This is a genomic window from Silvimonas terrae, from assembly GCF_014202765.1.
Lineage (GTDB): Bacteria > Pseudomonadota > Gammaproteobacteria > Burkholderiales > Chitinibacteraceae > Silvimonas > Silvimonas terrae.
The window spans coordinates 230,686-286,193 of sequence record NZ_JACHHN010000003.1 but is presented as its reverse complement, the minus strand read 5'-3'; the positions used below and the strand labels follow the sequence as shown (position 1 = coordinate 286,193).

The 55,508-nt window shown below is 60.6% G+C and carries 55 protein-coding genes and 1 riboswitch (2 of these 56 only partly in view); of the genes, 24 read left to right on the top strand and 31 right to left on the bottom strand.

The features are described 5' to 3' along the window. Positions 1-505 carry the 3' portion of a carbohydrate ABC transporter permease gene (locus HNQ50_RS08520; protein WP_184099561.1) on the top strand. It extends 335 nt beyond the left edge of the window, so the window shows 505 of its 840 coding nt (coding positions 336-840); its start codon lies off the left edge, out of view; it ends in the stop codon at positions 503-505. 87 nt (positions 506-592) lie between these two features. Then, positions 593-1,693 (top strand): ABC transporter ATP-binding protein, encoded by a 1,101-nt coding sequence (locus tag HNQ50_RS08515; RefSeq protein WP_184099559.1) that lies wholly within the window; start codon positions 593-595, stop codon positions 1,691-1,693. A 469-nt stretch (positions 1,694-2,162) separates the two neighbouring features. On the opposite strand, the gene thrC is transcribed toward HNQ50_RS08515, so the two are convergent. The 7 genes from thrC to HNQ50_RS08480 all read right to left on the bottom strand — a co-directional run bounded on the left by thrC (position 2,163) and on the right by HNQ50_RS08480 (position 9,744). Beyond that, positions 2,163-3,572: a threonine synthase gene (thrC, locus tag HNQ50_RS08510; RefSeq protein WP_184099557.1), complete on the bottom strand. Its 1,410-nt coding sequence runs from the start codon at positions 3,570-3,572 to the stop codon at positions 2,163-2,165. A gap of 505 nt (positions 3,573-4,077) precedes the next feature. Beyond that, positions 4,078-4,467, bottom strand: coding sequence for a hypothetical protein (locus HNQ50_RS08505; RefSeq protein ID WP_184099555.1), 390 nt, complete (start codon positions 4,465-4,467; stop codon positions 4,078-4,080). Beyond that, positions 4,460-5,776: a homoserine dehydrogenase gene (locus tag HNQ50_RS08500; RefSeq protein ID WP_184099553.1), complete on the bottom strand. Its 1,317-nt coding sequence runs from the start codon at positions 5,774-5,776 to the stop codon at positions 4,460-4,462. The genes HNQ50_RS08505 and HNQ50_RS08500 overlap by 8 nt, the downstream gene beginning before the upstream one ends. Next, positions 5,773-6,213 (bottom strand): GNAT family N-acetyltransferase, encoded by a 441-nt coding sequence (locus tag HNQ50_RS08495; RefSeq protein WP_184099551.1) that lies wholly within the window; start codon positions 6,211-6,213, stop codon positions 5,773-5,775. Before HNQ50_RS08495 ends, HNQ50_RS08500 begins: the two co-directional genes overlap by 4 nt. Beyond that, positions 6,213-7,442 (bottom strand): pyridoxal phosphate-dependent aminotransferase, encoded by a 1,230-nt coding sequence (locus HNQ50_RS08490; protein WP_184099549.1) that lies wholly within the window; start codon positions 7,440-7,442, stop codon positions 6,213-6,215. The genes HNQ50_RS08495 and HNQ50_RS08490 overlap by 1 nt, the downstream gene beginning before the upstream one ends. Before the next feature lie 178 nt (positions 7,443-7,620). Next, complete coding sequence (locus HNQ50_RS08485; protein ID WP_184099547.1) at positions 7,621-8,118, bottom strand: DUF3291 domain-containing protein; 498 nt, start codon at positions 8,116-8,118, stop codon at positions 7,621-7,623. Between the two features lie 93 nt (positions 8,119-8,211). After that, positions 8,212-9,744, bottom strand: coding sequence for a sensor domain-containing diguanylate cyclase (locus HNQ50_RS08480; RefSeq protein WP_221303086.1), 1,533 nt, complete (start codon positions 9,742-9,744; stop codon positions 8,212-8,214). Positions 9,745-9,888: 144 nt separating this feature from the next. On the opposite strand from HNQ50_RS08480, the gene HNQ50_RS08475 reads away from it, so the two are divergent. Then, the gene (locus HNQ50_RS08475; protein ID WP_184099545.1) at positions 9,889-10,257 is read left to right on the top strand and encodes an Mth938-like domain-containing protein; all 369 of its coding nucleotides are present in this window, start codon (positions 9,889-9,891) and stop codon (positions 10,255-10,257) included. Between the two features lie 573 nt (positions 10,258-10,830). Here HNQ50_RS08475 and murJ read toward each other — a convergent pair. After that, positions 10,831-12,369, bottom strand: coding sequence for a murein biosynthesis integral membrane protein MurJ (gene murJ, locus HNQ50_RS08470; RefSeq protein ID WP_184099543.1), 1,539 nt, complete (start codon positions 12,367-12,369; stop codon positions 10,831-10,833). A 235-nt stretch (positions 12,370-12,604) separates the two neighbouring features. Between murJ and rpsT the strand changes: the two genes are divergently transcribed. Together rpsT and HNQ50_RS08460 are read left to right on the top strand one after the other, a co-directional pair. Next, positions 12,605-12,871 (top strand): 30S ribosomal protein S20, encoded by a 267-nt coding sequence (gene rpsT, locus HNQ50_RS08465; protein WP_184099541.1) that lies wholly within the window; start codon positions 12,605-12,607, stop codon positions 12,869-12,871. A gap of 268 nt (positions 12,872-13,139) precedes the next feature. Then, complete coding sequence (locus tag HNQ50_RS08460; RefSeq protein WP_184099539.1) at positions 13,140-14,258, top strand: GGDEF domain-containing response regulator; 1,119 nt, start codon at positions 13,140-13,142, stop codon at positions 14,256-14,258. A gap of 81 nt (positions 14,259-14,339) precedes the next feature. On the opposite strand, the gene HNQ50_RS08455 is transcribed toward HNQ50_RS08460, so the two are convergent. After that, positions 14,340-15,722, bottom strand: a complete 1,383-nt coding sequence (locus HNQ50_RS08455; protein WP_184099537.1) for an N-acetylmuramoyl-L-alanine amidase — start codon at positions 15,720-15,722, stop codon at positions 14,340-14,342. Beyond that, on the bottom strand, positions 15,692-16,171 hold the full coding sequence (gene tsaE / locus HNQ50_RS08450) for a tRNA (adenosine(37)-N6)-threonylcarbamoyltransferase complex ATPase subunit type 1 TsaE (protein ID WP_184100137.1): 480 nt from the start codon (positions 16,169-16,171) through the stop codon (positions 15,692-15,694). Before tsaE ends, HNQ50_RS08455 begins: the two co-directional genes overlap by 31 nt. Positions 16,172-16,186: 15 nt before the next feature. Between tsaE and queG the strand changes: the two genes are divergently transcribed. The 6 genes from queG to HNQ50_RS08420 all read left to right on the top strand — a co-directional run bounded on the left by queG (position 16,187) and on the right by HNQ50_RS08420 (position 21,695). Beyond that, positions 16,187-17,251, top strand: a complete 1,065-nt coding sequence (gene queG, locus HNQ50_RS08445; protein ID WP_184099535.1) for a tRNA epoxyqueuosine(34) reductase QueG — start codon at positions 16,187-16,189, stop codon at positions 17,249-17,251. After that, positions 17,248-17,895, top strand: a complete 648-nt coding sequence (gene pxpB, locus HNQ50_RS08440) for a 5-oxoprolinase subunit PxpB (protein WP_184099533.1) — start codon at positions 17,248-17,250, stop codon at positions 17,893-17,895. Before queG ends, pxpB begins: the two co-directional genes overlap by 4 nt. Further along, complete coding sequence (locus HNQ50_RS08435; protein ID WP_221303085.1) at positions 17,892-18,824, top strand: 5-oxoprolinase subunit C family protein; 933 nt, start codon at positions 17,892-17,894, stop codon at positions 18,822-18,824. The genes pxpB and HNQ50_RS08435 overlap by 4 nt, the downstream gene beginning before the upstream one ends. Next, positions 18,812-19,537, top strand: coding sequence for a 5-oxoprolinase subunit PxpA (locus HNQ50_RS08430; RefSeq protein ID WP_221303084.1), 726 nt, complete (start codon positions 18,812-18,814; stop codon positions 19,535-19,537). The genes HNQ50_RS08435 and HNQ50_RS08430 overlap by 13 nt, the downstream gene beginning before the upstream one ends. A 102-nt stretch (positions 19,538-19,639) precedes the next feature. After that, positions 19,640-21,091, top strand: a complete 1,452-nt coding sequence (locus HNQ50_RS08425; RefSeq protein WP_184099531.1) for a peptide MFS transporter — start codon at positions 19,640-19,642, stop codon at positions 21,089-21,091. A gap of 229 nt (positions 21,092-21,320) precedes the next feature. Then, positions 21,321-21,695 carry a hypothetical protein gene (locus HNQ50_RS08420; RefSeq protein ID WP_184099529.1) on the top strand — a complete coding sequence of 125 codons (375 nt, stop codon included), beginning with the start codon at positions 21,321-21,323 and terminating at the stop codon, positions 21,693-21,695. 9 nt (positions 21,696-21,704) lie between these two features. Here the strand turns inward: HNQ50_RS08420 and HNQ50_RS08415 are convergent, their stop codons facing one another. The 3 genes from HNQ50_RS08415 to HNQ50_RS08405 form a co-directional block, all read right to left on the bottom strand. Continuing rightward, a complete protein-coding gene (locus tag HNQ50_RS08415; RefSeq protein WP_184099527.1) occupies positions 21,705-21,953 on the bottom strand; it encodes a hypothetical protein in 249 nt (82 codons plus the stop codon). Between the two features lie 85 nt (positions 21,954-22,038). Further along, the gene (locus HNQ50_RS08410) at positions 22,039-22,716 is read right to left on the bottom strand and encodes an amino acid ABC transporter permease (protein ID WP_184099525.1); all 678 of its coding nucleotides are present in this window, start codon (positions 22,714-22,716) and stop codon (positions 22,039-22,041) included. Positions 22,717-22,801: 85 nt separating this feature from the next. Continuing rightward, the gene (locus HNQ50_RS08405; protein ID WP_184099523.1) at positions 22,802-23,581 is read right to left on the bottom strand and encodes a transporter substrate-binding domain-containing protein; all 780 of its coding nucleotides are present in this window, start codon (positions 23,579-23,581) and stop codon (positions 22,802-22,804) included. A 217-nt stretch (positions 23,582-23,798) separates the two neighbouring features. On the opposite strand from HNQ50_RS08405, the gene HNQ50_RS08400 reads away from it, so the two are divergent. Then, positions 23,799-24,248 carry a hypothetical protein gene (locus HNQ50_RS08400; RefSeq protein WP_184099521.1) on the top strand — a complete coding sequence of 150 codons (450 nt, stop codon included), beginning with the start codon at positions 23,799-23,801 and terminating at the stop codon, positions 24,246-24,248. A 70-nt stretch (positions 24,249-24,318) separates the two neighbouring features. Here HNQ50_RS08400 and HNQ50_RS08395 read toward each other — a convergent pair whose 3' ends face one another. Further along, positions 24,319-25,152, bottom strand: coding sequence for an AraC family transcriptional regulator (locus HNQ50_RS08395; protein ID WP_221303083.1), 834 nt, complete (start codon positions 25,150-25,152; stop codon positions 24,319-24,321). Positions 25,153-25,262: 110 nt separating this feature from the next. Continuing rightward, positions 25,263-26,165: an NADP-dependent oxidoreductase gene (locus HNQ50_RS08390; RefSeq protein ID WP_184099519.1), complete on the bottom strand. Its 903-nt coding sequence runs from the start codon at positions 26,163-26,165 to the stop codon at positions 25,263-25,265. Positions 26,166-26,278: 113 nt separating this feature from the next. Here HNQ50_RS08390 and HNQ50_RS08385 point away from each other — a divergent pair, with 113 nt between their 5' ends. Next, positions 26,279-27,148, top strand: coding sequence for a LysR family transcriptional regulator (locus tag HNQ50_RS08385; protein ID WP_184099517.1), 870 nt, complete (start codon positions 26,279-26,281; stop codon positions 27,146-27,148). Positions 27,149-27,348: 200 nt separating this feature from the next. Here HNQ50_RS08385 and HNQ50_RS08380 read toward each other — a convergent pair whose 3' ends face one another. Continuing rightward, a complete protein-coding gene (locus tag HNQ50_RS08380; protein WP_184099516.1) occupies positions 27,349-29,562 on the bottom strand; it encodes a TonB-dependent receptor in 2,214 nt (737 codons plus the stop codon). A 272-nt stretch (positions 29,563-29,834) separates the two neighbouring features. Next, positions 29,835-30,794 carry an AraC family transcriptional regulator gene (locus tag HNQ50_RS08375; protein ID WP_184099514.1) on the bottom strand — a complete coding sequence of 320 codons (960 nt, stop codon included), beginning with the start codon at positions 30,792-30,794 and terminating at the stop codon, positions 29,835-29,837. A 100-nt stretch (positions 30,795-30,894) separates the two neighbouring features. On the opposite strand from HNQ50_RS08375, the gene HNQ50_RS22320 reads away from it, so the two are divergent. From HNQ50_RS22320 to HNQ50_RS08360, 3 genes are all read left to right on the top strand, one after another. Beyond that, positions 30,895-31,302: a DUF302 domain-containing protein gene (locus HNQ50_RS22320; RefSeq protein ID WP_184099512.1), complete on the top strand. Its 408-nt coding sequence runs from the start codon at positions 30,895-30,897 to the stop codon at positions 31,300-31,302. Then, complete coding sequence (locus tag HNQ50_RS08365) at positions 31,299-32,306, top strand: SLAC1 anion channel family protein (RefSeq protein WP_184099510.1); 1,008 nt, start codon at positions 31,299-31,301, stop codon at positions 32,304-32,306. Before HNQ50_RS22320 ends, HNQ50_RS08365 begins: the two co-directional genes overlap by 4 nt. A gap of 126 nt (positions 32,307-32,432) precedes the next feature. Then, positions 32,433-33,629 carry an amino acid aminotransferase gene (locus HNQ50_RS08360; protein WP_184099508.1) on the top strand — a complete coding sequence of 399 codons (1,197 nt, stop codon included), beginning with the start codon at positions 32,433-32,435 and terminating at the stop codon, positions 33,627-33,629. Between the two features lie 82 nt (positions 33,630-33,711). Here the strand turns inward: HNQ50_RS08360 and HNQ50_RS08355 are convergent, their stop codons facing one another. Together HNQ50_RS08355 and HNQ50_RS08350 are read right to left on the bottom strand one after the other, a co-directional pair. Beyond that, positions 33,712-34,257 carry a cytochrome b gene (locus HNQ50_RS08355; protein ID WP_184099506.1) on the bottom strand — a complete coding sequence of 182 codons (546 nt, stop codon included), beginning with the start codon at positions 34,255-34,257 and terminating at the stop codon, positions 33,712-33,714. Further along, positions 34,254-35,339, bottom strand: a complete 1,086-nt coding sequence (locus tag HNQ50_RS08350) for a catalase family peroxidase (RefSeq protein ID WP_184099504.1) — start codon at positions 35,337-35,339, stop codon at positions 34,254-34,256. The genes HNQ50_RS08355 and HNQ50_RS08350 overlap by 4 nt, the downstream gene beginning before the upstream one ends. Positions 35,340-35,582: 243 nt before the next feature. On the opposite strand from HNQ50_RS08350, the gene HNQ50_RS08345 reads away from it, so the two are divergent. From HNQ50_RS08345 to HNQ50_RS08335, 3 genes are all read left to right on the top strand, one after another. Then, the gene (locus HNQ50_RS08345) at positions 35,583-35,900 is read left to right on the top strand and encodes a CzcE family metal-binding protein (protein WP_184099502.1); all 318 of its coding nucleotides are present in this window, start codon (positions 35,583-35,585) and stop codon (positions 35,898-35,900) included. Positions 35,901-35,980: 80 nt separating this feature from the next. Continuing rightward, positions 35,981-36,652, top strand: a complete 672-nt coding sequence (locus HNQ50_RS08340; RefSeq protein ID WP_184099500.1) for a heavy metal response regulator transcription factor — start codon at positions 35,981-35,983, stop codon at positions 36,650-36,652. Then, complete coding sequence (locus tag HNQ50_RS08335; protein ID WP_184099498.1) at positions 36,649-38,076, top strand: heavy metal sensor histidine kinase; 1,428 nt, start codon at positions 36,649-36,651, stop codon at positions 38,074-38,076. The genes HNQ50_RS08340 and HNQ50_RS08335 overlap by 4 nt, the downstream gene beginning before the upstream one ends. On the opposite strand, the gene HNQ50_RS08330 is transcribed toward HNQ50_RS08335, so the two are convergent. The 9 genes from HNQ50_RS08330 to cbiB all read right to left on the bottom strand — a co-directional run bounded on the left by HNQ50_RS08330 (position 38,051) and on the right by cbiB (position 45,105). Further along, positions 38,051-38,509: an MEKHLA domain-containing protein gene (locus HNQ50_RS08330; protein WP_184099496.1), complete on the bottom strand. Its 459-nt coding sequence runs from the start codon at positions 38,507-38,509 to the stop codon at positions 38,051-38,053. The two genes, HNQ50_RS08335 and HNQ50_RS08330, sit on opposite strands and share 26 nt — an antisense overlap. Before the next feature lie 71 nt (positions 38,510-38,580). Continuing rightward, a complete protein-coding gene (locus HNQ50_RS08325) occupies positions 38,581-39,270 on the bottom strand; it encodes an amino acid ABC transporter permease (RefSeq protein ID WP_184099494.1) in 690 nt (229 codons plus the stop codon). A gap of 1 nt (position 39,271) precedes the next feature. Further along, positions 39,272-39,997, bottom strand: a complete 726-nt coding sequence (locus tag HNQ50_RS08320) for an amino acid ABC transporter permease (RefSeq protein ID WP_184099492.1) — start codon at positions 39,995-39,997, stop codon at positions 39,272-39,274. Between the two features lie 100 nt (positions 39,998-40,097). Further along, a complete protein-coding gene (locus HNQ50_RS08315) occupies positions 40,098-40,919 on the bottom strand; it encodes an ABC transporter substrate-binding protein (protein ID WP_184099490.1) in 822 nt (273 codons plus the stop codon). A gap of 137 nt (positions 40,920-41,056) precedes the next feature. After that, positions 41,057-41,449: a fluoride efflux transporter CrcB gene (gene crcB, locus HNQ50_RS08310; RefSeq protein ID WP_184099488.1), complete on the bottom strand. Its 393-nt coding sequence runs from the start codon at positions 41,447-41,449 to the stop codon at positions 41,057-41,059. A 63-nt stretch (positions 41,450-41,512) separates the two neighbouring features. Next, positions 41,513-41,576: riboswitch (Fluoride riboswitch) on the bottom strand. Positions 41,577-41,634: 58 nt separating this feature from the next. Then, positions 41,635-42,393, bottom strand: a complete 759-nt coding sequence (cobF, locus tag HNQ50_RS08305) for a precorrin-6A synthase (deacetylating) (RefSeq protein ID WP_184099486.1) — start codon at positions 42,391-42,393, stop codon at positions 41,635-41,637. Positions 42,394-42,402: 9 nt separating this feature from the next. Next, positions 42,403-43,095 carry an arsenical resistance protein ArsH gene (arsH, locus tag HNQ50_RS08300; RefSeq protein WP_184099484.1) on the bottom strand — a complete coding sequence of 231 codons (693 nt, stop codon included), beginning with the start codon at positions 43,093-43,095 and terminating at the stop codon, positions 42,403-42,405. Further along, positions 43,088-44,125, bottom strand: a complete 1,038-nt coding sequence (gene cobD, locus HNQ50_RS08295) for a threonine-phosphate decarboxylase CobD (protein ID WP_184099482.1) — start codon at positions 44,123-44,125, stop codon at positions 43,088-43,090. Before cobD ends, arsH begins: the two co-directional genes overlap by 8 nt. A gap of 23 nt (positions 44,126-44,148) precedes the next feature. Further along, positions 44,149-45,105, bottom strand: a complete 957-nt coding sequence (gene cbiB, locus HNQ50_RS08290) for an adenosylcobinamide-phosphate synthase CbiB (RefSeq protein WP_184099480.1) — start codon at positions 45,103-45,105, stop codon at positions 44,149-44,151. Between the two features lie 65 nt (positions 45,106-45,170). Here cbiB and HNQ50_RS08285 point away from each other — a divergent pair, with 65 nt between their 5' ends. Next, complete coding sequence (locus HNQ50_RS08285) at positions 45,171-46,625, top strand: cobyric acid synthase (protein ID WP_246428639.1); 1,455 nt, start codon at positions 45,171-45,173, stop codon at positions 46,623-46,625. Between the two features lie 3 nt (positions 46,626-46,628). Here HNQ50_RS08285 and HNQ50_RS08280 read toward each other — a convergent pair whose 3' ends face one another. From HNQ50_RS08280 to HNQ50_RS08270, 3 genes are read right to left on the bottom strand one after another with little or no spacing between them, the layout of a single operon-like run. Then, positions 46,629-47,927: a cobyrinic acid a,c-diamide synthase CobB gene (locus HNQ50_RS08280; RefSeq protein WP_184099478.1), complete on the bottom strand. Its 1,299-nt coding sequence runs from the start codon at positions 47,925-47,927 to the stop codon at positions 46,629-46,631. 11 nt (positions 47,928-47,938) lie between these two features. Next, on the bottom strand, positions 47,939-48,541 hold the full coding sequence (gene cobO, locus HNQ50_RS08275) for a cob(I)yrinic acid a,c-diamide adenosyltransferase (RefSeq protein WP_184099477.1): 603 nt from the start codon (positions 48,539-48,541) through the stop codon (positions 47,939-47,941). Continuing rightward, positions 48,531-48,923: a cobalamin biosynthesis protein gene (locus tag HNQ50_RS08270; protein WP_184099476.1), complete on the bottom strand. Its 393-nt coding sequence runs from the start codon at positions 48,921-48,923 to the stop codon at positions 48,531-48,533. Before HNQ50_RS08270 ends, cobO begins: the two co-directional genes overlap by 11 nt. Positions 48,924-49,090: 167 nt before the next feature. Here HNQ50_RS08270 and cobW point away from each other — a divergent pair, with 167 nt between their 5' ends. The 4 genes from cobW to HNQ50_RS08250 form a co-directional block, all read left to right on the top strand. Beyond that, a complete protein-coding gene (gene cobW, locus HNQ50_RS08265) occupies positions 49,091-50,164 on the top strand; it encodes a cobalamin biosynthesis protein CobW (protein ID WP_184099475.1) in 1,074 nt (357 codons plus the stop codon). A 4-nt stretch (positions 50,165-50,168) separates the two neighbouring features. Beyond that, positions 50,169-53,948: a cobaltochelatase subunit CobN gene (gene cobN / locus HNQ50_RS08260; protein WP_184099474.1), complete on the top strand. Its 3,780-nt coding sequence runs from the start codon at positions 50,169-50,171 to the stop codon at positions 53,946-53,948. Next, positions 53,948-54,964, top strand: coding sequence for a magnesium chelatase ATPase subunit I (locus HNQ50_RS08255; RefSeq protein WP_184099473.1), 1,017 nt, complete (start codon positions 53,948-53,950; stop codon positions 54,962-54,964). Before cobN ends, HNQ50_RS08255 begins: the two co-directional genes overlap by 1 nt. Positions 54,965-55,116: 152 nt before the next feature. Further along, a protein-coding gene (locus HNQ50_RS08250) for a vWA domain-containing protein (protein ID WP_221303082.1) crosses the window boundary here: on the top strand, positions 55,117-55,508 show its 5' portion. 121 nt of this gene lie beyond the right edge of the window; 392 of the gene's 513 nt are visible here — the first part of the coding sequence; the start codon lies at positions 55,117-55,119; its stop codon lies off the right edge, out of view.

Genomic DNA, 55,508 nt, shown 5'->3' with positions numbered 1-55,508 from the left:
CTTTGTGGCCATCATTGCCACCATGATGCTGCCGTCTGAAGTGGCGCTGGTCCCTAACTTCATCACCATGAAGCACTTGGGCCTCCTGAACACCATGACGGGTGCGATTCTGCCCAACATTGCCGGTGCATTTGGTATCTTCCTGATGCGCCAGGCTTTTGAAGCAGTCCCGCAAGACCTGATCGATGCCGCCCGTGTGGATGGCGCGACCGAGTTGCAGATCATGTGGCGGATCATGGTGCCGGTATGCGCACCGTCGATTGCCGCGCTGGCCATCTTCACGCTGGTTAATGAATGGAACGACTACCTGTGGCCGTCGATTGTGCTGAACTCGAAAGAGAAACTGCCGCTGGCCGTCGGTGTGTTCAATGACTTGACCGGCCCGTTTGCGACTTCGACCAGTCTGGTGATGGCCGCGATCGTGATGACGATCATTCCGGTACTGATTTTCTTCGCCTTTACCCAGCGCTACTTTGTCAGCGGTCTGGATGGCGCAGTGAAATAATCGGGCTGCCTCTCGCTCACAGGATGACGGGACAGAATCCCGTCATTCAGGCAGACTCAGAACAAAAGATTTAAAGGAATCGAATAAATGGCTTCGGTTACGCTCAAAAATATTCAAAAGACCTACGGCAAAGACGTTCAAGTGATCAAGGGTGTAGACCTTGAGATCAAAAATGGCGAGTTTGTCGTGTTTGTGGGCCCGTCCGGCTGCGGTAAATCTACCCTGCTGCGCATGATTGCCGGCCTGGAAGACATTACCTCTGGCGACCTCATGATTGGCGACACCATTGCCAATGACATCCACGCCTCCAAGCGCGGTATCGCCATGGTGTTCCAGTCTTACGCCCTGTACCCGCACATGAGCGTGTACGACAACATGGCGTTCTCGCTCAAGTTGTCTGGCGAATCCAAAGAAGATATCGACCGCCGCGTCCAGCGCGCCGCCAATATTCTGCAGATCACTCACCTGCTGGAACGCAAACCCAAGGCCCTCTCGGGTGGTCAGCGTCAGCGTGTGGCTATCGGTCGCGCCATCGTGCGTGAGCCGGAAGTCTTCCTGTTCGACGAACCGCTCTCCAACCTGGATGCTGCGCTGCGTCTGAACATGCGCGTTGAGCTCTCCAAGCTGCACAACGATCTGAAGACCACCATGATCTACGTGACGCACGATCAGGTGGAAGCCATGACCCTGGCTGACCGCATCGTCGTGCTGAACGCCGGTGTGATTCAGCAAGTGGGCTCGCCGCTGGAGCTGTACGAACACCCGTCCAACCTGTTTGTAGCCGGCTTCCTGGGCTCGCCCAAGATGAACCTGCTGGAGGCACAACTGGTGAGCCTGGAAGCCGACGCCGCCGTGGTGCGTCTGCCCAAGGGCATTACCGTGCGCGCCGCCGTCAATGCCAACGCCGGCAAGGTGGGCGACAAGGTCACCCTGGGTATTCGTCCGGAACACGTTCAACTGAAGCTGGAAGGCGAAGAGGGCGTACCGGCCCGCATCGACCTGATCGAGCATCTGGGTGACATCGTACTGGCCTACGTAGAAGTGGCTGGCGTGAATGAAATCCTGTGCGTGAAGCTGCCGGGCAACCATCCGGAACTCAAGCGCGGCGCTTCGGTTCGCCTCGTGTTTCCGGAGAAGTCCACCCTGGTCTTCAACGAACAAGGTCTCGCATTCAAACGTACTTGCTGATTGGTGCGCTGTTTGCAGTAAACAAAAAAACCCGCCGGTCTGGCGGGTTTTTTTGTTTTATGGAGAGAAGCCGTGGTGCTGAGCAAACCGCCTGCACGGCGGTGAACGACTGGAAGATGCGCCAGCGGCATCTGTCGCCCTTCTAAACCGCCTGCACGGCGGTGAACTGGAGACATACGGGGTAAAGGATAGCATGGTCAGTGAGTTAGCTTCGACTTATGCCGGTTGACTTCATTTTTCAGGGCTAATCGTAACTAATTGAATTTTATAAAAATTCATATGCCGCAAAAAATCGAAGCTGAACGAAGGTTGTGATGCAGGGGGAGCTGTGGCGACTTGCTTGATCTCGCAAGTGGGTGTCGACTTGGGGGCTTTGTCTGAAACCTGGCGATCGGGTGCTTTGCGTCACGTATAAACAAAACGGCCATGGTTTACATGGCCGTTTTGGAAGCGGATTAGCGGTGGGTGGTTAACCGGCGCGTGCCGCCACGTAGTCTTTCAGTGTCTGCACGTCTGAATCCATCACATCAAAGCGCTGTGGCAGCTTTTCCAGGTCTGCCACGGCGGCGGGCATGGTGGGTTTGCTGCCCAGGGCCTCTTGCATGGTGGCCTCAAACTTGGCGGGCAGGGCGGTTTCCATGATGACCATTTTCACGCCGGCCTGACGGTGTGCTTTGGCGGCGTGGTAGCCGTCGGCGGTATGTGGATCGATCTGTACGCCGTAGGTATTGAATACTTCGCGGATACTGTTGATGCGGTCGGCATGGGTGCTGCGGTCAGAGCGGAAACCGTACTCGTCGTGCATGCGGGCAAAGTCGGCCGGCGAGAGGTCAAAGCCCTTGGCCTTCTCGACGGTGTGCCACAGCGCGGCCAGTTTGGCGCCGTCACGGCCGGTCAGGTCAAACACAAAGCGTTCCAGGTTGGAGGCCTTGGTGATGTCCATGGACGGGCTGGAGGTCTCATACGTTTGGTCCAGCCCACGCGGGTGATAACCGCCGGTCTTGAAGAATTCGTCGAGCACGTCGTTTTCGTTGGTGGCGACCACCAGGTTGCGGATGGGCAGGCCCATCTGGCGGGCGACGTGGGCGGCGCAGATATTGCCAAAGTTGCCAGACGGTACGCAGAAATCCACCGGTTCGCCCACTTCTTTAGCCACGGCAAAGTAGCCCTTGAAGTAGTACACCACCTGGGCGACCACGCGGCCCCAGTTGATGGAGTTCACCGCGCCGATCTTGTACTTTGCCTTGAACGCGGCGTCGTTGTTCACCGCTTTCACCATGTCCTGGCAGGCGTCGAACATGTTGTTGACCGAGATATTGAAGATGTTCTCGTCTTGCAGGGTGAACATCTGCGCGCGCTGGAACGGGCTCATTTTGCCGTAGGGCGAGAGCATGAATACACGTACGCCTTTCTTGCCGCGCATGGCGTATTCCGCCGCGCTGCCGGTGTCGCCACTGGTGGCGCCGACAATGTTGATTTCTTCGCCAGCACGGTTCAGCACGTATTCAAACAGATTGCCCAGCAACTGCATGGCCATGTCCTTGAAGGCAAGGGTAGGGCCGTTGGAGAGTTGCTGGATAAAGAGGTCGTCTTCCAGGCGGGTAAGCGGAGTGATCTCGTCCGTGCCGAAGGCGGCCTTGGTGTAGGTCTTGTCGATCAGGGCTTTGAGGTCTGCCGCCGGGATGTCATCAACAAAGCGGCTGATGATGGCAAAGGCCAGATCGGGGTATGACTTGCCGGCCAGGGTCTTGAGGTCATCAGCGGAGAGTTGCGGGTACTGATCTGGCACGACCAGACCGCCGTCCGGGGCGAGGCCGCCGAGCAGGATTTCAGAGAATTTCTTGGGCGACATGCCGCCGCGTGTGGAGATGTATTGCATGATCGAAGCCTGTATCAGGGCGCGATGCGCGAAATTTTGTTAGCGCCGTGTGGCGCGGTGTTTTGATACCCAAGGGCATCTGGTAGCAAGTTGCTTTCTGTTTGCTACCCTGCTAACTCGTCATTCCCGCGCAGGCGGGAATCCAGCGGCAATACTTGCTGGTGCTACGTTGTAGCCCGGATGGAGCCCAAGGCGGAATCCGGGGGGACTGACCTGATTCATATTGTTGTCAGGTGTTAGCGCCTTTGGCGCGTTGGATTACAACCCGGCGGTGGCCGGAGCACGTTACTTTCTTTGCTTCGCCAAAGAAAGTAACCAAAGAAAGGCGACCCCAGCCTGGCGGCCCTCCGGGCTTCCCTCAGTCAGTCGGGAGCCTAAGGTCTCCCTCCCTTCTTCGGCGCTTGGCTTTAATGGGGGAGGAAAATCAAAAGCAACCCCAACCCCAACCCCAACCCCAACTTCAGCGCCAACGGCAATTTGCATTGGCGGGCTACCAACAATCCATTTACTGCGCCGGTTGATCAACCATTGAGTCGATCTCTTCACCCAGACAACTAAACCCGGCCGCCGCCGCCTTGCCCTTGAGCACGCGTTCCAGCGCGTCATCTGCCAGCATGGGTTCCTTGCCGGCGATCAGGCCATTGATGCGGGCGTCCTTCATCAGACGCTGGCCGACGCAGCCACAGAACGCATTCTTGTCGAACGACACCTGCAGTCTGGTCAGTTGGTCTGCCACGTTTTGCGGCAGGTTTTGCCGTTTGCAGGCGCTGATGGCCTGCGCACGCATCACCGAGATATTGGTGGCGCGCACGCCGGTCACCTCTGCCGCAGGGGCCGACCCTGCGGCACACAGCAGCAGGGTCAGAACCAGCCAGCCGGTGAGACGCTTAGCCATTCAGGTGTTCCAGCCGCAGCTTGACCACCTTGCCGTTGATGCTGCCCAGCGCTTCAATTTTGGTCAGCGCGCCATTCACATTCTTCTCTACCGCCTGGTGGGTCAGAATGATGATGTCGGCACGGCTGTCGTTTTGCTCGGTGGCCGGTCTTTGCAGCATGGATTCGACCGAGATATTGGCGTCGGCCAGGATGCGCGAGACGTCGGCCAGCACGCCCGGACGGTCTTCGGCATCCATGCGCAGGTAGTAGCAGGTTTCCACTTCGTCGATCGGCAGGATCGGCAGATTGGCCAGCGCGCTGGGCTGGAAGGCCAGGTGCGGTACGCGGTTTTCCGGGTCAGCGGTGGCCAGGCGAGTGACGTCGACCAGATCGGCAATCACGGCGGAGGCGGTGGGCTCGGCGCCGGCACCGGGGCCGTAATACATGGTGGCGCCCACGGCGTCGCCCTTGACCAGCACGGCGTTCATGACGCCATCTACGTTGGCAATCAGGCGCTTGTGCGGGATCAGGGTCGGCGCCACGCGCAGTTCAATGCCGTTTTCGCGGCGACGGGTCACGCCCAGCAGTTTGATGCGGTAGCCCAGTTCACCGGCGTATTTGATATCCGCAGCGTCCAGCTTGCTGATGCCTTCCAGGTAAGCCTTGTCGAACTGCACCGGAATACCAAACGCAATGGCGCTCATGATGGTGAGCTTGTGGCCGGCGTCATGGCCTTCAATGTCAAACGTCGGGTCGGCTTCGGCGTAACCCAGGCGCTGGGCTTCGGCCAGTACATCGGCAAACGCCAGACCCTTGTCGCGCATTTCGGTCAGGATAAAGTTGCTGGTGCCGTTGATGATGCCGGCAATCCATTCAATGCGGTTGGCGGTCAGGCCTTCGCGCAGGGCCTTGATGACCGGGATGCCACCGGCTACGGCGGCTTCAAACGCAACCGTCACGCCTTTTTCCTGGGCGCGCTCGAAAATCTCGTTGCCGTATTCGGCAATCAGCTTTTTGTTGGCCGTGACCACGTGCTTGCCGTTGGCAATGGCCTTGAGGACCAGTTCCTTGGCAATCGTGGTGCCGCCAATCAGTTCGACCACGATGTCCACGTCCGGGTGGTTCACCACCTTGAGCGCATCGCTGACGATTTCGACATCCGGGCCGCACATTTCACGGGCGCGATCCAGGTCACGGTTCGCGGCAATGATGATCTTGATCGGACGCCCGGCGCGGCGCGCGATCTCTTCTGCATTGCGTTTCAATACGGCGGCAGTGCCACCGCCAACGGTGCCAACACCGCACAGACCTACATGAATCGCTCTCATTTCAGCGCCTTCTTGAAGTTGAACGCGGGGATATGCATCCCCTCGCGGAAATAGAATTTATGTGCAAGCGTACGCTGCACGCCGGAATCCAGCGCCAGCACGTCGCAACCCAGTGCGCGTGCTTTGGTATCAAGCCAGTCCAGCATCTTCTTTCCAACGCCTGTGGATCGCACATTGGCATCGGTGACCAGATCGTCCACGTAAAGACGGCGGCCTTCGTAGGTGTTCTCGACGATGCGCCATAGCGCCACGCCGAGGACCTGATTGTTTTGGGTAACGGCGATCAGGCGACCGCCGTTGTGCGCAATGACCGCAAGCCGGCCGGTGTAATCCTCCGGCAGGTTGGGGCGCAACTGAACATGAACTGTTTTGGCCTTGGCGAACCAGTCTGCATTGGCAAACTGGCCGTTTTCATCAATCAGTTCAAGAATCTGCATTATGCCGTACCGTGGCGCTTGCGATAACCCGCCAGGAATCGTTCTACCCGGCCCAGCGCGTCGGCCAGGTCTTCCAGATTGGGCAGGAAGGTCATGCGGAAGTGGTCCGGCTGCGGCCAGTTAAAGCCGGTGCCTTGCACCATCAGCACTTTTTCTTCCTGCAAGAGTTCCAGAATCAGTTGCTGGTCGTCTTGCACCGGGTACATTTTCGGGTCCAGCTTGGGGAACATGTACAAGGCCGCTTGCGGCTTGTTGCAAGTTACACCCGGAATACTGTTGAGGATCTCGTATGCCAGGTCGCGCTGACGCGTCAGGCGACCGCTTGGTTTCACCAGATCGTTGATGCTCTGATAACCGCCCAGCGCGGTCTGGATGGCGTATTGCGCCGGCACGTTGGCGCACAAACGCATGGTGGCCAGAATATTCAGGCCTTCAATGTAATCTTTGGCGATCTTCTTGTTGCCCGACACCACCATCCAGCCGGCACGGTAGCCGCAGGCCCGGTAGTTCTTGGACAGGCCATTGAAGGTGACAAACAACACGTCATCCGCCAGCGATGCCAGCGAGGTATGCGTGCGGCCATCGTACAAGACCTTGTCGTAGATCTCGTCGGCGTAAATGATCAGTTTGTTCTGGCGGGCAATCTCGACGATCTCTTTCAAGAGATCATCCGGGTAGAGCGCCCCGGTGGGGTTGTTGGGGTTGATCACCACAATGGCGCGGGTGCGCGGGGTGATCTTGGCACGAATGTCGTCCAGCGACGGCAACCAGCCATTGCTGTCATCACACAGATAGTGACGCGGTGTGCCACCGGCCAGGCTCACGGCGGCGGTCCACAGCGGGTAATCCGGCATGGGCACCAGCACTTCGTCACCGTTGTTCAACAGGCCCTGCATGGACATCACAATCAGCTCGGATGCGCCATTGCCAATGTAGATGTCATCGACGGTGACATCGGCAATACCCTTTTCCTGGGTGTAATGCATGATGGCTTTGCGGGCGGGGAACAGGCCCTTGGAGTCCACATAACCGGCCGAATTGGGCAGGTTGCGGATGACGTCCTGCACCACTTCTTCCGGGGCTTCAAAACCAAACGGCGCCAGGTTGCCGATGTTCAGCTTGATGATGCGATAGCCTTCTTCTTCCATCTGCCGGGCTTTCTCTGGCACCGGGCCGCGGATTTCATAGCAAACGTTCAACAGTTTGTTCGACTTGAGAATGGCGTCCATCAACAGTGCCTGGAAAAAAATCGGGGGAACCTCGTATTCTAGCGAAGATGTGGCTTCTGCGGGCGCTCGTCTGCACTGCTTTGCGCACTTGTGTTTGTCATGCACGTGAAAAAGGCGATTGTGCCATATAATCAATGGCTTGCAATCGCCGGTCTGCTACGGGGTGGCGTGATGTCGATCAGGCGGCGGGGCAGGTGTCCTCGTAGGCCGTGATATTTTCATCGCGCGCATCAGGGGCGGGCCAGGCTTGCTTGAAGGTAAAGGCATAGGCCGTTGGGCCATGCTGGCGCAAGCAGTCCAGCCGCACTTTGGCCTCCTGGGTTGTCGGGATGTGGCCGGCTTTAACCCACCACAGCACCATATACGCTTCTTTCATGCGCTCAAACCACTCACGGCGGCGGCTCATGATCTGGGTGTGCGCGGTGTAGTACACGTAGTGGCGCAGGGCGTCGATATCTTGCCAGACCGACATATTGACCAGCGTATCGGCATCGTACGGGCGCAGATCAAGCGCATGGTTGCCGTTATCATCTTTCAGGCGCCAGACAAAGCCGGGCGCTTGCTCAGCGATGGCGTTGATCCGGTCCAGATCGGCGACAAAATCCGCCATGATCGGTGAGTCGAGCGGGGCTTTGGCGATGCCGATATTCAGTTGTGCCAGTTGGTATTGCGACATGAATAGTCTCCTTGCAACAAGCTTGCCGGGGCAGTGTAGCAAGGCGGAGTGACATATCAGGCCTTTTGGCATGACCGGCAGCGCGCCGGTTTTTTACAGGCTGTGCGGACTGACCATGACCCGGTTGCGGCCGCTTTCTTTGGCCTGGTAGAGCGCCTGATCGGCCGGTTCCACCAGGGTGGCGAATGCGTCCTGGTCAGGCCGGGGCGTGACGGCGTGAACACCGGCGCTGATGGTCACAAAACTGGTGGGGTTACCCGCGTGGGTGATTTCCAGCGCCCGTACCGCGGCACAGAAACGTTCTGCCAGCACCCGCGCGCCCGCCGTATCGGTATTGGGCAACAACACGACCATTTCTTCGCCGCCATAACGCGCGGCCAGGTCTCCGGGGCGGTGTACCAGATCATCAATGGCGTGGCTGATGGCGCGCAGACAGTCATCCCCGGCCGGGTGGCCGTAGAGGTCGTTGTATTTCTTGAAAAAGTCCACGTCGATCATGATCAGGGCCAATGAGGTCTGCTCCCGCGCGGCGCGGCCGAATTCTTCGGCGAGGCGGGTATCAAACTGGCGCCGGTTAGCCAGCCCGGTCAGGCCATCTTGCGCGGCCATTTTTTGCAGGGTGGCGTTGATGCTTTCCAGCGCACGGTGCGCTTGCACCAGGTCTTGCTGTGCCCGCGCCCGCAGGTTGATCTGGCGGACCAGGTGTGTGCCGGCCAGCCCCAGGATAGACACCAGCACCAGAATGCCCAGCGAGTGCAACAGGGTACGCCGCCACCATTCTTCCAGGATTTCGTCGCGGGAGAACGCCGCAGTGACAAACACCGGCCAGCCATCTACCTGTTGAAAACTGTTGAGTCGGGTGACGCCGTCATAGATCGATTTGACAATCAGCGAGCCACGGCCAGGACTGTGGCGATAATTGGCGTACACGGGGGAGCTAGCCATGCTGGCCCCGATATTGGCCGCGTTGTAGGGGCGGCGGACCAGCAGCGTGCCGTTTTCTAGCGCCATGCTCATGGCGCCCGCCTGACCAATATTGAAACTGCCATAAAACCGGCTGAAATAATCCAGCCGGACCGACGCCAGCACCACGCCGGCAAAGCTGCCATCGTCATGGTTGAAACGGCGCGTCACCGGAATGATCCACAACCCGGTGGAGCGGCTGATGACCGGCTTGCCAATGTGCGGGCCGCGATCGGTGTGGGTGCGATGCCAGATAAAGTATTCGCGGTCGCCATTGTTGAGGTTGTAGCTGACCTGCGCTTGCGAACTGGTAATCCAGTTGCCGTGCTCGTCATAGACAAACAGGCCGGCCAGATGCGGCTGTTCCTTGAGTTGCTGCTGCAAAAAGCCATGTAGCCGTGCCATCTGCAACATGCCAGTGCCATCAAACTCCAGGCGCTCCACCATGCCGAACAACACGGTGTCGGTGATCTTGAAGGTGGATTGCGCCTGGTGGGCAGCAGCTTGCGCCAGATTGGTGGTTTCGGCCTGCATTTCCGCCAGTTGCTGTTCCCGGGCGTTCCAGCTCAGCACCACATCCATGATGACCAGCAGGACACAAACAATGCACACAAAGACAAAGGCCTGTGTGGAAATCCGTGCGGGTTGCTGCCTGATCTTCAAGCCGGGCTCCAGGTAGGAAGGCGCTGCCAATCCTTCCAATATATACGCTGCATGCCATCGGGTTAAGCGGACCAGCGGCGGGTGTGGCGGCGCAAGCAAGTTGTATCCGGTAAAATGGCCGCTTACTTCATCGGGATTGTTGTCATGAAACTGCATCACACCAACGTCGATAACCTGAACCAGTTCACGTCTTACGGCGAAGGCTTCGTCAAGGTGAACCAGCAACAGTACGAAGGCAGCCTGATCGTCACTTCATCGGAAGTGCGTGAATGGCAGCCGGCTGGCTTTGAAGACTTGCAGGCCGAACATTTTGAGCAATTGCTGGCGCTCAAGCCAGAAGTGGTGCTGCTGGGCACCGGCAAGAGCATCCGCTTTCCGCACCCGCGTTTGTACGCTGCGCTGGGGCAGGCGCACGTGGGGCTGGATGTGATGGATACCGGGGCGCTGTGCCGGACGTTCAATATTCTGACGGCGGAAGAGCGGCGGGTGGTGGCGTTGGTGTTGGGGGCTTGAGGTCGCCGGCGGCTACGGATGGCCTTTGTTGGCCGTTGCCCATTGGGTAGCCCGGATGGAGCCGCTAGGCGGGAATCCGGGGTGGCGGACCGGGTTCATATTGTTGTGGGTGTTAGCGCCTTCGGCGCGATGGTTTTGATACCGGCGGTGGCCGGAGCATGTTACTTTCTTTTGCTTCGCCAGCCTCGGCGGCCCCAAAGAAAGTAACCAAAGAAAAGGCGACCCCTGCGACAGCGCCCCTTCGGGGTTCCCTGTGCTTCTCGCAAGGCGCGGCTGGCTGCGGGAACTCGGGCTAAAGCCCTCAAACACCCCTCCGCCGAAACCCCGCGCCTTGCTGCGATGCTCGGCGCTGCCGGAGGGGAGGTAAGTCAAAAGCAACGGCAACATCAAAAGCCCCCCCAACCCCGCAAACCGTCAGTTTGCAAGAATGGTTTGCCTGCCTACCACCTCGTCATTCCCCCTTGACGGGAATCCAGCTGCAATCCCCGCAAGCATGGTGAAGTCCACCCGTCCCCGCATCACCCAACAAAAAGCCCGACATCCGCCGGGCTTTTTTTTTGGCGCAATCAGCGCTCAATGCACCGCACTGCGCGAGAAGTGCTTCGGCCGGAATCCCAGCACCCCCAACATGCCAAAGTAAGCCACCAGGCCCACGCCAACCAGACCGGCCAGGCGCACGATGCGTGAAGGCATATTGCCAATATCCCAGGCTGGCATCAGCACCAGCGCACCGTAAAGCACGGCGGCCATGACGATGACGGCGATGACCAGCTTGGCAAAGAACGGCTTCCAGCCCGGTTGCGGCTGAAAAATGCCGTGGCGGCGCAACTGGTAATACAACAACGAGGCATTGCAGCACGCGCCCAGGCCAATCGCCAACGACAACCCGGCGTGCTTCAGATGCCAGATAAACGCCAGGTTCATCAATTGCGTCAGCAGCAATGTGATTACCGCAATCTTCACCGGGGTCTTGATGTTCTGGCGGGCGTAGAAACCAGGCGCCAGGATTTTCACCATGATCAGCCCAACCAGACCGGCCGAATAGGCGATCAGCGCGTATTGCGTCATCAGCGCGTCGTGGGCGCCAAAGCGACCGTACTGGAACAGGGCAGAGACCAGTGGTCCGGAGATCACGGCCAGCGCCACAGCGGACGGCAAGGCCAGCATCAGGCACAGGCGCAGGCCCCAGTCCAGCAGCTTTGAGTATTCTTCCGGGTCTTTACTGGCATGCGCCTTGGCCAGCGAAGGCAGCAAGATGGTGCCCAGCGCCACGCCCAGCACGCCGGTGGGGAATTCCATCAGGCGGTCAGCGTAGTACATCCAGGAAATCGAACCAGAGACCAACCAGGAGGCAAAAATGGTATTGATCAGCAGGGAAATCTGGCCGACCGACACACTGAAAATGGCCGGACCCATTTGCTTGAGCACACGCCACACGCCGGCGTCTTTCAGATTCAGGCGGGGCAGCACCAGCATGCCAATCTTTTTCAGGTGCGGCAGTTGGTAACCCAGTTGCAAAATACCGCCCACAATCACGCCCCAGGCCAGCGCAATAATGGGTTGCGCCATATGCGGCGCCACCACCAGCGCAAAGAAAATCTGCGAGACATTCAGCAGCGTTGGTGCAAAGGCAGGGACTGAAAAACGGTTCCAGGTATTAAGGATGCCGCCCGCCAGGCTGGCCAGCGAGATCAGGAAAATATATGGAAACGTGATGTGCAACAGTTGCACGGTCAGGTTGAATTTGTCTGGCGTATTGGCAAAGCCGGGCGCAGTCAGCCACAGCACCAGCGGCGCGCCAATGACGCCCAGTACGGTGATCACCGCCAGTACCAGCGTCAACAGACCCGCTATATAAGAGATGAAAATGCGGGTGGCTTCTTCACCCTGGGTATTTTTGTACTCGGCCAGGATAGGCACGAACGCCTGGCTGAATGCGCCTTCGGCAAAAATGCGACGCAGCAGGTTGGGTAACTTGAAAGCCACATTGAAGGCATCGGTGGCTAGCGTGGCACCAAACATACGGGCGACAATGGCGTCGCGCGCAAAGCCCAGAACCCGCGACGCCAGCGTCATGGAGCTGGTGGTGGCGAGTGATTTCAGCAAGTTCATTGAAATGGCGGCAGCTTCAGAACAGATAGATGGCGCATGATATCGAAGGCTGAGTGCCTGTTCACCATCTTTTCTGTGTTGTGCCAGCCCGCAAAAAATGAACCAGGCGCGTCCGGATGTTCGCAAAGGTTGCATTGCCTGCAATTACCCGATATCATCGGCGGTTTCCGAATTGAACAATCCCGTTGTCGCATAGGCTTCGGGACGTAACCGAACCTGTCAGGAGTCAGAACACATGGCAAATAGCGCCCAAGCTCGCAAGCGTGCGCGTCAGGCTGAAGAAGCCCGCCAACACAATGCTAGTCAACGTTCGGCATTCCGCACTGCGATCAAAAAGGTGCTGAAGGCTGTTGAGGCTGGCGACAAGTCCGCTGCGCAAGCGGTATTCCAGCAGTCTGTCAGCACCATCGACAGCCTTGCTGACAAGAAGATCTTCCACAAGAACAAGGCAGCTCGTCATAAGAGCCGTCTGTCCGCTGCAATCAAGGCCATGGCTGCCTGATTCGCTTCGGCGTTCTTCGTAAAAAACCCCGCTTGATGCGGGGTTTTTTATTGCCTGCCATTTGGCCAACATGGCGGCTGGCAACGCATTGTCAACAAACGCGCGCTCGTAAACTGTCAGCCAGACCCGCAGGTTGACTGCGGCCGGCGCAACACCTTTCAGCGGTAGAGGGGCCGTTGCGCATAGGTCTGGCGGAGACGAACGGCGCGCGTCATGCATTTGTGCTAGATTGGGTTCTCGCACCGAATACATGGTTTGTTTACAAGATATGCAAGCAAATGATGAACTGGCGCCTCTGCCGCGCGTTCTGGTTGTGGATGATTCGCGTATTGTGCGAGCCACCATCAAAAAGCACCTCTCTGGCGTATACGACATCATCGAAGAAGCCGATGGTGAAGCCGGTTGGAGGCGTTTGCAGGCCGATGAATCGGTCTGTCTGCTGATTTCCGATCTGACCATGCCTGAGCTGGATGGCATGGGTTTGCTGGCGCGTATCCGCCAACAGACTGAGGCGCGCTATCGGCTGCTGCCCATCATTATTGTGTCGGGCGAGGAAGACGAAGAAACCCGCCAGCGTTGCGTGAACGCGGGCGCGAGCGACTTTGTCACCAAATCGACCGACCGTGCCGAGATGCTGGCGCGGGTGGCGGCCAATATTGAACTGGCCCGCACCCACAAAGAACTCGACGCCGCGCGCGAAGAACAGGCACGCACCACCACCCACGTGGCCGACGGTGTAGGCACTAACCATCTGCTCAAGTTGCAGATGGAACAGTCGCTGTCCTACGCCCGCCGTCACCGCAGCGAAGTCACCGTACTGCTGATCGAGATCGACGCCTTCGACCAGGTTCAGCACAAGCTGGGCGAGCGCGTTGCCGGGCAAATGCTGCAATTGCTGGGCAAGCAACTGGCGGGCAAGCTGCGTAACGAAGACACCCTGGCGCAAGTCGCCGGGCCGCAATTTGCGGTGGTCTCTGCGTCGACCACCTTGTCGGAATCCCGCATTCTGGGCGAACGTCTGCGCCAGGCGATTGCCACGGCCCGCATCAATTTCCGGGGCGAGCAGATTCAGGTCACGGCCAGTATTGCTGTGGCCAATTCGCTGCATGACGATGCAGACGACACCGATACCCTGATGACCGCCGCCAGCGCGCGTCTGGCCGAGCGCACAGAGCACAATACGGTGATCGTGCCGCAGCCCTCTAGTGCGCATGTGGCGACACCGTCGATTGCCGAGGCGCTGGCCCTGTTGCACAAGGGTGATGAGGCCGAGATTGCCGCGCTCAAACCGCATCTACCGGCTTTGCTGGCCAACCTGGCACCGTTGCTGGAACTGGCCAACAAAGAACTGGGTCTGGGCTGGTCGCTGGATGGCTCCGCGCACTGAGTAAGGTCAGGTGTCCGCTATGAAAAAAGGCTGCGTCTGCAGCCTTTTTTGTTGCCTGGGCCCCTGCGGGCCCATACGTGCCTAGCTTTGCGCTAGTTTGGTCCGCGACAACGGCGGGTTTTTGGAGAAATACTTCTTGATGCCGGTATGCAGCGTGTCGGCCATCTTGTCCTGATAGTCTTCGCTGATCAGCCGCTGTTCTTCCTGCGGGTTAGAGATAAATGCGGTCTCGACCAGAATCGACGGGATATCCGGCGCTTTCAGTACAGCAAACCCTGCTTGTTCCACGGCACCCTTGTGCAGACGGTTCAAGCCCCCCAGCTCGGTCAGCATGGCGCGACCAAAACGCATGCTGTCGTTCAAGGTGGCGGTCTGGGTCAGGTCCATCAGCGTGTGCGCCAGGTACTTGTCCTGAGTGTTGGTGATTTTCACGCCACCAATCAAATCCGCATCGTTCTGGGTCTGCGCCAGCCACTTGGCCGCAGTGCTGGTGGCCCCTTTGTCAGACAACACAAAGACGGATGAGCCATTGGCATCGGGCCGGATAAACGCATCGGCGTGGATCGACATGAACAAGTCACCCTGGACCGCGCGCGCTTTTTTCACACGCACGCCCAGCGGTACAAAGAAGTCTGCATCACGCGTCATGACCACGCGGATGTTGGGATCGCTTTCCAGCCTGGCCTTGAGCTTTCTGGCAATCGATAACACCACATCTTTTTCGTGATTGCCTGCCGGGCCGGTCGCGCCCGGATCTTCGCCGCCGTGACCGGGGTCAAGCACCACGGTGATCAAACGGTCAACCTTGAGCTTGCTGCGATCAATCGGTTTGGTGTCGGCTTGTGCCATCACGTCGTCATTGGGGGAGCGATCCGGCGGGGCGGTTTGCTGAGCCGGTTGGCTGGCGGCGCTGGTGTTGGTGTCCAGCTTGAGCTGGCTATCCAGCGCGCCATCTGGCGCAGTCTGGCCATCCAGAAACGCCAGCAAGGGGTCTTTTTGTACGGCAGGGTACAAGTCGATCACGAGGCGGTTCTTGTATTCGGCTACCGGCACCAGCGTGAAAACTTGCGGACGTACTTCGGTTTTCAGGTCCAGCACCAGCCGCACCGTGCCGGGTTTGTTCAGGCCCGCGCGCAGTTGCTGGATGTAGGGGTCGTCACTGCCCACCTTGCCGGCCAGTTTTTGTAGCTCGTCGTTCAGATCCACGCCTTCCAGATCAACCACCAGCCGATCCGGATTTTTGAGTACAAATTGTTTGAAGGTGAGCGGTGTGGTCGATTCGATGGTGACGCGGGTGTACGCCTGGGCAGGCCAGACACGCACCGCGACCACACTGGCCGCTGCCGCAGCGCGGGCAAACCCGGCTGGCACGACCGACAAAAAGAGGGTTGAAACCGCAGCACGCAAGGCGTGGCGGCGACCGGTATCAGGGGTCAGGGCGTAGGGGCGAGTTGCGCGAGACATGCCTTGCCGTGCTCCGTATGTGCTTGAATTTCAATGTTTCTTCCGTCTGCAAAAGGCTCAAGACGGATAGTCCAGTCTGCGGTTGGCAGCAAGCCTGCTGCCTTGTCTGCCCATTCGATCAGGCAAATGCTGTGCGGATTGAAGTAATCCCTGAACCCGGCATCTACCCATTCCATAGGGTCTTGAAATCTATATAAATCAAAATGATACAAGTTTAAATTAGAAACAGCATAAGGTTCAACCAGTGTATACGTGGGGCTTTTCACGCGGCCGGCGAAACCCATGCCCCGCAAGATGCCGCGGGTGAGGGTGGTTTTACCTGCACCAAGGTCGCCCTCCAGAAACACGGTCATACCCGGCTGCATGGCTGCGGCCAGTTGCGCGCCCAGCGCCAGCGTTGCGTTCTCGTCAGTGAGATAGCGGCTTCTAGTATCATCGGCAGCATGCATAAACAATTGTCATCCATGAAATCATCAGAGCCGGATTTGCCCGCGCTGGCCAGCCAGATCAAGGCCTGGGCGCAAGAGCTGGGCTTTGCCCGTGCCGCCATTACCGGCACGGATCTGTCGCATGCCGAGCCTGGATTGCTGGCCTGGCTTGAGGCGGGGTTTCACGGCGAGATGGATTATATGGCACGGCACGGCCTCAAACGTGCCCGACCTGCCGAATTGGTGCCGGGCACGGTCTCGGTCATCAGTGTATTCATGCCGTATCTGCCGGCGGGTACGTCCAACGTGGATGCCGTGCTGGCCGCTGACCACAAGGCGTATATCTCGCGCTATGCGCTGGGGCGGGATTATCACAAGGTGTTGCGCAACCGTCTGCAAAAACTGGCCGATCGCATTCAGACGGAAATTGGCGCATTTGGCCACCGGGTGTTTGTGGATTCCGCGCCGGTGCTGGAAGTGGAGATTGCCAAACAGGCCGGTCTGGGCTGGCGCGGCAAACATACCTTGCTGTTGAACCGGGAGTACGGTTCATTCTTTTTTATTGGCGAGTTGTTTACCGACCTGCCGCTGCCGCCCGATGCGCCAGAACAGAACGAGCACTGCGGCCGTTGCACGCGCTGTATCACCGTTTGCCCTACCCAGGCGATCGTCGAGCCTTACAAGGTTGATGCGCGGCGTTGCATTTCCTACCTTACGATTGAGTTGAAGGGCAGCATTCCGGAAGCACTGCGGCCCATGCTGGGCAACCGGGTTTACGGTTGTGATGACTGCCAGTTGGTGTGTCCGTGGAACCGCTTTGCGGTAGATAGCAAAGAGGCAGACTTCCATGTACGGCACGGGCTGGACGACGTCGAACTGGTGACCCTGTTTAATTGGGATGAAGCCACCTTCAACCACAATATGGCGGGTAGTGCCATTTTACGGATCGGCCATGAGCGCTGGTTGCGCAACCTGGCGGTTGGCCTTGGCAATGCCTGTACCTCGCCGCAGATTGTTGCGGCACTTAAAACCCGCGAAAACGACCCGAGCGAGCTTGTGCGCGAGCACGTCGCCTGGGCACTGAAAAGGCACGGTGCATGAATCCTGTGATCCAGCCGCTGGGCGATACGGCACTGGTCCTGAGTGTGTCCGCAACCCTGGAAGATCAGCGACGCCTCTGGGTCATGCAAAGACTGTTGCAGCAAGAATTCCCCGCCTGGTGGGTGGTGCTGGGTGTGGGCAATCTGACGGTGAGGTTTGATCCGATGATTGAAGCGGCGGCAGTCATTGAACATGGTATTGAACTGGCCTGGCAGCGCAGCCAGAGGGGGCTGAAGGTCGCCAGCCATCATCATGACGTGCCGGTGGTGTACGGTGGCAAGGCGGGGCCGGATCTGATCCGGGTGGCCGAACATGCCGGGCTGACCCCCAAACAGGTGGTGGAGCGGCATGCAGCGGGCCAGTACATTGTCTATTGCATCGGCTTTCTGCCGGGGTTCCCGTATCTGGGCGGGCTGGACCCGCAACTGGCGACACCAAGGCTGGATAAACCGCGCCTCAAGGTGCCGGCCGGTGCGGTCGGCATCGGCGGCGCGCAGACCGGTATCTATCCCAGTGCGTCACCTGGTGGCTGGAACCTGATCGGCCACACAGACCTGCGGTTGTTTGATCCCGCCATGATTCCACCCGCTTTGCTGGCCCCCGGCGACACCTTGCGATTTGTGCCGACCGAGGTGCGCGCATGAGTCTGTCCATACTGAAAACCGGCGCACTGGCGACCGTGCAAGATGCCGGCCGTTACGATGGGGCACAGTGGGGCGTACCGCGCAGCGGGGTGATGGATATTCCGGCCTGGCTGATTGGCAACCTGCTGGTCGGCAATCAACCCGACGTGGCGGCCATTGAGATCACGCTGGGTGGGTTCAGCGCGCGTTTCGACGTTGACTGCGTGATTGCGGTGACTGGGGCCATTGCGCCCGTTACGCTGGATAAACAAACAATGGGCCAGTGGCGCAGTATCAGGGTGCGCGCCGGGCAGACTTTGCGTATTGGCTTTGCCGAATCAGGTGCCCGACTGTTTTTGTGCGTCAGCGGCGGTGTAGATGTGCCGATGGTGATCGGGGCGCGCTCGACGGATCTGGCCGGCGGTTTTGGCGGGTTTGCCGGGCGCGGGCTCAAGGCCGGCGACGAAGTGGCCTTGGGCCAGGCCGCCGGCCCCGCGCCAGACGGCTGGGTGCGCGCGCCAGAACGCGGCGATGTGCTGCGAATCTTGCCCAGTACCGAGTGGTCGGCCTTTACCATGGCCGCACATCAGACCTTTCTCAGCGAGGCGTGGGTGGTGACCCCGGATGCCAATCGCATGGGTGCGCGTTTGGCAGGGCTGGAACTACCCTTGGCCCAACCCCTGGAAATGACCTCGCACGCCGTTCACCCCGGGGTGGTGCAGGTACCACCTTCCGGCCAGCCCATCTTGTTGCTGGCCGATGCCCAGACGACCGGTGGCTACCCCAAGATTGCCCAGGTGATCCGGGCCGATTTGTGGCGCATGGGGCAATTCAGACCCGGTGAAACCATCCGCTTTGTCGAGGTCACCCTGGCTGAAGCGCTGGATGCCCTGTCTGAGCAACGACACTGGCTGGCCCGACTGGAGATGCAACTGAAATGGCGCGTTTGAAGCTGGATCTGAATGCGGATCTGGGTGAAGGCTACCCGTTTGATGCCGTACTGATGGGGCTGATCAGCTCAGCCAATATTGCCTGTGGCGGTCACGTGGGCGATGAGGCCTCCATGCGCGCCACGGTACGGCTGGCACGGGAACACGCCGTGCGCATAGGCGCGCACCCCAGTTACCCGGATCGGGAACACTTTGGCCGACGTACACTGCAGATGCCAGCGGCAGAACTCCAGGCCAGTCTGGTGGCGCAGATCTGCGCACTGGATGCCATTTGCCAGCAAGAGGGCGTGTCGCTGGCCTACGTCAAACCGCATGGCATGTTGTACAACGATGCCGCACGCAACCTGGAACTGGCAGATCTGGTCATCGACGCGGCACAGAGGGTACGCCCGGATCTGGCCATCATGGCGCTGGCGGGCAGCGGCATGGTAGCGCGGTGTCGCGAGCGGGGCGTGACGGTGATGGAAGAGGCCTTTGTCGATCGCGCTTATCGTGATGATGGCTCGCTGGTACCACGGAGCGAACCGGGTGCGGTGCTGGCTGATGATGCGGCTGCCGTGGCGCAGGCTTTGCGTTTTGCCAGCAAAGACGAGGTGGTCACCCGGTCTGGCAAAGTGCTGCAACTGCCGGTGGATTCACTGTGTCTGCATGGCGATACGCCACATGCAGTGGCTTTTGCCCGCGGACTATATAGCCAGTTGGAAGTTCTTTAGACCAAAAAGTAAATAGTACCAAATGTAATCAACATTAGTTGATCGCGCAACGCGCCCCCAATCTGGACAATCCTTATTGATTCGTCATACAAGGAGAGCCCGATGGGCAGCGCAGAACACGCATTACAGATTCCGGCCAGTACTGCCCCCCCGTTGCCGGATGAAATCACGAATGACCTGCAGACCCGCGTCAAAGGCCATCCGCGTGGTTTATACCTCTTGTTCGCCACTGAAATGTGGGAGCGCTTTTCCTATTACGGCAATCGCGCGCTGCTGGCGCTGTTCATGGTGCAGGCGCTGGCTTTCGACAAGCAGTTTGCGGCCTCCCTGTACGGCCGCTATACCGGCCTGGTTTACCTGGCACCGCTGATTGGTGGTTATGTAGCCGATCGCTGGTGGGGTAACCGCCGCTCTATTTTTGTTGGTGGCGCACTGATGGCCGCCGGCCAGTTCACCTTGTTTGCCGCCGGCAGCATGCTGCAAACGCCCGCGACCGCCATCATGCTGTTCTATTGCGGCCTGGGGCTGATTGTGGCGGGCAATGGCTTCTTCAAGCCCAATATTTCCTCCATGGTGGGGCAGCTTTATAGCCAGAGCGATGCCCGCAAGGATTCGGCCTACACCATCTTCTATATGGGCATTAACCTGGGCTCGTTTATCGCCCCATTGATCTGTGGCTTCCTGGGGGATACCGGCAATGCGGCTGATTTCCGTTGGGGTTTTTTCACCGCAGGCGTAGGCATGTTGCTCTCTCTGGTGGTGTTCGGCTTCTTCCACAAGCGTTATCTGGTATCGCCCACTGGCGCGCCGGTGGGCCTTGCTCCCAAAGCTGCCGCTGCGCAGCAAGCCAGCAAGGACAATCAGCCGCTGACCCGCCAGGATATTGATCGCATGATCGTGATCGGTGTGATCTCGTTCTTTGTGATTTTCTTCTGGTCGGCCTTTGAACAGGCGGGTGTCTCGCTCACTTTCTTTGCTGAAGAAGCCACCAACCGCCAGTTGTTCGGCTACACCATTCCGGCTTCGTGGTTCCAGTCGCTCAACCCGGTGTTCGTGCTGATTTTTGCCCCGGTGCTGGCCCAACTGTGGACCGTGCTGGGTCGCCGTAACAAAGAACCCAGTTCACCCACCAAAATGGCCTGGGGGCTGATCTTGCTGGCTGTGGGTTACCTGATCATTGGCTTTGGCGTGAAAGACATGTCGGCCACCGCCAAGGCCAGCATGATCTGGCTGACCGCCATGTATCTGATGCACACGCTGGGCGAGTTGTGTCTGTCGCCCATTGGCTTGTCGCTGGTGAATAAACTGGCTCCCGCGCGGTTTGGCTCGTTGATGATGGCGGTGTGGTTTACCGCCAATGCGGCGGCCAACTGGTTTGCCGGCGTGCTGGCCACCTTCTATCCGGAAGCCGGCCGTACTCCGGTGTTCCTGGGTTACCAGATCACCGGCCTGCATGAGTTCTTCATGCTGTTTGTGGCGATGGCCTTTGTGGCGGGTGCAATCTTGCTGGCATTGACCCGTCCGCTGCAAAAGATGATGCACGGCGTGCGCTAAATCTCGCCGGCCTGGCTGCACAACACAAAGCCCGCCCTGCTTAACGCATTGGCGGGCTTTGTGTTGTGTGAAGGCTACAACTATTGCTGACTGACCGGGAAAGTATGCCGTTTGCTCTGTGAAAAGCGCTGGCGAGCCCAATCCAGGCTACATTAGGGGTGTTGGTGCGCCGCAATATTGGCTCCAACCATGATTCTTATCCGCACACTTTGTTTGTTGTCTGACCATCATGCGTATCTTTGCAATTGAAGTCTTCAGGGATGGCGGTTCCATTGAGTTCACGCTGGAAAAAAACGGAACCGCGCGTCACGTCTGGCTGGAAACCCCGATTTACGGTGAGCCACGCACGCTGCTGATCAACTCAAGCTTGATGAGCCAGGGCTGTGCAGAGGTGACCGAACTTCTGGCCGATCTGGACCACTGGTGGGCAGCGCTCCCCGATCAAATGCGCGCGCTGGTGGATGACATCATGGCCGAGCGTAGCCCGGTGGCTGAACCGCAAGCTGAACTGGCAGACGCCATCGATTTCACCCGGGTGGTGCACGTCCACAACTATGTTCTGGCCAATTACAGCGAGCTGGCGACATCCCGGGCGGCTGAATAGGTAGTGCGTTCAGCGCCAGCAAAAGGTGGAATGCTGGCAGCGCTTTTTGGTCGATTTGCTGGTCTTGCTCTTGCCGTTCTTTTGGGCTGGTTGGGTTCTGGACGCGGCCGCCTGTTTCTTCGGTTCGGCTTTTTTCACCGGTGCTTCGGCCGGACGCTGGGCGCGGGCGTGATCGGTTTCATAAGAAGAAGCCAGCGCAGCGTTGCCAAACGCCGCATTCAGGGCCAGTACCAGGCCCGCCATCCACACCTTGTTCATTGCAATTTCCTTTGCCTGGGCAAAACGCCGGGGTGTGAATGTACGTACCTCCGGCGGTGGCGGAAATTGCGTTTAGTCTGAAAATCTAGCGCGCCAGCGTGCGGTTCAGGCGTGCCTCCAGCCAGCGCTGGACTTGTTCAAAGGCCAGGCTCAGGCACCAGTAAATTGCGCCTGCAGTGACATAGAGCGGAAACGGCTGGAATGTCGTGGAAATGACTTCCTTGGTCGCCAGCATCAACTCGGTGACGGCAATCACGGACACCAGCGAGGTATCCTTGATCAGGCTGATCAGGCTGTTGGACAAGCTGGGCACCGCCAGCCGCAGTGCTTGCGGCCAGACCACAAAGCGCAGCGTTTGCATATGCGTCATCCCCTGGCTGTACGCCGCCTCCCATTGTCCTCGATCCACCCCGTTGATACTGCCGCGAATGGTCTCGGACAAATAGGCGCCGACGTTCAGGCTCAGTGCCAGAATCCCGGCACTGATGGGATCAAACTGGATGCCGATCGCCGGCAGGCCGTAGTAGATGATGAAAATCTGCACCAGCAAGGGCGTGCCACGCATGCAGCTGACGTAAATGGCCGCCGGCCAGTTCAGTACGCGCCAGGCAGAGAGGCGTAACAAGGCCACCACGCCGCCAACGGCCAGACCACCAATCATGGCGCTCACGGCAAACAGCAAGGTGTAACCGGTGCCTTTGAGCAAATAAGGCCAGGCGGTCTGCAGCAGATTGATCACGTCGCCCAAAGTGTTTTCTCCCATGCAAAACCCCCTGCGCAGGGCAGGGGGTTTGAAGATGTTCTCCGGCCATTATAAACATGCGGGCCGGATGAACCTGGTTGCGCGCTCAGGCGCCTGGCGCGCGGCTCACGTCGCGCCCAAAATACTTTTGCGAGATACGGGCATAGGTACCGTCTGCCTTGATATCTGCCAGTGCCTTGTTCAGCGCAGCCTTGAACTTGGGATTGTTTTTGGTAAACGGAATCCCGTTGCTGGACGCTTCACCCACAGCGGCGCCTGGCTTGAGCGGCAGGCTGGTTTTCTTGATCAGATACGGAATCATCAGCGTGTCATTCAGTGCGGCGTCGATGCGGCTTAGCGCCAGATCTTGCAGGTATTCCTGCTCGCCCGGATAGGTTTTGACTTCAACCCCGGCTACGGCGCGTGCCATATCGGCATAGTTGGTGCCCTGGCCGACGCCCAGCTTCAGACCCTTGAGATCATTCAGGCTTTTGAAGTTACGCGTGTCATTCTTGCGCACCACCAGTTGCGCCTGCGACAGCACGTAGGGGTCGCTGAAATCAAACGCTTCCTGGCGCTTGGGCGTAATGCCTACCTGATTGACGATCACGTCGTATTTGCCGGCTTGCAGGCCCGCCAGAATGCCACTCCACTCTGTCGTGGTGAATTGAGCTTTCACACCCAGTTTTTGCGCCAGGGCGTTGGAAATCTCGATATCAAAGCCGGTCAGCTGACCGTTTTCCCGGTAATTGAACGGCGGGTAGGTGCCTTCCACTGCCACCTTGAGCGTGCCGCGTTGTTTTACCGTATCCAGCAAATCTGTTGCACTTGCGGTAAAGGCGACAAATCCAAGCACACTGGCAATCAGCAACTTGCGCATATCCATATTACTTTTCCTTATAATGAAACAACTGGAACTTCCGGCACAGATATTTAAAGTAAGGGTTGGCGTGGCGTATGCCTATCAGGAATATCGGCAATCAGCTTACAAAAAGCGGCCGCTGTTCCATCGGGGCGCGCTACTGTGAAACCTGTCAGGTTTGGGGCTGACACCAGTATGCCAAGCTGATATTTCTGCCGAGCTGACTGGGGGGAAGGCCGCAATGAGATACCAGATCATTCCTGTATACGCTGAAGAGGGTCAACAAACCGATGAGATAGGCTGGGTGGTGATCAACCCTGCCGGTTTCCGGGTGTCCATTGTGTATAGCGTAGATGCACTGTGGCTGGCAGAACGCCAATGCGATTTCCTGCAGGCCGAACTGGAGTACGTCACCGATATTGCCCGCAACCTGGATAAAACCATGGCGCTCAATACCAGCGGGCGTTTTCCGGGTGTGGTGCTAGGGGTCTACGACAAACATGTGCTGATCGATGCCGGGCAGGGAGAGGCCTGGGCGGTAGAGGTCTTTTTGCTCAACCAGGCCGGCATTACCCTGCGGGAAAACGACCGGGTGAAGCTGGCTTATATTGACGGTTACATGATCGATCTGGCACCACCGATGGCAGGCAATGCATGGTCGCCATCGGCACCGTCCATGCGGGCGTTCTGACGATATTTGTCAGAAATATCTGTCAAAACGCATTGGGCGCGTGCCGGTTTGAGGGGCGCCAGGCCAATGTTCAGACGAGCGGCAGGTAGATATCGCAGATGGCTTCATGCTCGGGCACATCCGGGAAAAAGCGCACGCGCTCAATCCAGAGTGGGGCGTCGCGCAGCGTTTCGCCACTTTGGGCCAGCCAGTCTACATACAGCGTGCGCAGGGCCATGCCCAGCGCATCATCCGACCCGACATACCGCAGCTTTGCATAGCGGCCGCCAGCCAGTTCCCCAGCACTCAAGCCCTCCGGGCCAGGTTCAACCGGGTGCGGGCAGGCCACGGCCAGATCAATCCGGTAGTCCGCAGGTGGTGTGGTATACGGGTCGTTGTACAAGACGTTGAATGTGGCATGCGTGGCCGGCGGCAAGTGCTGCCGTTTGCGCCAGGCAATGAACTGGCGAATGGTCTCTCCCAACCGCGCAGGGTCGCCACGGTGTGCAAGGACGGCGACCGGCGTAGGCGCTCTTTCTACAATGTCGGGCTGGTGGTCGGGCAGGGCGGTCATGATGCGGTTCCTCAGGGTATAGAGCGGTAGATAGACGTAGTGCCAGTCATGCCATTGCGGGGCCTGGCGAAACGCCCGCGGGCTTTGTCCCCATTGCCGCCGGAAAGCCCGGGCAAACGCTTCTGGCCCGGCGTAACCGCAGTCCAGTGCGATATCCAGCACGGATTGCTGTGGCCGGAATGCCAATTGCAAAGAAGCGCGCTTTAGCCGCCGCAACTGCACATATTCATACACACCCAAGCCAAACAGCGCCGCAAACTGGCGCTGGAAATGCCAGCGCGAAACGCCGGCCACCTGCGCCAGGCGTGCCAGTGGCAGATCGTCGACAAGGTGTGCATCAATAAACTGCAATACATCGGCAAAACGGGGGGAGAGGTCCAGAGCTCACTCCTGGGGCGGTGGGTCATTCAGGGCCAGCATACCGGCTGGCCCCTGAATGATCCTGACCGATATTGCGCAGCTTAGGCGGCCAGCGTCATGTCCAGCACCATTTTACCAGGCGCATGGCCGGTGCGGTTTTGTTCAACCGCGCCTGCCAGGTCTGCCGGGCCGCACACTGAGGCAATGGTCGAGCGCCAGGTGGCTTGTGCCAGCAATTGCTGCAACTGCTGGCCGTCAGACTGCATGACAAGAAAGATGCCGCCCTGCTGACCCACGCGCGGATCCGCCGTGGACACCAGTTTGCCGCCCGGTGCCAGTACGGCAAAAGAACGGCTGGCGATCTCGCCGCCGACCAGATCCAGTACCAGGTCAACCTCGCTGGCGAGCGCTTCAAAGCGCTCGGTGTGGCGATCAATGACCCGGTCCACGCCAAGGCCAAGCAGGTAATCCCGGCTGCTGGCCGAGGCCGTAGCCACCACGGTCAGCCCGGCCGCTTTGGCAAACTGCACGGCAAAACTGCCCACGCCCCCTGCTGCTCCCTGAATCAATACCGTCTGCCCTGGCTCAGGCTCACCCGCTGCGTGCAGTGCTTGCCACGCGGTGAGCATGGAGACGGGCAGCGCTGCGGCTTCTACGTCGGACAAGTGTGCAGGTATGGGGCTCAGTTGTGCTTCGGCAATCGCCACCAATTCGGCGTAGGCCCCCACACCGCTGGCCCCCATGACCCGATCACCCACCTGGAAGCGCGTGACGCCATCGCCCACGGCGACCACCCGGCCGGCCAGCTCCGCCCCCAGAATGGCCGGCAAAGCCAGCGCGAAGTCATTGCGCAGATATCCTTCGCGGATTTTCCAGTCCAGCCCGTTAATACCTGCGGCCTTGACCTCAACCAGAACCTGACCGGCCTTGATCTCGGGGGCGGCAACGGTATCCCGTTGCAGGGTTTCAGGAACGCCATAGCTGTGAATACGATGTGCTTGCATGATGTGTGTCTCCGTCAGTGCGTTGTGTGGTGCGACGGAGTCACTGTATATCGTTGTGAAACAGGGACATAGATGGTAAAAACGGGATAAGTCGTCTCAAAAACGGAACAGATGTGGATCTAGATGCCCTGAGAGATTTCAACCTGATTGCCACGCATGGCGGCCTGGGCAAAGCCAGCCGGGCCAGCGGTCGCCCCAAAGCGACCTTGTCACGGCGCGTCATGGAACTGGAAGCCAGCCTGGGCGTGCGGTTACTGGAACGTGGCAGCCGCTCTTTGCGCTTGACCGAGGCCGGTGCCAGCCTGTTTGGCCGTACCGCCGGTTTATTGCACGACATTGCCGAGGCCGGGCGGGAGATCAGCTCTGGCCAGGCCGAACCCACTGGCGTATTGCGGATCAGCGTACCGTTGCTGTTTTCGCAAGTGGCCATGGGGCGCATCGCGGCGGGCTATGTGCGGCTGTACCCGGCGGTGCGGCTGGAGGTGGTGGCCGAAGACCGCATGGTTGATCTGGTGGAAGAGGGGTTTGATATCGCCATCCGCACCAACCCCGCCGCCGACAGCGCCCTGGTGGGCCGCTGTTTTCTGCGCGATCAGATGCATGTGATTGCACCGGTAGACCAGCTTTGCCCCAACGACGGCGCGGCCGTGCCTGCGGTGGTGTCTGGCACCGCCGCGACCGCCACGCCCTGGTCCTTGCAAACCGACGCGGGCCTGCGCACATTGCAACCTGAACCCGTGCTGCGCCTGTCCTCCCTGATCATGGTCCGCGACGCCGTTCGCGCGGGCGCCGGCGCGGCCATGTTGCCGGAGTCTTTGGTGGCCGACGACCTTGCCGCCGGCAGACTGGTCTCCTGGGGTCAAACCACCAATCACCCGGTGGAAGTCTGGGTGCTGCACGCGTCACGCCGGCTTGCCAGCAGCAAGGTCACGTCTTTTGTACAGTATCTGTGTGGCATGTTTCCGGATGGATTGCTGAGATAGCGCGGGGTGCCGCGAAAAATGATGCCCGCAAGTACGGGGGGTGTCGGTGTCGTTATCTTTGCAAGCGTTGTAGCTGGATTCCGGCGTTCGCCGGAATGACGCGGTCGTTGCCAGAATCCATGACGCGTGCCGGCCTGCACCAAACAAAACGCCCCGATGCAAATCCAGGCATCGGGGCGTCAGGCGGGCAAGCGTAGTCCTTAGAAGTCCACGCTGGCGCTCACAGAGAACGTCCGTGGCATCCCGGCCGACAGATAGCCGTAGCCAGGATAACCCCCCACAGAGGCCCAGTAATCACGGTTGAACACGTTATCGACCCGTGCGCGCAGGGTCACCGGGCGGTTGCTGACCTCCATCAGGTAACGCACACCCAGATCAAGCCGTGTCCAGCTGGGTACTTCCAGCGTGTTCAGGTCGTCGGCGTAGGACGAACCCGTGTAAACCACGCGGGCATTGAGCGCCAGACCTTCCACTTGCTGGACTTCCCATTCCAGGCCCAGGTTGCCTTGCAGGCGCGGCACGCCAATGACGCGGTTGCCCTCGGTGGTGGCAGAGCCGGTGTCCTTTTGCGTGGCATCCAGCCAGGTCAGACCACCCAGCACGCGCACACCGGTGGCGGCCAGACCGTACCAGGTCAGTTCTGCACCACGGTGCTGGTCTTCGCCGGAATCACTGAAATTGTTGTTGGCATCGACAATGCCGCGCGGCTTGTCGGTACTGAACAGCGCAAGACCCGCGCCCAGGCGGCCGCCGTCGTACTTCACACCCACTTCTTTTTGTTTGGAGACATACGGTGCCAGCATCTCGCCGGGGTTGTTGACGTTGGCCGGTGCGGTATCGCCCTGGGCCAGGCCTTCAATGTAGTTGGCGTAGACAGAAACCTGCTTCACCGGCTTGTAGACAATGCCCACCGCCGGGCTGGTGCGGCCCTTGGTGTAGGCGGCGCTGGCAATACCGGTATCGTAGGCGTAGTTGGTGATATCAAAGTGTTGATACCGTGCGCCCAGCGTCAGCAGTACGGATTTGTCGAACAAGGACAGCGTATCGCCCACCGCCACGCTGGTGAGGCGGATGATGCCGTTCAGTGCCGGGTCCGACAGCTGATTGCCGGTAAACGCGGTGCTGGAGATTGCCGGCTGGCCGTAGCTGGTGGGGTGATACAGATTGGTGTCGAACGTGTTGAAGAAATCCATCACGTAGGCGTTGTCTTTCTTCAGTTCGAAGAAATCGCCTGCCACCACCCATTCATGGCCGACCGAGCCGGTTTGCAGCTTGCCGCGTACGCCCACTTCGCCGGTATCCACCTGGTCTTTGCGGGTATTGTCAAAGCGGTAGAAGTTGCCATCGCCGTTGTCGCTGGTGACGGTCAGATTGGCCAGCGAGTTGGCTTCATTGCTGCGGCGCAGGCCATAAGCGGCCCAGGCGGTGACGTCATCGGTGACATCGTATTCAGCGCGCAGCGTGCCAAACAGGTCACGCTCGTTCGAGTAAGTCCACGGTTGCGCAAAATTTTTGCTGGCATCCGGTGCATCGGGCACGCGGGTCAGGCCCGCGCCCAGGGTGACTTCCGGGCGCGTGGCTTGCAGGCGGTTATCCTGCGCGCCCAGGTCGGCGGACACACGGGCGCGCTCGCCACGCCAGTCCAGACCCACCGAACCCACGCTGGTCTGGGACTTCTCATCATCCACGCCCGTGCCGCCATCGCGATAACCCGCGTTCAGGCGCAGGCCCCAGCTCTTGTCCGGACCAAAGCGGCGGGCCACGTCGGCGGCGACATTGCCGCTGCCACCACTATCCACACCCACGGTCACCCGGTTCAGGTCTTCATTGGGGGCGCGCTTGGGCAAGAGGTTGATGGAGCCGCCAATGCCGCCGCCGTTTGGCGCAGCGCCCATCAAAAAGCCGGTGGCGCCTTGCAGAACTTCAACGCGCTCGAACAACTCGGTGGCGATGTACTGGCGCGGCAGCAGGCTGTACAGACCGTTGTAGGCCACGTCATCCGAACTCAGGACAAAGCCGCGAATGAAATACGATTCCTGGAAATTGCCGAAACCGCGCGCCACCCGCACGCCGGAGTCGTTTTGCAGCACGTCGCCCACACCATGTGCTTGCTGATCCTGAATCAGGTCATTGGTGTAGCTGGTGATGCTGAACGGGGTATCCATATTGTTTTTGGTGCCCAGAATACCGGCACGCCCCCCTTTGGCCACCTGGCCACCGGCATACGCCGGTTGCAGACCGTCTTTGGAGGCATCCGCGCTGGCGGTAATGGTCACCGTGCCCAGGTAAACGGGTTCTGTGGCCGGTGCGGAAGCGGTGGCAGCAGCGGGGGCGGATGCGGTATCCGCTGCGTGAGCAAAAGGCAGGGCGCAGACCACGGCAATTGCCGCAGCCATCGGGGTCAGTGTTTTCATTGGGTTTCCGGCAGACGATGAGTTGCCACCATGGTGTGGCGTGAATGCGCTGCATTTTAAATGCAAATGCGAATTATACTCATTAATGTGTCGGAAATATTGTTCTAGCGTAAGATTTAAACAACAGATGGCGCACGATTTTTGAGAAAACTGACGGTTTTATTGTGTTTGGCAGGCTTTTTCTGTAACAAGCTACCGATCTCATGGGGTTGGCGTCAGTTTTTGGAAAGCTGGCAAGTATCGGTTTGTCCCGTTTCCCTGCCACCCCATTATCAGTTTGTGGGGTTTGCGGAGAGCGTAACCAGCGCTTGCCGTAGCCGTCTGCGGTATTGTCCCGGCATCTCACCGGTGTGTTGTCTGAAGGCTTTGCCAAACGCGGCTTCAGACTGATAACCCACTTGCATTCCGATATCCGCCGCGCTACGCCGCGTCTCTCGCAATAGATCGCTGGCCAGGGCCATTCTGACCTCGGTCAGAAACTGCCACACCGTCATGCCGGATTTCTCCCGGAAATGCCGGGCAAACGTCGCCCGGGACATCATGGCCAGATCGCCCAGCGTTTCAATGGTCCAGGCTTTGCCAGGATCTTTGAGCAACGCCTGGGCGGCGGCGCTCAGTCTGGGATCGGCAATCAGGCCCAATACGCTGGCCTGACCCGGGTGATGTTCGCCGTGGTTACGCAGGGCCATGGCAAACAGCGCCTGGCTTAATGCCGTGACCACAGCCAGCGCTCCGGCGCGTTGCGCCGCCGCTTCCTTGCGCATCAGCGCCACCAGGCTTTGCAATACCCCGCTGATGTCATCCCCATCGTTCTCCAGCAATGAAACATGCAGCGGGTCCGGCAGGGTCTTGAACAAGAGTTCATTCGGACCGCGCACATAATCGAAATGACCACACAACAGATCCACCTCCGGCGTGCCATGGCCGGTGCGGCGTAGCGGCAGCAGGCCGTCGTGCGTCATGCGGATGGGGTCGGTGCCGCCGGCATGGCTGACCGTGATATTGCGCACCCGGTGCGCACCCCGTACCAGAATGAAATCACCTGCCCGGGCCAGAATGGGTGTGCCACCCTCGGTTTCAATACGGCAAGCCCCCGCCAGCACCACATGAAACGGCGCACTGCCCGCCGGCGCGGCGGCATGAGGCAGATCATAGTTGCCACCCAACAAGCACCGGATGTCCAGTCCGGCTTGCGGGCGGGCCAGCTGGATCAGGTGGGTAAGCATGTCCATGATACGGATTCGCTAGATGTTGATACGTCCCAGTATTCACAGTCTGAGCGGATGACGCAATACTGCAGTCATGACAAACGCATTGTGATGCGGAGGATATATGAGCACCGCCCGATTAGAGCAAACCGCCCATGTTGAGATCAGAAGCCCCGTCAGTTTTGCCGAAACGGTCAGCCAGCTGGAGACCGCCATCAAAGCCGCTGGCATGACCGTCTTTGCCCGGCTGGACCACGCTGCGGGGGCCGCCAGTGTCGGCTTGCACATGCCGCCGACGCTGGTGCTGGTGTACGGCAACCCCAAAGCGGGCACGCCATTGATGCTGGCCTCCCCGTTGTTTGCGCTGGATTTACCGCTCAAGGTGCTGGTGCGGGAAGACGCCGGCACCACCTGGGTGGCCTTTCACCCCATTCAGGCCCAGGCGCGTCTGGCCGGCCTGACCGATGAGGCAAGCGCCGTGCTGCACAAAGCGCAGGCCCTGATTGAAGCGACACTGAGGACACCCACATGAATACCACCGTTGCATCCGCGCCTGTGGCGCTCCCAGTTGATTCGGCCAGACTGGCCTGGTTGCCGGTGGCGTTGTTTGGTTCTGTGATGGGGCTGACCGGGTTGGCGGTCGCCTGGCGGGTAGCCCACACCCTGTTTGGCACACCGTTGTGGCTGGCCGGGGGCATAGGCGTGCTGGCGCTGCTGGCGTTTGTCCTGCTGGCTGGTGCCTATGCGGTTAAAGCCGTGACCGGTTTTGCTCATGTACGGGCGGAGTTTGCCCACCCCATTGCCAGTAATCTGTTTGGCACGCCGCTGATCAGCCTGTTGCTGATTCCTCTGTTGCTGGTCGATCTCGACCAGACGCTGGCCCGCGTGATCTGGAGTATCGGCGCGGTGGGTATGACCGTGTTTGCCTGGCTGATGGTGTCGCGCTGGATCAGCGTGCGGCAAAAGCCGGCGCATGCCACGCCGGCCTGGATTGTCCCGGTGGTGGGCATGATTGATATTCCGCTGGCGTTGCCCGCGCTGGGCTGGGCGGACAGTCTGCACGGGCTGATGGTGTTTGCTACGGCGGTGGGGCTCTTTTTTGCCATTCCGCTGTTCACGCTGATCTTGTCTCGACTGATGTTTGAAGAGCCGCTGCCGGATGCACTACAACCCACCCTGCTGATTCTGGTGGCCCCGTTCTCGGTCGGGTTCTCTGCCTATACCGCTACGGCGGGCGGGGTAGATGGCTTTGCCACAGCGCTGTTCATGCTGGCCTTGTTTGTGCTGGCGGTGTTGGTGGGCCGGCTGAGAAACCTGTTGCAATGCTGTCCGTTCAAGGTGTCCTGGTGGGCGGTGAGTTTCCCGCTGGCGGCCTCGGCCAGTGCCGGTTTGAAGTACGCGGTGTTTGCGCATGATGCGGTGGCCAGCGGCATTGCCGTGGCACTACTGGCCTTGGCCACCACCGTGATTGCCGGGCTGACCGTCAGAACGGTGTGGGGCGTGGCGCGGGGAGAATTGCGGGCATTAAGCAGTTAGTGAAGCAGCGCGGCGGTGTGTCGGCGGTCAGGAGACAGAACCCGCTGACACACGCGGTATTTGTCAGATCGCGCCGGGGATGCAAAACTCCGGCTTCCTCTCCTCATTCCTCGCTGAGCTGCAACCATGTTCGAGCACATTGACCTTTATCCTGGCGACCCGATTCTTTCGCTGGTGGAAACCTATAACCAGGACCCGCGCGCCACCAAGGTGAACCTGGGTATCGGCATTTACTACGATGAAGCCGGCAAGATTCCGCTGCTCGGTTCGGTCCGCCAGGCCGAAGAAGCCATGGCGCAGCAACTGGCCCCGCGCCCGTATCTGCCGATGGAAGGCGACGCCGGCTACCGCGCAGGTGTGCAAAAACTGTTGTTTGGTGCCGCGCACCCGGTGCTGGCGGCCAAGCGCGTTGCCACCATCCAGACCCTGGGCGGCTCTGGTGCGCTCAAGGTAGGTGCAGATTTTCTCAAGCGGTATTTCCCCAACAGCGAAGCCTGGGTCAGCGCGCCGACATGGGATAACCATCGCGCCATTTTCGAAGGCGCCGGCATCAAGGTGCACGATTACCCCTACTTTGATGCGCAAACCGGTGGCGTACAGTTTGACGCCATGTGCCATGCGCTCGAAGCCATGCCCAAGGGCAGCATCGTGCTGCTGCACCCGTGCTGCCACAACCCGACCGGCGTTGATCTCACGCCAGAACAATGGCAGCGCGTGATCCGCATTGCCGGCCAGCAAGGGCTGATCCCTTTCCTGGATATCGCCTATCAAGGTTTTGGCGACAATATGGACGACGACGCCTACGCCATCCGCGCGATGGCCGATGCCGGTCTGAGCTTCCTGGTCAGCAATTCGTTCTCGAAAAACCTGTCGCTGTATGGCGAGCGTTGCGGCGGTCTGTCTGTGGTTTGCCCGACCGCCGATCAAGCCGCCCATGTATTCAGCCAGCTCAAGCTGACGGTACGCCGCAATTACTCCAGCCCGCCCACGCACGGTGCCAAAATCACCGCCCGCGTGGTGGGAGATGAAGCGCTGCTGGCGCAATGGATCGGGGAAGTGGGCGAGATGCGCGAGCGCATCAAGGCCATGCGTCAGCAGTTGTATGCCGTGTTGAGCGAGCGGATTCCTGGCCGTGATTTCAGTTACTTCATCAAGCAGCGCGGCATGTTCAGCTACACCGGTCTCACCCCGGAGCAGGTTGATCGTCTGCGGGAAGATCATGCCGTGTACCTGGTGCGCACCGGCCGCATGTGCGTGGCAGGGCTGAACACCGGCAATATCGGTTATGTGGCTGACGCCATTGCCACGGTGCTGGCGGCGTAATCGCTGCTGCCTGCTGACTGGTCCATAAAAAAGCCCCCCTGCCGCTGGCAGTGGGGGTTTTTTTATTGCGCCGCGAGCTGATTCAGGAGCGCCCGCGGCGTGCCTGGCCGGTCATACTCTGCAGTACCCCATCACGCCGCACCAGGCCATGAAACAGCGCTGCTGCAAGATGGGCGACCACCGTGGCAAACAAAACCAGGGCCAGCAAGCCGTGCGCCATACACAATGTGGCATACAACGCCACATCGTGCGGTACCAGCGCGGGCAGCACCCAGCCGCCCAGCACCACCGGGTAACCGGCCGCCGATTGCATGCCCCAGCCAATCAAGGGCATCAGCAACATCAACCCGTACAGCAACCAGTGCGAGCCATGCGCAAGCGCCTGCTGCCAGCGCGGCAGGGTAGAGGGCAAACGGGGCGTGGTGTTCAGCCAGCGCACGACCAGGCGCACAACTACCAGTACCAGCAGTGCCATGCCCAATGGTTTGTGAACCCCGACGAGGCGGTTATGCCAGGTCGACACGGTAGACACCATGAATACGCCAATGAACAGCATCAGCACCATGAGTGGGGCCATCAGCCAGTGCAACCAGCGTAACGGCCGGGCGAAGTAGATGGCCTCTTTCATGAGCGGGCTCCTTGAGCGGCTTCTTCTGCGGTGCGCTTGTTGAAAGAACGCGAGTACGCGGCCGAGCGTGCGGCCAGCAGCGGGTCATCTGAAATGGCGATCCCGTGCGGCAGAATGGTCGGGTCGTAGTTGATATCGCGACAATCACCACCTTGTTGTGGCGCGGCAGAGATCAGCGTCAGCGTGCCGGCATCAATCACCTGGCGGCCTTCTGGCCATGCGCGGGTGGCGTCGTTGGTGATGTCGTCGGTATCAGCCAGGGTGAGTTGCAGATGCCAGAGCAGCGGGCCCTGGGCCAGTTGCGTTTGCAGATCGGCTTGCAGAAAGTCCGCCGGATGCTTTTGTGTGGCATCCAGCGGCTGATACGGGGTATCCGGCACAAAAGTCCAGCGCACGTACCGTTCGCCGCCATGACCATCAATCAGCTTGAAAGCGTTGATGCTGTAATAGCTGCCATTGGCAAAACCGGAAGAGGGCGCATGGGTTTTCACCCAGCTACGAAACGCCGCCGACTCCGGATGCGCCGCAAAAAACGCCGCTACCTTCGCCGGATCGGGCTTGCCGGTTTTGGGATCAGGTGCGGTGGCGAGCAACTGGGCGTAAAAGCCTTGCGGCGTATTCACCACAAAGACCGGCGTGTTGTTCATGCCGGTGCGCCACTGCTGGCCATCCGGTAACTGGAACAACAGCGCCAGGCTGCGCACCGGGCCGCCGGCATCCGGTGCGGCCGGGTTGCCGCCAGGAATGGCAAAGCGGCCGGTGACCGGGGTGCGGTTCTGGCCAAATACACTGGCGACCGACAAACCGACGGCATTGCCGTTGCCGTCAAAATAGCCGTCCACGCACACGCCCTTGGCATGATTGCGCCGAAACCCCGGGTGCTCGCCAAAGTTGGCATTAAACGTATTGATGATGCGTTTGGGGCCCAGCCGCTCTGGCCCGATCCAGCCTGCGGCAAAACAGAATGCCGCCACCAGCCCGACGGCGGTCAGGCCGATAACGGCAGCGGGAACCAGCAAGGGCGCATCGGCGGGAACGCCCGAAAGGCGCCGCAGCAGACCGGGGGAATGCGGGGGACTCATGCATTTGCTCCTGTGAGGGTGATGGGGTGCCGGGCCGCCTGGCACCGGGTCATGCTCACGCTAACGGGAGCGCGCCCACCGCTGAATGACTGAACCATGACAAAAATGTCATGAATCACGGGCGGACGGCGGAGGTAGATGACAGTTTTGTAATCCTGCCGTCACGCGGCCGAGGGCGAGCGCTGGGTAAGGTGGTGCCCAGTTCGCCGCAGATGGCGGTGAACCTGCAAAGGAGAAACCATCATGAGAAAGATGTTTGCAATGCTGTCTGTCCTTGCCATGAGCACTGCGCTGCCGGTGTTTGCGTCGGCCAACACCACGGCCTATGGCGAACCTGCCGCCGCCAGCACCATGCCAGACCAAAGTATTGCCGTAGCCCAGGGTACGCGGTCGATTGATGTCCAGCGCGGCCAGGACGTGCGCATTAGCGATGGCGACCAGACGGTGACCTGGCATTTCGATGGCACGCATGCGGCGTTCCGTTTGTCGCAGATTCTGCCGTCAGCCAGCAAAGCGGATGATGTCACCATCTACGTGCAGGACTTCGATCACCAGGGCTGATGCCCCGTGCATAATGAGTGGGGGCGGCCATACGCCGGGCGCGTGTGGCCGCTCGCTCACCCTTCAACATGGAGTTGGCAATGCGTGTGCTGGTGGTCGAAGACGAACCCAAAACCGGGGATTATCTGCACAAGGGTTTGCAGGAGTCTGGCTTCGTCGTGGATCTGGCGCGCAACGGGCAAGATGGTTTGCATCTGGCGCTGGAACAAGAGTACGACCTGATCATTCTGGATGTGATGATGCCCGGCCTGGATGGCTGGCAGGTGCTGGAACGCCTGCGCCGCCATAGCGCCGTGCCGGTGCTGTTCCTGACCGCGCGGGAAGCCGTGACCGACCGTATCAAGGGTCTGGAAATGGGGGCGGATGATTATCTGGTCAAACCGTTTTCCTTTGCCGAACTGGTGGCACGCGTGCGCACCCTGCTGCGCCGTGGCCCGCCGCGTGAGGCAGAGTTTCTGGAGCTGGCGGACTTGCAGATCGATGTACTCAAGCGCCGCGTGCTGCGTGCAGGCAAGCGCATTGTGCTGACCAACAAAGAGTTTGCGCTGTTGCAACTCTTGGTGGAACACGAAGGCGAGGCGCTGTCGCGCTCGCTGATTGCCTCCCGCGTGTGGGACATGAATTTTGACAGCGACACCAATGTGGTGGATGTCGCTATCCGGCGTTTGCGCGCCAAGGTGGACGACCCGTTTGAGGTACGCCTCATTCACAGCGTGCGCGGTATTGGCTACCGCTGCGAGATTGAAGAATGAAGCGGCACTGGTCGCTCACCACCCGTTTGTCTTGCGTGTTTGCCGTGCTGGTGTTCGTGCTGATCGGGGCGGTGGGGGCCCTGTTGTATCGTGGCCTGGCCATGCAGTTGCAGCAGCGGGACGACGGCGCGCTGATCGCCCGGGTGGATCAGATCCGCGCGCTGTTGCAGGATGAAAACGCCAGAGAACTGGTGCGCACGCGGCCGCGTCTGTTTGCCAACATGCTCAACAACCCGGAAGCCATGCTGGTGCTGCGCTACCCGGGGCAGCCGCCGCTGGTGGAGATCAACCCGTCCCGCAGTGCATTACCGCAGCCGCGCGTGGTCAGTGCCGACGCCAGCGTGACGCGGGCCGACGTGGCGCATTTTCGGGATCAAACCGGCACGCCGCTTAGCGCCGTCGCGGCCATGGCTACCACCGGCGTCGGCGAGCCGCCGATCGAAATCATGGCCGGCCGGCTGATGGCTGAACGCACACGGCTGTTGCAGTCCTATCGCAACCGTATTCTGTTGTTGGCGGCCTTTGCGGCGCTGATCAGTTCGGCGGTGGGGTTTGTGTTGATCCGGCGCGGACTGGCCCCGGTGCGCCGGCTGGCTGGGCATGCGGACTCGGTCAACACCGCCAATCTGGATGGGCGGATTGATGACGCGGGTGCACCGCAGGAACTGCTCCCGCTGATCCGCGCCTTCAACAATATGCTGGATCGCCTCGGCAGCGGCTTTACCCGCTTGAGCCAGGTCTCCACCGACCTGGCGCATGACCTGCGCACGCCCATCAATAACCTCCTGGGGCAGACGCAGGTGGCGCTCAGCAAAGCCCGCTCGGCCGAAGAGTACGAGCAGTTGCTGGCCTCCAATGCCGAAGAATTTGAACGGCTGATGCGCATGGCGGACAACATGCTGTTTCTGGCGCGCTCAGAGCATCAACACACTGAGCTGGAGTGGCAAGCGCTGGAGATTGAATCCGAGCTGGTGCGCATTGCGGACTACTTTGAAGGTCCGGCGCTGGATCGTGACCTCAGTATTGTGGTCAGTGGCACGGGCCGGCTGCATGCAGACCCCGTGTTGCTGCGGCGGGCGCTGGCTAATCTGCTGGCCAATGCCGTCCGGCATGCGGATGAAGGCTCGGTGATTCAGGTGACGGGTCTGGTTGGGCCCGAGCATGTCGTGCTGGCCGTGGAAAACCACGGCCCCGGTATTTCGCAGGCACTGCAGGCGCGGTTGTTTGACCGTTTCTTCCGGGGCGATAGTGCGCGGTCAGACTCCGGGCAATCCAGTGGTCTGGGTTTGTCCATTGTGCGCACCATCATGAACCTGCACCACGGCGTCTGCCGGGTCTACTGTGCGGATGGCATCACCCGTTTTGAACTGGTGTTCCCGAGCACGGCGGCTCCGCCGATCACAGATCACGGGTGCGCGGAATGATCACCGCCTGCCCATGCAGCGTGCCCGCGGCATCCAGCAATTGCCACAGCGTGGCCTCTTCAATCATGAAGCGCTGGCCGGCGCGGGTGATCCGCACGCCGCTGTAGCCATCCTCGTAACCCTGGCGCTGTACCCGTTCCAGGAACTGCTGCCGCGCTTCGCGATTGGGGGCCTCTGCCGATTGGCGGGAGGGGAGTTGCACCAGTTCATCCCAGCTATAGCCAAAGCGCTGTTGCGCGGCCTTGTTGCCATAAATGAAAACCGGGTCTGCGGCCGTATTGTGCGCCAGCACGGCAAACGGGGCTTCCTCATACAACCAGCGCGGCGCTACGTGCAGCGGCACGGTGGCGGGCACTAACAGCCGCCCGGTGAGCCGGGTGTAGCTCTCGGCCAGGAGTTGATAGAAAGCCGGATCATGTTGCAATGAGGACATGGCGACGATGTCTTGAAGGTTGGCGACGGCAAGGCGCTCAAGATACGGGGTTTGCGCGGCGCGGGCCAGCGTCAGCTTGCCTGCGGTTGCGGACTGCGGCCCAGCCAGGCGGCCAGCGCACTCAAGCCTGCGCAGAGTATGAAATACACCAGCCCGGCAAACAGGAACACCGGCACCGGATGAATCATGACGCGGTTGCTGACCTGGCTGGCGACGGTAGAAAGCTCGTTAATGCCCACCACGTAGGCCAGCGAGGTGTCCTTGATCAGGGTGATCCACTGGTTCACAAAGCTGGGCAACATCATGCGCAAGGCCTGCGGCAGGATGATGTGTTGCAGCACTTGCCAGCGGGTCAGCCCCAGCGAATACCCAGCGTTCCATTGTCCTTGCGGGATGGCGGCCACCCCGGCCTCTACCGCATGCGCCAGATAAGCCGCGCTGATCAACGACAAGGCGCACACCACCGGCACCAGGCCCGGCACATTTAGCCCAAACAGCATGGGCAGCAGGAAATACACCCAGAAAATCAGCATCAGCACCGGGATGGCGCGCAAGAAACCCAGCACCAGCAGCAGCACCTGGCGGGGCCCGCCTTGCAGCACGGTGAGCAACACGCCCAGCAACAAGCCACCGATGGCCGAACACACGCCAGAGACCACGCTCAACACCAGCGTTAGCGCCGCGCCACCCAAAGGGCCATCTGGCCAGGTGCCCCACAGCAGGTAATCCAGATTGGCGTGGATGACCGCAAGACCTTCCATATCAGTTCCCCACCGGTAGGGCCACGCGGCGCTGGACATGGCGAGCCAGCACGTCTAGCACGGCAATCAGGCCGATATAACCCAGCGTGGCGATCCCAAACGCCTGAAAGGTCAGAAAACTGGCGGCCTCTACCTGGCGCGACGTATAAGAGAGTTCCGCCAGGCCAATCCCCATGGTCAGCGACGAATTCTTGACGATATTCATGTATTGCCCGAACAAGGGCGCCAGTGCGTGCCGCAGGGCCTGAGGCAGGATCACATGGCGCTGCATTTGCCAGCGCGTCAGCCCGCTGGCCGCCGCAGCTTCATACTGCCCGCGCGGCACACCGCGAATGCCGGAGCGGATGTCTTCTGCCACAAACGCCGTGGCGTATAGCGTCAGGCCGAAAGTACCCGCCAGAAACTCAAACGACGGCCAGCCCAGCGTGAAACCGGCCAGACCCAGGCGGTGGGGCGTGTTGAGCCAGAGCATGGCGTTCTCTGGCAGCAGATTGGGCGCGGCGAAATACCAGAAAAACAACTGGATCAACAACGGTGTATTACGAAACACCAACGTGTAGCCGCGCGCCAGTTGTCGCCAGCCGCTGTGGGCGGCGTCTCGCGCCAGCGCCAGGCCAAAGCCGGCCAGGGTAGACAGCACAATGGCCAGCACCGCCACCCCGGCGGTCATCAGCAAACCGTTGGCCATCCAGACCAGATACTTGGGGGCGAGCAATTCAAGAGGCATGGCGAATCGGGAGATCCAAAAAAAACGCGCCATCACGATGGCGCGTATGAGTGGATGGAGAGCTCGAAGAAAGTACTGCGAATTTGAAACCGCGTAACGCTTACTGCGCGCGAATATGCGCATCACCAATCTTGAACAGCCGTGGCAGCGGCGCTTTGGTGTCCGGACCAAACCAGCGGTCATAAATCTTGCTGGCGGTGCCGTTTTTTTCCAGGTCTTTCAGAGTGTCGTTCAAATAGGTCACCAGGCGGGTTTCGCCCTTGGGAACGCCCACGCCTTCCAGTTCTTCAGAAATGGAGAAACCCGGGATTTCGTATTTATCCTTGTCCGGCAGGTTGCCCAGAATGGCCACCAGCTTGGAGCCGTCCTGGGTAATGGCCTGCACGTTGCCGTTACGCAGGGCGGTCAGTGCAAACGGGGTGTCGTCGTACAGTACGACGGTGGCATTGGGGTACTTCTCGCGCAGGGTGGCCTCCATGGTGGTGCCCTTGTCGGCACCCACGCGCAGGCCGGCGATCTGCTCGGCAGATTTGAGCGTGCCCTTGCGTGCCAGGAACTGCTGGCCAGAAGCAAAGTACGGAATGCTGAAATCAATCACCTTGGCGCGTTCCGGGGTAATGGTGAAGTTGGCGAACACCAGATCAACCTTGTTGGCCGACAACAGCGGAATGCGGTTGGCCGGGTTGGTCGGGACAATCTCCAGCTTTACGCCCAGGCGTTTGGCGACTTCCTCGGCGTAGTCCACATCAAGGCCAATGATCTTGTGGGTTTTTTCATCCACAAAGCCAAACGGCGGGTTGCCGTCAAAGGCGGCCACGCGCAGCACGCCGGCTTTTTTGATGTCATCAAGCCGGTCGGCCAGCGCCGCACCAGAGGCCAGACCGAGCAGCAGCAGAGCAAGTACCTGAGTTTTGATTTTCATGAGTCGTCCCGTAAAGAGTGCGGTGGTGGCCGGGTTGGCCGGTCGTTATGCATCGCATCTTAAGCAACTCATTAAATTTATAGAAATTATATAAAATGATTTTGTTATTTCTAATTGTTATTAAATGGGCGGCCGGATCAGGCCGCTGACCGCGTAAACAGCCCGACGGTCCATAAGCCCAGCGCGGTCATGGCCAAAGAGCCACCCAGATGCGCGGCGATGGTGCCAAGTGCCCAGGCTAGCTGGCGCTGGTTCAGGAGTAACACCACTTCGGCAGAGAAACTGGAAAACGTGGTCAGCCCGCCCATAAAGCCGGTAATGACAAAGAGGCGGGTTTCGATCGGGATATGAATATTGTTTTCGAACACGGCGATGGCGAGGCCAACCAGATAACCGCCAATCAGGTTGGCCGCCAGTGTGCCCAGCGGCAGCGTGGGCAAGAGCGGATTGAGCAGGGTGGTCAGCCACCAGCGTAACCAGGCGCCAAATGCAGCACCAATGCCAACGGCAAGCAAAGACAGAACACTCATCGATGGTCTCCTGGCAGCGCTGCGCGGCGTCAATGAAAAATGCCTGCACCGACTGCTCATCAGTCAAATGCAGGCATCATCAGCCCGGCAGGGCGGTTCCAGGAGGTATGCCATCTCCTTGTATTCAAGGTAGCAGCAAAACCGGAAAAGTCACGGGCGTGGTGCGCCTACCGCTCAGGGGGTGTTCAGGATTCACGCCGTAGTAGATAGGTGTCCATGATCCAGCCATTGGCTTCCCGCGCCGCCGTGCGCACGCGTTCAATCTCTTCACCCACTTCGGCCAGTTTGCCGCTGATGAGGATTTCATCCGGCGTACCAATGTACGCGCCCCAGTAGATAGAGAGATCGGCATCGGGCAACTGGCGCCAGGCGTTGTTGTTGTCCAGCATGACCACCACACTATCCACGCCTTCTGGCATACCGCGCAGCAAGCGGCGGCCGGTGGTGATTTCCACCGCGCGGCCAATCTGGTTCAGCGGTACTTTATGGCGTGCGGTCAGCGCTTGCACGCTGGTAATGCCGGGGATGACGTCGTACTCGAACACCGGCCCGTCAGCGGCCAGAATGCCATCCAGAATGCGGATGGTGCTGTCGTAAAGCGATGGATCACCCCACACCAGAAAGGCCCCGCACTGATCTTCTGCCACCTCATCGCGGATCAGTTGCGCAAACAGCGCTTGTTTGGCGTCGTTCAGATCGCCCACGGCCTGATCGTAATCGGGCTGGTGGCGGTCGCGCTCTGGCAGTGTCGCCTCCACCACGCGGTAGTTGGGGTCGGTGATGTATTGCTCGCAAATGTCTTTGCGCAAGCGCGTGAGTTTTTCTTTGGCCGGGCCTTTGTCCAGAATGAAAAACACATCCACCTGGTTGAGTGCCTTTACGGCCTGCATGGTGATGTAGTCCGGATTGCCCGCACCAATGCCAATGATCAGGATTTTTTTCATGGGGTTGTCTCAGGCGATTCTGGCTTTGGCTGCGCGTTTTTTGCGCTCGCTGTAACGATCGGTCAGCCAGGGCGAGACGCTGCGGGTCAGCAGGGTGAACTTGACCAGTTCTTCCATGACATCGACCAGCCGGTCAAAATACTCGCCCGGCAACAGATGGCCGGCCTCATCAAACTCGTTGAACGCAGCGGGGATAGACACCTGGTTGGGGATGGCAATCATGCGCATCCAGCGGCCTTGCTGGCGCATCTGGTTTACCGCGTTAAAGGAATGCACGCCGCCGCAGACGGCCATGACGGCCAGCGTTTTACCCTGGGTGGGTTTGGTGCCGCCGGCAAACAGCGGAATCCAGTCAATCTGCGCTTTCATCACGCCAGACAAGGCGCCGTGGCGCTCGGGCGAACTCCAGACCATACCTTCACACCAGGCCGCCAGTTCACGCAGTTCCAGTACCTTGGTGTGGTGTTCCGAGGTTTCGTCCGGCAGGGGTAAACCGGCCGGATTGAAGGTGCGGACCTCTGCGCCCATAGCAGTCAGCAAGCGCGCGGCTTCTTCCACCAGCAAACGGCTGTAAGAGCGGTCCCGCAGGGAGCCATACAGCAAGAGGATACGGGGCGCGTGGGTGGCCTGATCGCGCGGCAGCGTGACAAGGTCGGGTGGGCTGAAGTGTTCAGCATCCAGTTGCGGGGGCAGTTTAGACATGGGTATGACCGGTGTTCAGTGGGAGAGAGGCCGCAAGGCGCTGCCAGCCCGTTTCATTGGCGGGCAAGCCAAAGCGCAGGCTGGGGACATGGGTAAAGCGGCGCACCCAGATGCCTTGTGCTGCCAGTTGATGTTGTCGTTGTTCCGCGTCGGCCTGTCGCGCCCAGGCAAACAAAGGCGTGCCGCACGCATCAAAGCCGGCTTGTGTCAGTAAATTGACCAGACGTGCGCCGTCCCGCAGCAGCGCGCTGCGGGTTGCCGTTTGCCAGGCGGTATCCAGCAAAGCGGCGCGCACCACTGCGCGAGCGGGGCCGGAGATGCTCCACGGCCCGCGCAGCAAACTCAGGGTATGACGTAGCGGTTGCGCCGCCAGCACAAAGCCCGCGCGCGCGCCTGCCAGACCAAAAAACTTGCCGACCGAACGCAACACAATCAAGCCATCGTCTGCGGTATGCGCGGCCAGGCCAGAGGCGGGCAGGACGTCCATGAATGCTTCATCCACAATCAAGCACCCGCCACGGGCGCGCAGTTGCTCACGCCAGGCCAGCAAGACGGCCGGTGTGAACAGATCGGCGCTGGGGTTATTGGGGTTCACCACCACCAGATAACGCAGGTGCGCGGGTAAATCCTGACCGGGTACGAGCGTGAAGTCGGCCGCCAGATCACTGAGCGTTTCAGTCACAAACGTCTGCACGGCAAAACCGGCTGCGGCAAAAGCGGGGGCATATTCGCCATACGTCAGCAGGCCGATGCCAATGGCACCTGCAGGTAAAACCTGCGGCAGCATGCGGATGGCGGCTTGCGTACCCGCCACGGCCAGCGCGGCCGGTGCGCCGTAGTAGTTGGCGGCAATGGCTTCCAGATCGTCTTCATCATCCGGCAGGCGCAGCCAGGCGTCAGCGCTGAGCGCAGGCACCGGATAACCATTGGGGTTGATCCCGGTAGAGAGATCAAGCCAGTCCTCCCGTGGTCTGCCGTATTGGGCAATGGCCGTGCTCAGGTTGCCGCCGTGCGGCACAGATTGCAGCATGTATCCGGTCTTTCTGTGAGTGTTCAATGGGTAAGCAGGATGACGCACAGCAGCGTTTGCACGCATAACCACAGCACCATCGCCCGCGATACCAGCGTCATGGCGCGGGATACATCCGGCCCCGTCGGCGCGACACCCTGACCTAATGGCGGGCGGGCTTCCATGACGCCATGATAACGGGCTGCGCCACCGCACAGCACCTGCAAGCTGCCCGCGCCGCTGGCCATGACCGGGCCGGCGTTGGGGCTGTCCCATGCTGCTGCTTGCGTTTGCCAGCAGTGCCAGGCGGTGCGTGCGTTACCACAGAGCGCATAGCCCAGCGCAGTCAGCCGCGCCGGTATCCAGTTCAAACCATCGTCAATGCGGGCGGCGGCCCAGCCAAAATGCAACAGCCTGGGCGTGCGATAGCCCCACATGGCGTCCAGCGTATTGGCCAGCCGAAACGCCAGTGCGCCGGGGCCGGCAGCCAGGGCAAACCAGAACAGCGCGCCAAAGATGGCATCGTTGCCGTTTTCCAGCGCGGATTCTACGGCGGCGCGCGCCACGGCCGCTTCATCGGCATCGGTCAGATCACGGCTGACAATCCGGGCGGTGAGCTGGCGCGCTGCGGGCAAGTCGCCCGCCAGCAAGGCCGTGGCAATCGGGCGGATATGCTCGGTCAGGCTCTGTGCGCCCAGCGCAAACCACAGCAGGAGCGCGTGCACCAACCAGGCCAGCGGCCGGGGTAACAGCAGCACCAGCGCCACCGCACACGCGGTGGGCACGCCCACCATGACCAGCCAGGCCAGCACGCCCAGCAGGCGCGGGATGAACACGCCACGCCCACCGGCCACGTTCAGGTCCGGGTTCAGGGTCTGTTCCAGCGCCTGGGCCATGCGGCCAAAGCCCACCAGCGGGTGCCAGCGCTGTGGCTCGCCCAGAACGCGATCGATCAGTACCCCAAGCCAGGTCAACAGGCACAACGCGCCGGCACTAAGCATGGTGCGCTCGCAATTTCAGGCCGGTGGCATAATGCCGCGTGTTTTCACGTCTCAAAGGTGGCTCCATGGCTGGCGCAGTGATGATTCAGGGTACGAGTTCCGATTCTGGCAAAAGCACGCTGGTGGGCGCCTTGTGCCGGCTTGCCTTGCGCCGGGGTCTGACCGTGGCGCCATTCAAACCGCAGAATATGTCGCTGAACAGTGCCGTCACCGTTGATGGCGGCGAAATCGGTCGCGCCCAGGCCTGGCAGGCGCTGGCAGCGGGGATTGCGCCGGAAATCGACATGAATCCGGTGCTGCTCAAGCCCAATAGCGACATTGGCGCGCAGGTCATTATCCACGGTCATGCCATTGGCAACTACAACGCCCGTGCATATCACGACTACAAACCCACCGCGCTCAAGGCGGTGCTGGCCTCGTTTGGCCGGTTGCAGGCGCGTATGGATGCCGTGATTGTGGAAGGCGCCGGCAGCCCGGCCGAGGTCAATTTGCGGGCCAATGATATCGCCAATATGGGCTTTGCCGAGGCCGCAGATTGCCCGGTGATTCTGGTGGCGGACATTGACCGGGGCGGCGTGTTTGCCCAGATCATCGGCACGCTGGCGTGTTTGTCCGAGCCGGAACGCCAGCGCGTCAAAGGCATCATCATCAACAAGTTTCGCGGGGACGTGACGCTGCTCCAGCCGGGCATTGACTGGGTGGAGCAGCGGGTCGGCAAGCGTGTGCTGGGTGTGGTGCCGTTTGTGCCGGGCTTGTGGCTGGATGGGGAAGACATGCTGCCTGCCGCCCGCCGCAGCGTGGCTACCCAGGCCAACGCCTTGCGCGTGGTGGTGCCCGCTTTGCCGCGTATCTCCAACCACACCGACTTTGACCCGCTGCGCGCGCATCCGCAGGTGGATTTTTGCTATGTGCGGGCCGGTGAACCCATTCCGCCGGCGGACCTGGTCATCCTGCCGGGTAGCAAAAGCGTGCAGCGTGATCTGGCGTGGTTGCGTGCCAATGGCTGGGATGATTACCTGCTGCGCCACCTGCGCTATCAGGGCAAGGTGATGGGTATTTGCGGTGGTATGCAGATGCTGGGGCAAACCTTGCTGGACCCGCTGGGCCTGGAAAGCGACACCCCATCCACACCCGGCCTGGGCTTGCTGGATTACGTCACCACGCTGGAACCGGAAAAACAATTGGTCAATGTCAGCGGCAAGCTCGCAACGGGCGACGCTGCGGTCCACGGTTATGAAATCCATATGGGCGTAACGCGCGGCCCGGCGCTGGATCAGCCTGCCCTGTGGCTGGGCGAGCGGCCAGAAGGCGCGCTCTCTGCAGATGGCCAGATCATGGCGACGTATCTGCATGGCCTGTTTGATGCGCCGGACGCCTGCGCTGCCTTGTTGCAGTGGGCGGGCCTGAGCGGGGCCGAGCGCATTGATCACGATGCGCGGCGCGAGGACTCCATCAACAAACTGGCCGATGCCGTGGCCGCCAGTGTGGACCTGGACGCCATCTGGCAGATCATGGGCTGAGGCTCAGAACGCCTTGCCCAGAAACAGCGCAGCGGCAAACGCCGGGCAGGACGGCCAGTAGGCATGCATATAGGTGGCGGTGATGGGGCCATGCTGATACCAGGCTTCCCCGCTTTTGCCCGTATCGGCATGTTGGGCCTGGGCCATCGGGATTAGTGGCGTGGTCAGCGTCGAATAATGAAAGGTGTGTCCGCGTACCGTGCCTTGCGCCGTCGTCAGCGCTTGCATGCCCAGAGCCGCAAAGCGCTTTTGCATTTGCGCGGCGCCAGGTAGCAGCCCCGGCTGCGCCGTGCGGCGGCCATCGGTCTGGGTAATGCTTTCCGTCAGGTACAACATGCCGCCGCATTCCGCCACCAGCGGTTTGCCGTGCTCAACATGGTTGCGCAGGCTGTCGCTGCTGCGGGTGTTGCGTGCCAGTTGTGGCGCGTGCAACTCCGGATAGCCGCCGGGTAAATAGGCGGCATCACAATCCGCCGGCACGGGCTCATCGGCCAGCGGGGAAAAAAACACCAGTTCCGCGCCCAGGTGTTCCAGCAAATCCAGGTTGGCCGGGTAGATAAAAGAGAAAGCTTCATCCCGCGCAATGGCAATGCGTTGACCAGCCAGCAGACGCGGGATTGCTGGCGTGGATACCTCGGCAAATGCAACCGACGGTGGTAACTGGGCAAGCGCGGTGGTGCCGATAATGTCCGCCGCCAGGTCCAGCCGGGCATCCAGATCGGCAATGTCTTCGGGCTGCTGCAAACCCAGGTGACGCTCCGGCAAGGCCATGTCCACCCCCGTGGCAATATGCCCCAGCCAGGGAATATCTGCCGGTAGCGCTTGCTGCAATAGTTCTGCATGCCGCGCAGAGGCCACGTGATTAGCCAGTACCCCATAAAACGGCAGCCCCGGCCGGAACCGCGCCAGGCCAAACGCCACCGCAGCAAAAGTCTGTGCCATGGATTTGCCGCTGATGACCGCCAGCACCGGCACTCCCAGCGCCTGTGCCAGATCGGCGCTGCTGGGGGTGCCATCAAACAAACCCATCACCCCTTCAATCAGGATCAGGTCGGCCTCTTTGGCGGCCTGCGCCAGCAAGGCTTTGCAGCCGTCTGCGCCCACCATGCCCAGGTCCAGGTTGTATACCGGCGCCCCGCTGGCGCGTGCCAGCAGTTTGGGGTCCAGAAAATCCGGGCCGGTCTTGAACACGCGCACGCGCAGGCCATTGCGGCGGTGGTAACGCGCCAGGCCTGCGGTAATGGTGGTTTTGCCAGCGCCGGAAGCAGGCGCGCTGATCAGCAGCGCGGGGCAGTGTGGCATGGCTTGGGCACTCAAAACTCGACGCCGCGTTGCGCTTTCACGCCTTGTTCGCGGTAGGGGTGTTTGACCAGGGTCATTTCGGTGACCAGGTCTGCCGCTTCAATCAGCGCCTCTGGCGCGTGGCGACCCGTGACCACCACGTGCAGCATGTCCGGGCGGGCGGCGAACACGGCCAGCACCTCGTCCAGCGGCAGGTATTCGTATTTCAGCACCGTGTTCAGTTCATCCAGGATCACCATGTGATACTCGCCGCTTTCAATCATCCGGCGCGCTTCATCCCAGCCTTTGCGGGCGGTGGCGATGTCGGCGTCGCGGTTTTGCGTGTTCCAGGTATAACCATCGCCCATGGTCACAAAATCGCACTGGGCGACTGCACCCAGGAAATCCCGCTCTGCCGTGTGCAGTGCGCCCTTGATGAACTGCACCACGCCCAGACGCAAGCCGTGGCCCAGTGTGCGCACCGCCATGCCAAAGGCGGCGGTGGATTTACCCTTGCCGGTGCCGGTATTCACCATCAGCAGGCCTTTTTCCTGGGTGGCGGCGGCCTGTTTTTTCTCGTAACCGGCCTGGCGGCGCTCGGTCATGCGCTGGTGCGCGGCGGGATCAGTTTTCATTTGATAGGTCCTGAAAAGCGGCGATGGCGACGGTCACGCCATCCAGTATGAATTTGGAAACCAGCAACGGCCCCCCGGCTGCGGCGAGCAAGGCGCAGGGCTCACACACGCCGGTCACCCCCAGTTGTGCCATGACGAAGGCGGAGGGCGGCCAGCTTTGCGGCAAGGCGTTGATCTCTGCAGCGCTGAAGGTCTGCAGCGGTAAAGCCTGCTGCTGGCAGAAGGTGCTCAGGCCCGGTGCATTGGCCCGTGCGGCAATGGTGGCGACCCTGCGCACCTCAGCCAGTCTGCGCTCGCCCAAGGCAGCGGTGACCGCAGCGGTAATCTCTGCTGCGGTGCTGTTCTGGCGACAGCCAATACCCAGCGCAAGTTGAGGCGTCATGTATGGGGCGATGCGGGTCATGAAAAAAAGGATGGGTTTGCAGGCCAGCGCAAACGTTCTGGCCGCGTGGGGCGCTGGTACAATGATAACGGAATATTCAACCGACACCCGCAAGCCCATAAAACGGCGCGTCACGCGCTCGTGTCAACGCCCCCGGAGCCCTCTTCATGCACATGCGCAAAATCCCGGTCACTGTGATCACCGGTTTCCTTGGTAGTGGCAAAACCACCTTGCTGCGCCACATCCTGCAACACGCCCAGGGCCGCCGCATTGCCGTGATCGTCAACGAGTTTGGCGAACTGGGTATTGATGGCGAAATCCTCAAAGGCTGCGGCATTGGCTGCGATGACGCCGGCAATGAGACAGCGGGCCAGCTCTATGAACTGGCCAACGGTTGCCTGTGCTGCACGGTGCAAGAAGAGTTCTACCCGGTCATGGAAGCATTGAACGAACGGCGGGACGACATTGATCACGTTCTGATTGAGACCAGCGGCCTGGCCCTGCCCAAACCGCTGGTTCAAGCGTTCAACTGGCCCAGCATCAAGAACAGCTTTACGGTGGATGCCGTGATTACCGTGGTCGATGGCCCGGCCACCGCCGCCGGCCAGTTTGCCGAAAACCCGCAAGCGGTGGACGAGCAGCGCAAGGCAGACTCGAACCTGGATCATGAGTCCCCATTGCACGAACTGTTTGCCGATCAACTCTCGGCGGCGGACCTGGTGATCCTGAACAAGATGGATCAACTGAACCCGGCGCATATCGCGGCGGTGGAAGACACCATCCGTGAAGATATTCCGGCGCACGTAAAGATTGTCCGCGCACAAAACGGTCAGCTTGATCTGGCCACGCTGCTGGGGCTGGAGGCTGCATCGGAAGAAGGCATTGACCAGCGCCACGGTCATCATGGCTCGGCCGATGATCCGGACCATCACCACGATGATTTCGATTCGGTGGTGGTGCATGCCCAGGTCACCAACCGTGAAGCCACCATTGCCGCGCTACGCACCCTGGTAGAGGCCCATGATATCTACCGCGTGAAGGGTTTTGCGCGGCTGCCGGATGCGGCCATGCGCCTGGTGATCCAGGGCGTCGGCACGCGCTTTGACAGCTACTTTGACCGCCGCTGGGTTGCCACAGACGCCGCAGACAGCCGCTTTGTACTGATTGGGGCCGATCTGGATCAGGCCGCTTTGCAGCAAGCCTTTACCGCCGCGCTGGCGCAAACCGCCCAACCGGCCTGACCGCATGCATTTGTTGCGCACCACGCCGGGCGGGTTTGTTGATGACAGTGCAGGCGTCATCCGCATTGAGCAAGCGCCGGCAGACATTGTGGTGCTCAGCTCGGCAGATACCACGCTGGCGCTACTGGCCGGGGCCGTGGCGCGGCTGGGGCCGGATTTCCCCAGTGTACGGCTGGCGAACGTCACCTTCTTGCGCCAGCCCGCGTCGGTCGATTTTTACGTTGATGACATCTTGCAGCATGCCAAAGCCGTGGTGGTCGATCACCTTGGGGGCGAGAGCTACTGGCCATACGGCATTGAACAAGTCACCGAACTGGCCCAACGCAAGGACCAGGCGCTGGCGATGTTTTCTGGCGATCTGCAAGAAGACCCCAACCTGACCGCCAAAAGCACGGTGAGCCCTGCACTGTGCCAGCAATTGTGGCGTTACCTGCGCGAAGGCGGCGCGCAAAATGCCGAGGCTTTTCTGCGCGCCATTGCCTTTCATGTGCTGGGTTGGGGGCATGAGCCAGAACTCCCCCGCGCCTTGCCGGCTGCCGCCATTTACCACCCGCAGCATCACCACGCCACGGCGGCAGACTGGCAAACACGCTGGCAGCCTGGCGCACCGGTCGTCGCCATCCTGTTTTACAAAGCGCATTTGCAAGCGGCCAACACCCTGGTGTTTGACGCGCTGATTACCGCGCTGGAACGCGCTGGTCTGAACCCGCTGCCGATTGCGGTGACCTCGTTGAAAGACGCGTTCAGCCAGGACGTCTTGCGCCAACTGTGCGCAGAGCACGGCGTGGCGGTGGTGCTCAATACCACGGCGTTTGCGGCGAGTGCGCTGGACGACGCTGAACCGCTGGACCTGTTTGGGGACGCACCCGTATTGCAGGTGATCCTTTCTGGCAGCAACCGTGAAGCCTGGCTGGCCGACAACCACGGCCTGAACAGCCGCGATATCGCCATGCATATCGCCCTGCCGGAGGTCGATGGCCGCATCATCACCCGCGCCGTCAGCTTTAAAGGTTTGTCTTACCACTGCCCGCACACGCAAGTAGACGTAGTGCAATACCAGCCTGATCTGGAGCGCATTGATTTTGTGGTGGCGCTGACCCGCCGCTGGTGCCGTTTGCGCACGCTGCCCAACGCACAAAAGAAACTGGCGCTGATCCTGGCCAATTACCCCATGAGCGAAGGCCGCATTGGCAACGGCGTGGGGCTGGATACCCCGGCGTCAGCCCTGGTGGTCTTGCAGGCGCTGGCCGACCAAGGCTATGAGGTTGGCGATGTGCCGCAAGACGGTGATGCGCTGATCGGCCTGTTAACGCAAGGCATCACCAACGACCCCGCCACCCGCAGCGTGCGGCCCGCGCTGCAAAGCTACGCGCTGGCCGATTACCTGACGCAACTGGCGCAACTGCCGGCAGAAATCCGCACTGCGCTGGAAGAACGCTGGGGCGCGCCCGAGGCCGATCCCACCGTGCGCCAGGGCCGTTTCATGATTGCCGGCTGGCGCTGTGGACATGTGTTTGTCGGCATTCAGCCGTCACGCTCCCGCGGTGACAATGACTACGCCAGTTACCACGATGCCGAGCTGATCCCGCCGCATGCCTATCTGGCGTTCTATTTCTGGCTGCGGCAAAGCTGGGGGATCGACGCGGTCATCCATTTGGGCAAACACGGCAATCTGGAGTGGCTGCCGGGCAAGAGCGTGGCCTTGGCTGCAACTTGCTGGCCTGATCTGATCTTGGGGCCGTTGCCGCATCTATACCCGTTTATCGTCAATGATCCGGGCGAGGGCTGCCAGGCCAAGCGGCGCGCCCAGGCGGTGATTATCGATCACCTGATGCCACCGCTGACCCGTGCGGAGAACTACGGCCCGCTGCAAGACCTGGAACGCCAGGTGGACGAATACTACGAAGCGCTCTCCGTCGATCCGCGTCGCGCCCAGTTGTTGCGCAAAACCATTTTGCACGCCATCCGGCAAAACAAGCTGCATGAAGAACTCAGCATGGCTGCGCCCGGCGCGGATGAAGATGCACTGCTGACGCGGGTGGACGCCTGGCTATGCGAACTCAAAGAAGCGCAGATCAGAGACGGTCTGCATATCTTTGGCCGTTCCCCACAACACCGCCAGCGGCGCGACACTTTGCAAGCGCTGGCCCGGTTTGCCGTGGCGGATGGCAAAGACGGCAACGCCGGTCTGATTGCCGCGCTGGCACATGACCTGGCGCTGGGGGATGAGTTTGACCCGCTGCAAGCAGACTGGTCCGCCCCCTGGACTGGCCCGCGCCCGGCCCCGTTGCAAGCGCTGGACGACAGCCCGTGGCGGCACGCCGGTGACACGCGGGAACGGCTGGAACTGCTGGCCAGCGCGCTGCTGGATGAACTGTGTGAATTCGGCATGCCCAGGACCCGCATTGGCCCGCAAAGCAGCGCTGTACTGACGCGGGTGCAGCAGGCTATCTTGCCGCCGCTGGATGCCTGCGGCCCGCAAGAACTTCATCATCTGTTGGCGGGTCTGGCCGGCCGCTTTGTGCCGCCAGGCCCCAGTGGTTCGCCCACGCGTGGCCGGCCGGATGTCTTGCCCACCGGGCGCAATTTCTACGCGGTCGACACCCGTGCCGTGCCTACGCAAGCGGCGTGGGCGCTGGGGAATAAATCGGCCAACCAGTTGCTTGAGCGCCACTTGCAAGACCATGGCGATTACCCGCGTGCGGTGGGCTTGTCGGTATGGGGCACGGCGACCATGCGCACTGGCGGCGAGGACATTGCCCAGGCGCTGGCGCTGTTGGGCGTGCGGCCCAAATGGGCGCATGGCAGTCATCGTGTCACCGACTTTGAAATCCTGCCGATCAGCGTGTTTGACCGGCCGCGCATTGACGTCACGCTGCGGGTGTCCGGCTTTTTTCGCGATGCCTTTGCCAATCTGATCCACCTGTTTGATGCTGCCGTGCAAGGCGTGGCAGAACTGGATGAACCGGCCGACCTCAACCCCATCCGCGCGCGCATTCTGGCCGAGCGTCACGCCCTGCAAACCCAGGGCGTGGCGGCCGATGAAGCACGCCGCCGTGCGGGTTGGCGAGTCTTTGGCGCCCGACCCGGTAGCTATGGTGCGGGCCTGCAAGAGATGATCGACCTGCGCCAGTGGCAAACCGATGCCGATCTCGCCAATGCCTATCAGCGCTGGGGCGGTTATGCCTATGCGCAAAATGCGGCGGGCGAAGCGGCGGCCGACACCTTTGGCCAGCGCTTGCAAGCCATCGACGTGGTGCTGCAAAACCAGGATAGCCGCGAGCATGACGTGCTGGACTCCAACGACTACTACCAGTTTCAGGGCGGCATGACGGCGGCGGTGCGGCATTTGTCCGGCCAGCAACCGGCGCTTTACCATGGCGACCACAGCAATCCGGCGGCGCCGCAAATCCGCACGCTGCATGAAGAAATTGCCCGCGTGATCCGCGCCCGCGTGGTCAACCCCAAATGGCTGGACGGCGTGAAACGGCACGGTTACAAGGGCGCCGCCGAGATTGCCGCCACCGTGGATTATCTCTACGGTTACGACGCGACAGCGCGGGTGGTGGCGGACTACCAATACGCCCTCGTCACCGACGCTTATCTGAATGACCCCGCCACGCGCGACTTTTTGCAGCAACATAATCCGCATGCCCTGCATGGCATGTGCGAGCGCCTGCTGGAAGCCATGCAGCGTGGCCTGTGGCAGCAACCCGGCCCTTATCGGGCGCAGGTGGAGCAACACTTGCTCTCTGCCGAACAGTCTCTGGAAGGGAACCCTTGATGATTGCTCCGATCCCCGCACACCCCCAAAGTGCTTACCCGTTTGCGGCCCTGGTGGGTCAGCCAGAACTGCAACAAGCGCTATTGCTGGCGGCGATAGACCCCGGTATTGGCGGCGTGCTGGTCAGTGGCCCGCGCGGCACCGCCAAGTCGACCGCAGCACGCGCGCTGGCTGAACTGTTGCCGGAAGGCCGTCTGGTGACCTTGCCACTGGCCGCCTCTGAGGACCGGGTCACCGGCTCATTGGACATCAACGCGGCGCTGCAGGAGGGCGAGGCACGGTTCTCGCCCGGCTTGCTGGCGCAGGCGCACCAGGGCGTGTTGTACGTGGATGAAATCAACCTGTTGCCGGACGCGCTGGTTGACGCGCTGCTGGATGCCGCAGCCAGTGGCATCAATACGGTTGAGCGGGATGGGATCTCTTACAGTCATGCCACGCGGTTTTCGCTGATCGGCACCATGAACCCGGAAGAGGGCGAGCTGCGCCCGCAATTGCTGGACCGCTTTGGGCTGATGGTGCAGTTGCAAAATTGTTTTGATCCGGCCATCCGCCAGCAGATTGTGAAGAAACGGCTGGCTTTTGAACTGGACCCGGACATGTTCCGCGCCCACTACGCCGAACAACAAAACGCGCTCAGCCAGCAGATTCACGCCGCGCGCACGCGCCTTGCCGCACTGGAGTTTGACGACGCGGTCCACCAGCATGTCAGTGCCCTGTGTATTGATGCGGCAGTGGATGGCCTGCGCGCCGATCTGGTGATGTTGCGCGCTGGCCGGGCGCTGGCGGCGTTGCAGGACGCCGCGCAGATTACCGTGGCGCATATCGACGCGGTGGCCCCCGCCGTATTGCAACATCGCCGCAGCGTGGCGTCAGCAACCGGCCAGTTGCCACAAACCTCATCCACCACTGGACAAACGGCCGCGCAAAGTGAGGGCGACTGGGGCTATCTGCCGCCGGAACAGGCCGGGCTGAAGCCCGTGCGGGGCGTGTTGCCGCTTGCCGCAAAAAAAGCCTGAGCCATCGTGGCAAAGCCGCCGCTGCCCAACGCAGCGGTGCCCGGTGGCAAGGTCAAGGCACACTGAGCGCGCGCTGGGGCGAGCCCGGCACGCGCCTGCACTGGCCGCGCACGCTCGCCACCAAAGGGCGGGCCGCGCTGCAGGCCGCGCATTTGCACTATCGGCCCGTAGTGGCACAGGCGGGCGTGTTGCATTGCTTTGTGCTCGATTGCTCCTCATCCATGTTGCGGGATGACAGCCTGGCGCGCGCCAAGGGCTGGCTGGCCTCCATGTTTGATCAGGCGGCACAACAACGGTCACACGCCGCGCTGATCTGCTTTGGCGGCAATACAGCGGATATCCGCTTTGGGCCGGCAGTGCCGCGCTGGTGGAATGAACGCTGGCTGGCTCCTCTGGCCGGTGGCGGCGGTACGCCATTTGCGCTGGGGATGCGTAAAGCGGCGGAGATGCTGGCGCAATCCGCACGCTTGTATCCGGCGCAGCAACGCCACTTATGGGTGCTCACCGACGGCAGAACGTCCGAGCATCCGGTGTGCCCGCCGCA

Excerpts from the sequence above, each read along its gene's own strand:
- HNQ50_RS08515 (WP_184099559.1), top strand. The coding sequence starts at position 593 with ATGGCTTCGGTTACGCTCAAAAATATTCAAAAGACCTACGGCAAAGAC.
- thrC (WP_184099557.1), bottom strand. The coding sequence starts at position 3,572 with ATGCAATACATCTCCACACGCGGCGGCATGTCGCCCAAGAAATTCTCT.
- HNQ50_RS08505 (WP_184099555.1), bottom strand. The coding sequence starts at position 4,467 with ATGGCTAAGCGTCTCACCGGCTGGCTGGTTCTGACCCTGCTGCTGTGT.
- HNQ50_RS08500 (WP_184099553.1), bottom strand. The coding sequence starts at position 5,776 with ATGAGAGCGATTCATGTAGGTCTGTGCGGTGTTGGCACCGTTGGCGGT.
- HNQ50_RS08495 (WP_184099551.1), bottom strand. The coding sequence starts at position 6,213 with ATGCAGATTCTTGAACTGATTGATGAAAACGGCCAGTTTGCCAATGCA.
- HNQ50_RS08490 (WP_184099549.1), bottom strand. The coding sequence starts at position 7,442 with ATGGACGCCATTCTCAAGTCGAACAAACTGTTGAACGTTTGCTATGAA.
- HNQ50_RS08485 (WP_184099547.1), bottom strand. The coding sequence starts at position 8,118 with ATGTCGCAATACCAACTGGCACAACTGAATATCGGCATCGCCAAAGCC.
- HNQ50_RS08475 (WP_184099545.1), top strand. The coding sequence starts at position 9,889 with ATGAAACTGCATCACACCAACGTCGATAACCTGAACCAGTTCACGTCT.
- murJ (WP_184099543.1), bottom strand. The coding sequence starts at position 12,369 with ATGAACTTGCTGAAATCACTCGCCACCACCAGCTCCATGACGCTGGCG.
- rpsT (WP_184099541.1), top strand. The coding sequence starts at position 12,605 with ATGGCAAATAGCGCCCAAGCTCGCAAGCGTGCGCGTCAGGCTGAAGAA.
- HNQ50_RS08460 (WP_184099539.1), top strand. The coding sequence starts at position 13,140 with ATGCAAGCAAATGATGAACTGGCGCCTCTGCCGCGCGTTCTGGTTGTG.
- HNQ50_RS08455 (WP_184099537.1), bottom strand. The coding sequence starts at position 15,722 with ATGTCTCGCGCAACTCGCCCCTACGCCCTGACCCCTGATACCGGTCGC.
- tsaE (WP_184100137.1), bottom strand. The coding sequence starts at position 16,171 with ATGCATGCTGCCGATGATACTAGAAGCCGCTATCTCACTGACGAGAAC.
- queG (WP_184099535.1), top strand. The coding sequence starts at position 16,187 with ATGAAATCATCAGAGCCGGATTTGCCCGCGCTGGCCAGCCAGATCAAG.
- pxpB (WP_184099533.1), top strand. The coding sequence starts at position 17,248 with ATGAATCCTGTGATCCAGCCGCTGGGCGATACGGCACTGGTCCTGAGT.
- HNQ50_RS08435 (WP_221303085.1), top strand. The coding sequence starts at position 17,892 with ATGAGTCTGTCCATACTGAAAACCGGCGCACTGGCGACCGTGCAAGAT.
- HNQ50_RS08430 (WP_221303084.1), top strand. The coding sequence starts at position 18,812 with ATGGCGCGTTTGAAGCTGGATCTGAATGCGGATCTGGGTGAAGGCTAC.
- HNQ50_RS08425 (WP_184099531.1), top strand. The coding sequence starts at position 19,640 with ATGGGCAGCGCAGAACACGCATTACAGATTCCGGCCAGTACTGCCCCC.
- HNQ50_RS08420 (WP_184099529.1), top strand. The coding sequence starts at position 21,321 with ATGCGTATCTTTGCAATTGAAGTCTTCAGGGATGGCGGTTCCATTGAG.
- HNQ50_RS08415 (WP_184099527.1), bottom strand. The coding sequence starts at position 21,953 with ATGAACAAGGTGTGGATGGCGGGCCTGGTACTGGCCCTGAATGCGGCG.
- HNQ50_RS08410 (WP_184099525.1), bottom strand. The coding sequence starts at position 22,716 with ATGGGAGAAAACACTTTGGGCGACGTGATCAATCTGCTGCAGACCGCC.
- HNQ50_RS08405 (WP_184099523.1), bottom strand. The coding sequence starts at position 23,581 with ATGGATATGCGCAAGTTGCTGATTGCCAGTGTGCTTGGATTTGTCGCC.
- HNQ50_RS08400 (WP_184099521.1), top strand. The coding sequence starts at position 23,799 with ATGAGATACCAGATCATTCCTGTATACGCTGAAGAGGGTCAACAAACC.
- HNQ50_RS08390 (WP_184099519.1), bottom strand. The coding sequence starts at position 26,165 with ATGCAAGCACATCGTATTCACAGCTATGGCGTTCCTGAAACCCTGCAA.
- HNQ50_RS08380 (WP_184099516.1), bottom strand. The coding sequence starts at position 29,562 with ATGAAAACACTGACCCCGATGGCTGCGGCAATTGCCGTGGTCTGCGCC.
- HNQ50_RS08375 (WP_184099514.1), bottom strand. The coding sequence starts at position 30,794 with ATGGACATGCTTACCCACCTGATCCAGCTGGCCCGCCCGCAAGCCGGA.
- HNQ50_RS22320 (WP_184099512.1), top strand. The coding sequence starts at position 30,895 with ATGAGCACCGCCCGATTAGAGCAAACCGCCCATGTTGAGATCAGAAGC.
- HNQ50_RS08365 (WP_184099510.1), top strand. The coding sequence starts at position 31,299 with ATGAATACCACCGTTGCATCCGCGCCTGTGGCGCTCCCAGTTGATTCG.
- HNQ50_RS08360 (WP_184099508.1), top strand. The coding sequence starts at position 32,433 with ATGTTCGAGCACATTGACCTTTATCCTGGCGACCCGATTCTTTCGCTG.
- HNQ50_RS08355 (WP_184099506.1), bottom strand. The coding sequence starts at position 34,257 with ATGAAAGAGGCCATCTACTTCGCCCGGCCGTTACGCTGGTTGCACTGG.
- HNQ50_RS08350 (WP_184099504.1), bottom strand. The coding sequence starts at position 35,339 with ATGAGTCCCCCGCATTCCCCCGGTCTGCTGCGGCGCCTTTCGGGCGTT.
- HNQ50_RS08345 (WP_184099502.1), top strand. The coding sequence starts at position 35,583 with ATGAGAAAGATGTTTGCAATGCTGTCTGTCCTTGCCATGAGCACTGCG.
- HNQ50_RS08340 (WP_184099500.1), top strand. The coding sequence starts at position 35,981 with ATGCGTGTGCTGGTGGTCGAAGACGAACCCAAAACCGGGGATTATCTG.
- HNQ50_RS08335 (WP_184099498.1), top strand. The coding sequence starts at position 36,649 with ATGAAGCGGCACTGGTCGCTCACCACCCGTTTGTCTTGCGTGTTTGCC.
- HNQ50_RS08330 (WP_184099496.1), bottom strand. The coding sequence starts at position 38,509 with ATGTCCTCATTGCAACATGATCCGGCTTTCTATCAACTCCTGGCCGAG.
- HNQ50_RS08325 (WP_184099494.1), bottom strand. The coding sequence starts at position 39,270 with ATGGAAGGTCTTGCGGTCATCCACGCCAATCTGGATTACCTGCTGTGG.
- HNQ50_RS08320 (WP_184099492.1), bottom strand. The coding sequence starts at position 39,997 with ATGCCTCTTGAATTGCTCGCCCCCAAGTATCTGGTCTGGATGGCCAAC.
- HNQ50_RS08315 (WP_184099490.1), bottom strand. The coding sequence starts at position 40,919 with ATGAAAATCAAAACTCAGGTACTTGCTCTGCTGCTGCTCGGTCTGGCC.
- crcB (WP_184099488.1), bottom strand. The coding sequence starts at position 41,449 with ATGAGTGTTCTGTCTTTGCTTGCCGTTGGCATTGGTGCTGCATTTGGC.
- cobF (WP_184099486.1), bottom strand. The coding sequence starts at position 42,393 with ATGAAAAAAATCCTGATCATTGGCATTGGTGCGGGCAATCCGGACTAC.
- arsH (WP_184099484.1), bottom strand. The coding sequence starts at position 43,095 with ATGTCTAAACTGCCCCCGCAACTGGATGCTGAACACTTCAGCCCACCC.
- cobD (WP_184099482.1), bottom strand. The coding sequence starts at position 44,125 with ATGCTGCAATCTGTGCCGCACGGCGGCAACCTGAGCACGGCCATTGCC.
- cbiB (WP_184099480.1), bottom strand. The coding sequence starts at position 45,105 with ATGCTTAGTGCCGGCGCGTTGTGCCTGTTGACCTGGCTTGGGGTACTG.
- HNQ50_RS08285 (WP_246428639.1), top strand. The coding sequence starts at position 45,171 with ATGGCTGGCGCAGTGATGATTCAGGGTACGAGTTCCGATTCTGGCAAA.
- HNQ50_RS08280 (WP_184099478.1), bottom strand. The coding sequence starts at position 47,927 with ATGCCACACTGCCCCGCGCTGCTGATCAGCGCGCCTGCTTCCGGCGCT.
- cobO (WP_184099477.1), bottom strand. The coding sequence starts at position 48,541 with ATGAAAACTGATCCCGCCGCGCACCAGCGCATGACCGAGCGCCGCCAG.
- HNQ50_RS08270 (WP_184099476.1), bottom strand. The coding sequence starts at position 48,923 with ATGACGCCTCAACTTGCGCTGGGTATTGGCTGTCGCCAGAACAGCACC.
- cobW (WP_184099475.1), top strand. The coding sequence starts at position 49,091 with ATGCACATGCGCAAAATCCCGGTCACTGTGATCACCGGTTTCCTTGGT.
- cobN (WP_184099474.1), top strand. The coding sequence starts at position 50,169 with ATGCATTTGTTGCGCACCACGCCGGGCGGGTTTGTTGATGACAGTGCA.
- HNQ50_RS08255 (WP_184099473.1), top strand. The coding sequence starts at position 53,948 with ATGATTGCTCCGATCCCCGCACACCCCCAAAGTGCTTACCCGTTTGCG.